55 protein-coding genes (2 of these 55 only partly in view) are annotated in these 57,671 nt (G+C 54.3%); 16 read left to right on the forward strand and 39 right to left on the reverse strand.

The features are described 5' to 3' along the window. The 3 genes in view from C2U43_RS18490 to C2U43_RS18500 are tightly spaced (at most 59 nt apart) and all read right to left on the reverse strand, a layout consistent with a single transcriptional unit that may run on beyond the window. A protein-coding gene (locus C2U43_RS18490) for an RpoE-regulated lipoprotein (RefSeq protein WP_048215807.1) crosses the window boundary here: on the reverse strand, positions 1-147 show its start. The gene continues 429 nt to the left of window position 1, outside the view; the window shows 147 of its 576 coding nt (coding positions 1-147); its start codon is at positions 145-147; its stop codon lies beyond the left edge, outside the window. A gap of 59 nt (positions 148-206) precedes the next feature. After that, the gene (locus C2U43_RS18495) at positions 207-656 is read right to left on the reverse strand and encodes a DUF2919 domain-containing protein (RefSeq protein WP_103285610.1); all 450 of its coding nucleotides are present in this window, start codon (positions 654-656) and stop codon (positions 207-209) included. Next, complete coding sequence (locus C2U43_RS18500; protein ID WP_003038048.1) at positions 643-1,068, reverse strand: GNAT family acetyltransferase; 426 nt, start codon at positions 1,066-1,068, stop codon at positions 643-645. Before C2U43_RS18500 ends, C2U43_RS18495 begins: the two co-directional genes overlap by 14 nt. A gap of 212 nt (positions 1,069-1,280) precedes the next feature. On the opposite strand from C2U43_RS18500, the gene amiA reads away from it, so the two are divergent. After that, positions 1,281-2,150 carry an N-acetylmuramoyl-L-alanine amidase AmiA gene (gene amiA / locus C2U43_RS18505; RefSeq protein WP_003038046.1) on the forward strand — a complete coding sequence of 290 codons (870 nt, stop codon included), beginning with the start codon at positions 1,281-1,283 and terminating at the stop codon, positions 2,148-2,150. A 2-nt stretch (positions 2,151-2,152) separates the two neighbouring features. Beyond that, positions 2,153-3,052 (forward strand): oxygen-dependent coproporphyrinogen oxidase, encoded by a 900-nt coding sequence (gene hemF, locus C2U43_RS18510; protein WP_103285611.1) that lies wholly within the window; start codon positions 2,153-2,155, stop codon positions 3,050-3,052. A 95-nt stretch (positions 3,053-3,147) separates the two neighbouring features. Here hemF and eutR read toward each other — a convergent pair whose 3' ends face one another. From eutR to maeB, 18 genes are all read right to left on the reverse strand, one after another. Next, positions 3,148-4,200 carry an HTH-type transcriptional regulator EutR gene (eutR, locus tag C2U43_RS18520; RefSeq protein WP_103285612.1) on the reverse strand — a complete coding sequence of 351 codons (1,053 nt, stop codon included), beginning with the start codon at positions 4,198-4,200 and terminating at the stop codon, positions 3,148-3,150. A 48-nt stretch (positions 4,201-4,248) separates the two neighbouring features. Next, entirely contained in the window at positions 4,249-4,779 is a 531-nt protein-coding gene (gene eutK / locus C2U43_RS18525) for an ethanolamine utilization microcompartment protein EutK (RefSeq protein ID WP_003835033.1), read from the reverse strand. A gap of 11 nt (positions 4,780-4,790) precedes the next feature. Next, entirely contained in the window at positions 4,791-5,450 is a 660-nt protein-coding gene (gene eutL / locus C2U43_RS18530) for an ethanolamine utilization microcompartment protein EutL (RefSeq protein ID WP_003838537.1), read from the reverse strand. A 9-nt stretch (positions 5,451-5,459) separates the two neighbouring features. Continuing rightward, positions 5,460-6,356, reverse strand: coding sequence for an ethanolamine ammonia-lyase subunit EutC (gene eutC / locus C2U43_RS18535; RefSeq protein WP_008785418.1), 897 nt, complete (start codon positions 6,354-6,356; stop codon positions 5,460-5,462). A 20-nt stretch (positions 6,357-6,376) separates the two neighbouring features. Continuing rightward, positions 6,377-7,738 carry an ethanolamine ammonia-lyase subunit alpha gene (gene eutB / locus C2U43_RS18540; RefSeq protein ID WP_003038029.1) on the reverse strand — a complete coding sequence of 454 codons (1,362 nt, stop codon included), beginning with the start codon at positions 7,736-7,738 and terminating at the stop codon, positions 6,377-6,379. An 11-nt stretch (positions 7,739-7,749) separates the two neighbouring features. After that, on the reverse strand, positions 7,750-9,153 hold the full coding sequence (gene eutA / locus C2U43_RS18545; RefSeq protein ID WP_103285613.1) for an ethanolamine ammonia-lyase reactivating factor EutA: 1,404 nt from the start codon (positions 9,151-9,153) through the stop codon (positions 7,750-7,752). After that, positions 9,150-10,382: an ethanolamine utilization protein EutH gene (eutH, locus tag C2U43_RS18550; RefSeq protein WP_003835043.1), complete on the reverse strand. Its 1,233-nt coding sequence runs from the start codon at positions 10,380-10,382 to the stop codon at positions 9,150-9,152. Before eutH ends, eutA begins: the two co-directional genes overlap by 4 nt. A 119-nt stretch (positions 10,383-10,501) precedes the next feature. After that, positions 10,502-11,689, reverse strand: coding sequence for an ethanolamine utilization ethanol dehydrogenase EutG (gene eutG / locus C2U43_RS18555; protein ID WP_008785420.1), 1,188 nt, complete (start codon positions 11,687-11,689; stop codon positions 10,502-10,504). After that, positions 11,679-12,518 (reverse strand): ethanolamine utilization protein EutJ, encoded by an 840-nt coding sequence (gene eutJ / locus C2U43_RS18560; protein WP_048234757.1) that lies wholly within the window; start codon positions 12,516-12,518, stop codon positions 11,679-11,681. Before eutJ ends, eutG begins: the two co-directional genes overlap by 11 nt. Positions 12,519-12,530: 12 nt before the next feature. Next, a complete protein-coding gene (locus tag C2U43_RS18565; protein WP_003835050.1) occupies positions 12,531-13,934 on the reverse strand; it encodes an aldehyde dehydrogenase family protein in 1,404 nt (467 codons plus the stop codon). 11 nt (positions 13,935-13,945) lie between these two features. Next, the gene (gene eutN, locus C2U43_RS18570) at positions 13,946-14,233 is read right to left on the reverse strand and encodes an ethanolamine utilization microcompartment protein EutN (protein ID WP_003038011.1); all 288 of its coding nucleotides are present in this window, start codon (positions 14,231-14,233) and stop codon (positions 13,946-13,948) included. Positions 14,234-14,347: 114 nt separating this feature from the next. Beyond that, entirely contained in the window at positions 14,348-14,641 is a 294-nt protein-coding gene (gene eutM, locus C2U43_RS18575) for an ethanolamine utilization microcompartment protein EutM (protein WP_003835054.1), read from the reverse strand. A gap of 36 nt (positions 14,642-14,677) precedes the next feature. Beyond that, a complete protein-coding gene (pta, locus tag C2U43_RS18580) occupies positions 14,678-15,694 on the reverse strand; it encodes a phosphate acetyltransferase (protein WP_032944169.1) in 1,017 nt (338 codons plus the stop codon). Continuing rightward, positions 15,691-16,494 (reverse strand): ethanolamine utilization cob(I)yrinic acid a,c-diamide adenosyltransferase EutT, encoded by an 804-nt coding sequence (gene eutT, locus C2U43_RS18585; RefSeq protein ID WP_003835057.1) that lies wholly within the window; start codon positions 16,492-16,494, stop codon positions 15,691-15,693. The genes pta and eutT overlap by 4 nt, the downstream gene beginning before the upstream one ends. Positions 16,495-16,503: 9 nt before the next feature. Further along, positions 16,504-17,202, reverse strand: a complete 699-nt coding sequence (gene eutQ / locus C2U43_RS18590; protein ID WP_103285614.1) for an ethanolamine utilization acetate kinase EutQ — start codon at positions 17,200-17,202, stop codon at positions 16,504-16,506. Further along, positions 17,180-17,659 carry an ethanolamine utilization acetate kinase EutP gene (gene eutP / locus C2U43_RS18595; RefSeq protein ID WP_103285615.1) on the reverse strand — a complete coding sequence of 160 codons (480 nt, stop codon included), beginning with the start codon at positions 17,657-17,659 and terminating at the stop codon, positions 17,180-17,182. The genes eutQ and eutP overlap by 23 nt, the downstream gene beginning before the upstream one ends. 12 nt (positions 17,660-17,671) lie before the next feature. Beyond that, positions 17,672-18,007: an ethanolamine utilization microcompartment protein EutS gene (gene eutS / locus C2U43_RS18600; protein ID WP_003037995.1), complete on the reverse strand. Its 336-nt coding sequence runs from the start codon at positions 18,005-18,007 to the stop codon at positions 17,672-17,674. Between the two features lie 160 nt (positions 18,008-18,167). Then, complete coding sequence (gene maeB, locus C2U43_RS18605) at positions 18,168-20,447, reverse strand: NADP-dependent oxaloacetate-decarboxylating malate dehydrogenase (RefSeq protein WP_003835063.1); 2,280 nt, start codon at positions 20,445-20,447, stop codon at positions 18,168-18,170. A 280-nt stretch (positions 20,448-20,727) separates the two neighbouring features. Here maeB and tkt point away from each other — a divergent pair, with 280 nt between their 5' ends. Beyond that, positions 20,728-22,722, forward strand: coding sequence for a transketolase (gene tkt / locus C2U43_RS18615; RefSeq protein ID WP_103285616.1), 1,995 nt, complete (start codon positions 20,728-20,730; stop codon positions 22,720-22,722). On the opposite strand, the gene C2U43_RS18620 is transcribed toward tkt, so the two are convergent. From C2U43_RS18620 to aegA, 3 genes are all read right to left on the reverse strand, one after another. Continuing rightward, entirely contained in the window at positions 22,712-23,755 is a 1,044-nt protein-coding gene (locus tag C2U43_RS18620; RefSeq protein ID WP_079935173.1) for a DUF1176 domain-containing protein, read from the reverse strand. The two genes, tkt and C2U43_RS18620, sit on opposite strands and share 11 nt — an antisense overlap. A gap of 123 nt (positions 23,756-23,878) precedes the next feature. After that, positions 23,879-24,454 (reverse strand): GDP-mannose pyrophosphatase NudK, encoded by a 576-nt coding sequence (nudK, locus tag C2U43_RS18625; protein ID WP_008785426.1) that lies wholly within the window; start codon positions 24,452-24,454, stop codon positions 23,879-23,881. A gap of 156 nt (positions 24,455-24,610) precedes the next feature. Further along, the gene (aegA, locus tag C2U43_RS18630; RefSeq protein WP_103285617.1) at positions 24,611-26,590 is read right to left on the reverse strand and encodes a formate-dependent uric acid utilization protein AegA; all 1,980 of its coding nucleotides are present in this window, start codon (positions 26,588-26,590) and stop codon (positions 24,611-24,613) included. A 260-nt stretch (positions 26,591-26,850) separates the two neighbouring features. Here aegA and narQ point away from each other — a divergent pair, with 260 nt between their 5' ends. Both narQ and acrD read left to right on the forward strand, forming a co-directional pair. Beyond that, the gene (gene narQ / locus C2U43_RS18635; protein WP_032944178.1) at positions 26,851-28,548 is read left to right on the forward strand and encodes a nitrate/nitrite two-component system sensor histidine kinase NarQ; all 1,698 of its coding nucleotides are present in this window, start codon (positions 26,851-26,853) and stop codon (positions 28,546-28,548) included. 184 nt (positions 28,549-28,732) lie between these two features. Next, positions 28,733-31,846, forward strand: a complete 3,114-nt coding sequence (gene acrD / locus C2U43_RS18640; protein ID WP_103285618.1) for a multidrug efflux RND transporter permease AcrD — start codon at positions 28,733-28,735, stop codon at positions 31,844-31,846. 75 nt (positions 31,847-31,921) lie between these two features. On the opposite strand, the gene ypfM is transcribed toward acrD, so the two are convergent. After that, positions 31,922-31,981 (reverse strand): protein YpfM, encoded by a 60-nt coding sequence (ypfM, locus tag C2U43_RS18645; RefSeq protein WP_001386977.1) that lies wholly within the window; start codon positions 31,979-31,981, stop codon positions 31,922-31,924. A gap of 389 nt (positions 31,982-32,370) precedes the next feature. Between ypfM and C2U43_RS18650 the strand changes: the two genes are divergently transcribed. From C2U43_RS18650 to C2U43_RS18660, 3 genes are read left to right on the forward strand one after another with little or no spacing between them, the layout of a single operon-like run. Beyond that, the gene (locus C2U43_RS18650; protein WP_003835078.1) at positions 32,371-32,727 is read left to right on the forward strand and encodes an ArsC family reductase; all 357 of its coding nucleotides are present in this window, start codon (positions 32,371-32,373) and stop codon (positions 32,725-32,727) included. A gap of 3 nt (positions 32,728-32,730) precedes the next feature. Further along, on the forward strand, positions 32,731-33,858 hold the full coding sequence (dapE, locus tag C2U43_RS18655) for a succinyl-diaminopimelate desuccinylase (RefSeq protein WP_103285619.1): 1,128 nt from the start codon (positions 32,731-32,733) through the stop codon (positions 33,856-33,858). A 27-nt stretch (positions 33,859-33,885) separates the two neighbouring features. Then, on the forward strand, positions 33,886-34,086 hold the full coding sequence (locus tag C2U43_RS18660) for a YpfN family protein (protein WP_003835080.1): 201 nt from the start codon (positions 33,886-33,888) through the stop codon (positions 34,084-34,086). Positions 34,087-34,189: 103 nt separating this feature from the next. On the opposite strand, the gene ypfH is transcribed toward C2U43_RS18660, so the two are convergent. The 6 genes from ypfH to dapA all read right to left on the reverse strand — a co-directional run bounded on the left by ypfH (position 34,190) and on the right by dapA (position 40,742). Continuing rightward, positions 34,190-34,888 carry an esterase gene (gene ypfH, locus C2U43_RS18665; RefSeq protein WP_103285620.1) on the reverse strand — a complete coding sequence of 233 codons (699 nt, stop codon included), beginning with the start codon at positions 34,886-34,888 and terminating at the stop codon, positions 34,190-34,192. Between the two features lie 73 nt (positions 34,889-34,961). Continuing rightward, a complete protein-coding gene (locus tag C2U43_RS18670; protein ID WP_103285621.1) occupies positions 34,962-36,977 on the reverse strand; it encodes a tRNA(Met) cytidine acetyltransferase TmcA in 2,016 nt (671 codons plus the stop codon). A 15-nt stretch (positions 36,978-36,992) separates the two neighbouring features. Next, positions 36,993-37,859: a KPN_02809 family neutral zinc metallopeptidase gene (gene ypfJ, locus C2U43_RS18675; RefSeq protein WP_003037967.1), complete on the reverse strand. Its 867-nt coding sequence runs from the start codon at positions 37,857-37,859 to the stop codon at positions 36,993-36,995. Positions 37,860-37,987: 128 nt separating this feature from the next. After that, positions 37,988-38,701: a phosphoribosylaminoimidazolesuccinocarboxamide synthase gene (purC, locus tag C2U43_RS18680; protein WP_003835086.1), complete on the reverse strand. Its 714-nt coding sequence runs from the start codon at positions 38,699-38,701 to the stop codon at positions 37,988-37,990. Positions 38,702-38,812: 111 nt separating this feature from the next. After that, entirely contained in the window at positions 38,813-39,847 is a 1,035-nt protein-coding gene (gene bamC / locus C2U43_RS18685; protein ID WP_003835088.1) for an outer membrane protein assembly factor BamC, read from the reverse strand. Positions 39,848-39,863: 16 nt separating this feature from the next. Continuing rightward, positions 39,864-40,742 carry a 4-hydroxy-tetrahydrodipicolinate synthase gene (dapA, locus tag C2U43_RS18690; RefSeq protein ID WP_003037957.1) on the reverse strand — a complete coding sequence of 293 codons (879 nt, stop codon included), beginning with the start codon at positions 40,740-40,742 and terminating at the stop codon, positions 39,864-39,866. A 145-nt stretch (positions 40,743-40,887) separates the two neighbouring features. Between dapA and C2U43_RS18695 the strand changes: the two genes are divergently transcribed. Continuing rightward, the gene (locus C2U43_RS18695; protein WP_003037954.1) at positions 40,888-41,460 is read left to right on the forward strand and encodes a glycine cleavage system transcriptional repressor; all 573 of its coding nucleotides are present in this window, start codon (positions 40,888-40,890) and stop codon (positions 41,458-41,460) included. Beyond that, positions 41,460-41,930 carry a thioredoxin-dependent thiol peroxidase gene (bcp, locus tag C2U43_RS18700; RefSeq protein WP_003835095.1) on the forward strand — a complete coding sequence of 157 codons (471 nt, stop codon included), beginning with the start codon at positions 41,460-41,462 and terminating at the stop codon, positions 41,928-41,930. Before C2U43_RS18695 ends, bcp begins: the two co-directional genes overlap by 1 nt. Before the next feature lie 107 nt (positions 41,931-42,037). Here bcp and iadA read toward each other — a convergent pair whose 3' ends face one another. The 4 genes from iadA to C2U43_RS18720 form a co-directional block, all read right to left on the reverse strand. Continuing rightward, positions 42,038-43,201, reverse strand: coding sequence for a beta-aspartyl-peptidase (gene iadA, locus C2U43_RS18705; RefSeq protein WP_008785436.1), 1,164 nt, complete (start codon positions 43,199-43,201; stop codon positions 42,038-42,040). An 11-nt stretch (positions 43,202-43,212) separates the two neighbouring features. Further along, complete coding sequence (locus C2U43_RS18710) at positions 43,213-43,674, reverse strand: YjiG family protein (protein WP_003835099.1); 462 nt, start codon at positions 43,672-43,674, stop codon at positions 43,213-43,215. A 1-nt stretch (position 43,675) separates the two neighbouring features. Next, the gene (locus tag C2U43_RS18715) at positions 43,676-44,335 is read right to left on the reverse strand and encodes a nucleoside recognition domain-containing protein (RefSeq protein WP_103285622.1); all 660 of its coding nucleotides are present in this window, start codon (positions 44,333-44,335) and stop codon (positions 43,676-43,678) included. A gap of 166 nt (positions 44,336-44,501) precedes the next feature. After that, positions 44,502-45,566, reverse strand: coding sequence for an AI-2E family transporter (locus tag C2U43_RS18720; RefSeq protein WP_003037941.1), 1,065 nt, complete (start codon positions 45,564-45,566; stop codon positions 44,502-44,504). Between the two features lie 226 nt (positions 45,567-45,792). On the opposite strand from C2U43_RS18720, the gene bepA reads away from it, so the two are divergent. Then, entirely contained in the window at positions 45,793-47,256 is a 1,464-nt protein-coding gene (gene bepA / locus C2U43_RS18725) for a beta-barrel assembly-enhancing protease (protein WP_008785438.1), read from the forward strand. 123 nt (positions 47,257-47,379) lie between these two features. Continuing rightward, a complete protein-coding gene (arsC, locus tag C2U43_RS18730; protein ID WP_003037937.1) occupies positions 47,380-47,739 on the forward strand; it encodes an arsenate reductase (glutaredoxin) in 360 nt (119 codons plus the stop codon). A 35-nt stretch (positions 47,740-47,774) separates the two neighbouring features. On the opposite strand, the gene C2U43_RS18735 is transcribed toward arsC, so the two are convergent. From C2U43_RS18735 to C2U43_RS18750, 4 genes are all read right to left on the reverse strand, one after another. Beyond that, the gene (locus tag C2U43_RS18735) at positions 47,775-48,476 is read right to left on the reverse strand and encodes a DnaA inactivator Hda (RefSeq protein WP_211924219.1); all 702 of its coding nucleotides are present in this window, start codon (positions 48,474-48,476) and stop codon (positions 47,775-47,777) included. Between the two features lie 95 nt (positions 48,477-48,571). Continuing rightward, positions 48,572-49,861 carry a uracil permease gene (uraA, locus tag C2U43_RS18740; protein WP_003835107.1) on the reverse strand — a complete coding sequence of 430 codons (1,290 nt, stop codon included), beginning with the start codon at positions 49,859-49,861 and terminating at the stop codon, positions 48,572-48,574. A gap of 96 nt (positions 49,862-49,957) precedes the next feature. Continuing rightward, on the reverse strand, positions 49,958-50,584 hold the full coding sequence (gene upp / locus C2U43_RS18745; RefSeq protein WP_003835110.1) for a uracil phosphoribosyltransferase: 627 nt from the start codon (positions 50,582-50,584) through the stop codon (positions 49,958-49,960). Positions 50,585-50,767: 183 nt separating this feature from the next. Further along, on the reverse strand, positions 50,768-52,198 hold the full coding sequence (locus tag C2U43_RS18750) for a 6-phospho-beta-glucosidase (RefSeq protein ID WP_103285623.1): 1,431 nt from the start codon (positions 52,196-52,198) through the stop codon (positions 50,768-50,770). A gap of 295 nt (positions 52,199-52,493) precedes the next feature. Here C2U43_RS18750 and purM point away from each other — a divergent pair, with 295 nt between their 5' ends. The 4 genes from purM to ppx form a co-directional block, all read left to right on the forward strand. Continuing rightward, the gene (gene purM / locus C2U43_RS18755) at positions 52,494-53,531 is read left to right on the forward strand and encodes a phosphoribosylformylglycinamidine cyclo-ligase (protein WP_020996702.1); all 1,038 of its coding nucleotides are present in this window, start codon (positions 52,494-52,496) and stop codon (positions 53,529-53,531) included. Next, positions 53,528-54,169: a phosphoribosylglycinamide formyltransferase gene (gene purN / locus C2U43_RS18760; RefSeq protein ID WP_103285624.1), complete on the forward strand. Its 642-nt coding sequence runs from the start codon at positions 53,528-53,530 to the stop codon at positions 54,167-54,169. The genes purM and purN overlap by 4 nt, the downstream gene beginning before the upstream one ends. A 214-nt stretch (positions 54,170-54,383) precedes the next feature. Then, the gene (ppk1, locus tag C2U43_RS18765; protein WP_032944192.1) at positions 54,384-56,450 is read left to right on the forward strand and encodes a polyphosphate kinase 1; all 2,067 of its coding nucleotides are present in this window, start codon (positions 54,384-54,386) and stop codon (positions 56,448-56,450) included. A gap of 4 nt (positions 56,451-56,454) precedes the next feature. Further along, positions 56,455-57,671, forward strand: the 5' portion of a protein-coding gene (ppx, locus tag C2U43_RS18770; RefSeq protein ID WP_032944195.1) for an exopolyphosphatase. It continues 325 nt past the right edge of the window; only the first 1,217 of its 1,542 coding nucleotides appear in the window; it begins with the start codon at positions 56,455-56,457; its stop codon lies beyond the right edge, outside the window.

Genomic DNA, 57,671 nt, shown 5'->3' on the forward strand with positions numbered 1-57,671 from the left:
TAACGCTCCGACGCCCTGCTCTGTGACCTGCGTTGAAGAACCAAACCAGTTCCACGGATTGGCGGCAGACCAGTTCACCGAGGACAACGTTGAACACCCGGCCAGTAGCAGCGGCATCGCGCATAAAGTCAAACGCAGTGATTTCATTTCACTTCCTTCCTTATTTATCAACGGTGCTTGGAGTCCGGTTTCCCCAAAAAGTGCCGTTATTCTTTCTCAAGGGAAAAACAGGCACGCAGACGTTGATTGGTTAACAGCCAGATCAGCGCGACGATATCCGCCACCAGCAGCGCCAGCCCGACGCCGTTGAGCGGATCGCCTGCCAGCCACATCACCGGCTGCCAGCACAGCAGCACCAGTTGAGCGAGAATCAATAATCCGCGCAGCCAGCGCCAGATCACCGGAAACGCAAAGCGTCGCCCGCTGAGTAAAAACGCCAACACGGCGGGAACGCCGAGAAGCAACCCCAGCCAGAATGCGTCATGATCGGGATAAAACAGATTCAGTAAGGTGTTGCCCTGCTCACGGGAAGAACCGGCAATCACAAACAAAACCCAGGTGCGTGCCTGCAACAGCAGTACGCACCAGAAGAGAAAAGGCAGGCGCAGACGCCCATGACCATCATAGTCGGCCGGATGAAACTCAGTACTCTTCATCTTCGATCAAACGCTTACCCAGATTGAGTACATCCGCATGTTCATAGCCCAAACGTTCATACATGCCCTGTACGACGTCGTTATCGTCACGCACCATGATTTGAATCTTCGGACAACCGCGGGCAATGAGCTTTTTCTCCAACCGGTTGAGCAGCGCATTGGCAATACCGCGTCCGCGAAACTCAGGATGCACGCCCAGGTAATAGGCGGAACCGCGATGCCCGTCGTATCCGCCCATCACCGTACCGACCACCTCGCCGTTCACTTCAGCAACGAGGAACAAGCTGACGTCATGATTGACCTTGCGTTCGATGTCCATTTCAGGGTCGTTCCATGGACGCAGCAAATCACAACGCTCCCAGAGGGTGATCACCTCTTCGAAATCTTCCTGGCGAAAAACGCGTATTTCCATGGTATTGGGTACCTTTTCAGGACGTTAAAAAGCGATTATGGCGCGAACGGCTGATTTAGCCAATATCTGACGCGAAGCGGCGGAAAAAATGGCATAATACGGAATTGTCACGTATTGAAATGAAAAGTAAAACAATTCTTATCTCGATCCGTCGCAACGGACTACGCGATACGATATAACGTTTAGAACCTTTTTTTTACAACTCAGGCCGTATGAGCACTTTTAAACCACTAAAAACACTCACATCGCGCCGCCAGGTGCTGAAAGCCGGGCTGGCCGCCCTGACGCTGTCAGGCATGTCACAAGCCATCGCTAAAGAAGAAGCGCTAAAGACCAGCAATGGACACAGCAAACCGAAAGCGAAAAAATCCGGTGCTAAGCGCGTTGTTGTCCTTGATCCGGGGCACGGAGGAATTGATACCGGCGCAATTGGTCGCAACGGCTCGAAAGAAAAGCACGTTGTGTTGGCTATTGCCAAAAACGTGCGCTCGATCCTACGCAACCAGGGGATTGATGCACGCCTGACCCGCTCCGGCGATACGTTTATTCCGCTCTACGATCGCGTCGAGATCGCCCACAAACATGGTGCCGATCTGTTCATGTCGATCCACGCCGACGGTTTTACCAATCCGAGCGCTGCGGGTGCTTCGGTCTTTGCCTTATCCAATCGCGGCGCCAGTAGCGCCATGGCGAAATATCTGTCCGATCGTGAAAACCGGGCCGATGAAGTCGCCGGAAAGAAGGCCACTGACAAAGATCATTTGTTGCAGCAGGTGCTGTTCGATCTGGTGCAAACTGACACCATAAAAAACAGCCTGACGTTAGGCTCGCATATTCTTAAGAAGATCAAGCCGGTACACCGTCTGCACAGTCGCAGCACGGAACAGGCCGCCTTCGTGGTGCTAAAATCACCTTCGATTCCGTCGGTCCTGGTCGAAACCTCGTTCATCACCAACCCGGAAGAAGAACGATTGCTGGGTACGGCGGCGTTTCGTCAGAAAATCGCCACCGCTATCGCCAATGGCATCATCAGCTATTTCCACTGGTTTGATAACCAGAAAGCACACTCGAAGAAACGTTAACCATGAAGCCCGATGCACAGCGCGTAAAACAGTTCCTGCTCAGCCTGCAGGATGAGATTTGTCAGCAGTTATCCACCGTAGACGGCAGCGAATTTGTTGAGGATAACTGGCAACGCGAAGCGGGCGGCGGCGGGCGCAGTCGGGTGTTGCGTAACGGCGGTATTTTCGAGCAAGCAGGCGTCAACTTCTCCCACGTCCACGGCGATGCAATGCCGGCCTCGGCTACCGCGCATCGCCCGGAGCTTGCCGGGCGCAGCTTTGAAGCGATGGGCGTCTCGTTGGTGGTGCACCCGCAGAATCCCTACATTCCAACCAGCCATGCCAACGTACGGTTTTTTATCGCGGAAAAACCGGGGGCCGATCCCGTGTGGTGGTTTGGCGGCGGCTTTGACTTAACGCCCTACTACGGCTTTGATGAGGATGCGGTTCACTGGCATCGCACGGCGCGGGATCTGTGCCAGCCGTTTGGCGATGACGTTTATCCACGTTACAAAAAGTGGTGCGATGACTACTTCTTCCTCAAGCACCGCAACGAGCAGCGCGGCATTGGCGGGCTGTTTTTCGATGATTTGAATACCCCTGATTTCGACCACTGCTTCGCTTTTATGCAGGCAGTAGGTCAAGGTTACACCGAGGCGTATCTGCCCATCGTCGAACGCCGCAAAATGATGATCTGGGGCGAACGCGAGCGTAATTTTCAGCTTTATCGTCGTGGGCGCTATGTGGAATTTAATCTGGTGTGGGATCGCGGCACGTTGTTCGGTTTGCAAACCGGCGGACGCACGGAGTCGATTCTGATGTCGATGCCGCCGCTGGTACGCTGGGAGTATGACTGGCAGCCGGAAGCGAACAGCCCGGAAGCTGCCCTTAGCGAGTTTATTCAGGTCCGCGACTGGGTGTAATTGCCTGATGGCGCTACGCTTATCCGGCCTACAACAACGGCAAACCCGTAGGCCGGATAAGATGCGTTAGCGTCGCATCCGGCACAATAATCTCATCATGCCCACTGGCGCATACGCTGATGCAGCGTCAACGACGGTTTCTCCGCAAACAGCTGCTGGTAGTCGGTGGCAAACTGCCCTAAATGCCAGAATCCCCACTGCATGGCGGCGTCTTTCACCGTCGCACTCTGCGACCATGGGCTTATCAACTCACGGCGCACGGCGTTCAGGCGAATACGTTTCAACCAGGCATTCGGGCCAATACCGAGGATCGCGTGAAAGGCGTTTTGCAACGTCCGGCGGCTAACGTGCAGCTGATTGCATAAGTCGAGCACGGTCAGCGGCTCTGACATATTTTCCAGCACATATTCGCGCGCACGTGACAGCAAGCGACGATAGCTCTGATGGCTGATGCTCTCCGCAGTCATAATCGGCTGCGCTTCTTCCAGCATGGTGCCCATCGCCAGCAGCAGGTTATCACAAAACACTTTACGCACCGCGGGTTGGTGAAGGTTTTCAGGATTCTCACTAAACGTCGCCAGCGCCTGCTGCACAAAGCCCCATAGCGCGGCTTTGTGTTGTTCTTTAACTTCCAGCGCCGACTGATTGCGCAGCATATGTAGCACCCTTTCCGGGTTATGCAGGAAGTTAGCCTGACGAGCAATGGCCTCTTCCGAAATGACGACCCCCAAAATGGTGTAATCATCCGGCGTACTCAGTTCAAACTCCGTCCCGCCTGGGCGGGTGGCAATTTCAGCGCTACCCAAACACTGGGTACCAATAAATCCCTGCTCGCCGCGCGTGGCCGGAATGCCAAACCAAAATGAGTTTGGCCAGACAAGGCACGACTGACGCAGCGCCAGTCCGGTGTATTCACGGAACACCTGAATATCATCGAGCAGGATTTCCGTGAACTCGCCATGAAATTTTCCCGGATGCAGCTGGTCGTAGATCTGCTGCCAGGCGGTAATCGTCAGCGCGTGCTCATACACATCCGTTGTTCGCCGTTGGTGAACGTTGTCCACTTCCACTTTCGGCGTCAGTTTAACGTCTTCGGGTAATACTTCATGATAAAGATGGTGCAAGTTTGCAGTACGGTTCTTTTTCATGATCTTTTAAGCCGGAAGCTTCAACGAAGCCCCCGGCCCTCCGACAGGTTAATTTTTTAAGCGGTAGCGACTACTGCGTTTACGCAACGCTCCATCAGAAAAGAGCTGTTCCAGCGCATTTCTGGCTTCATCAAGTGACCAGCCAAAGTGGGCCGCCACTTCCCCTGCCGTCATTCCTTGACGGACCGATGCTAACAGCGTCAGAAGTTGGGCAGAGGATTCAGACGTCACTGGGGCGTCCTGTGTCTTCTCTGGTTTCACTTCTGTTTTCGCTTCTGGCTTCTGTTCAGGTTTCTTCGGCTGGCGTTTAAAACCGCCGATCAGCCACTGGGTGTCATCGTCCGGCCGGCCTATTTCCTTACGGCTGATAACACGGCCCGTACGCGCTGCGGCTGCACTGCCAGCATCCAGCGCTGCGCGGCATGCCGCCAGATCGCCTTCCACCACCAGCGTCAGCCGACCAGGATCGAGCACTTCGTGGCTAAGCAGACGCACGTTCGCGGCTTTCAGCATGGCATCGGCCGCGTCCACGGCAGCCACCATGCCATCCACTTCCAGTAATCCCAGTGCATTGATCATCACTACCTCTCTTACGCGCGCTGGATTGGATTACGGGCAATATCCAGAACGGCATCGGCAAAGGCGTTGCATGCGGCTTTACAAGCGGCCTGGCTACCGGTCAAAAACGCGGCTGAATAGTTGGTTTCTGACGGCGGTGGTACATAGGTCACCAGTTGTACATCGGCAGATTTCAGCGCGGCATCAATACCAAATGTCGCTTCCAGCGGTGGTGCTACCAGATACGCCATCGGATCGCCCAGTCGGCATCCCGCGGTTGCGGAGAGATACGAACCGGTACGCGAAACCACATGCGCCAGGAAGGCGGTATCTTCTGCGTCATTCGCCCACTGGAATGCCGCCCCGCTTTCAATATTGGCCACCATCGCGTCCAGACCCGCGCGAACTTCGGCCGGGTTTGGTCCACCGAGCATAATCAGCACTTCGCCCGATGTTGGAGAGGGACTGTGCGCCGCACCGGCATACAGCGAGCGGCCATAAACCACTTCGACCATTGCCTGTTTTGTCGCTTCGTCTGCGGCAATATACGCCACGTCATCAGAATCTGCTGTGATGAGTCCGAGGCTACGTATATGTGGCGGTAATTTAAGTTCGCGGGCAAAACCGTCATTTACCGAGGCAATCACACGCATTGCGGTGACTGAAGGTCTAATTAAATCTAATGCTGGCATGATGCCTCCTTAACGGGTCATATTGATGCCGGATGCTTTTTGCTCCAGCATGCGCTTGGCCAAATCCACAATCACCGCCGCCGCTTCAACCGGTGGCGTACCGCCCTGGTGAATGTTCGAGATACAGGTACGATCAGCCTCAACGGTGGTCGCCACACGCGGCGAATAGACGGCATAGCAAGAAAGACTTTCCGACTGGCCGAGGCCCGGACGTTCACCAACCAGCAGGATCACCGCTTTTGCACCCAGCAGTTCGCCGATCTGATCTTCGATTTTCACGCGCCCATAGCGAACAAAGAACGGCGTCCCGACCTTCAATCCGGCCTGTTTTAAGCCCGACAACAGCGGCGGCAGGATCTCTTCATAGTTAGCGGTAATCGCGTCGGTAGACAGGCCATCAGAAATAATCACCTGCACATCCGGATTCATTACACACTGTGATTTCAGTGCTTCAATGGCTTCCGCACTCAGACGACGCCCCATATCCGGACGCGTCAGATACAGGTTTTTGTCGCTGATTTCCGAGCGCACTTCCAGCAGCCCCTGGGCTTTTACCCACTCTTCCGGCACTTCTTTCAATACCGTATCTTTCGAACGCGAGTGGTCAGCCAGGAAACGCAGCAGCGCCTGGGTACGCGGACGAGGACCGGCACGACCGGTACATACACGCGCAGCGGTGCTACGGCGAAGTTCAGTCAACACCTCTGCACGGTGCGGATTCTCAACGCCAATCCACGCTTTGGCTTCGGCTGAGCCTAAGTCCATCGCGCAGCTTTCACCGGTCGGCGCGGCGCACTGCGTGGTGCTGCATTTTGCTGGTGCTGACGGTTCTTGAGCCTGCGGTTGAGACTCACCCATTGACGCCATTACGCTGCGTACAATTTCTTCAATCTGTTTTTGATCCATCGTGTGTCATCCCCGCGTCATCAGAAGAACAGTGACGGATCGCCCGCCCGTTTGGTCAGGCGACCGTTTGCCATAATGCCCATGGTTTCCAGCCAGCGTTCAAACTCCGGCGACGGACGCAGGTTCAGCAGCTGACGCACGGTCGCGGTGTCATGGAAGGCGGTGGTCTGATAGTTGAGCATGATGTCGTCACCGAGCGGCATGCCCATGATGTAGTTGCAGCCAGCGGTGGCGAGCAGAATCATCAGGTTTTCGTTAAGGTTCTGGTCAGCATCAGCATGGTTGGTGTAGCAGCAGTCGCAGCCCATTGAGATGCCGCTCAGCTTGCCCATAAAGTGATCTTCCAGACCCGCGCGAATAATCTGACGGTCGTTGTAGAGATACTCCGGCCCGATAAAGCCCACCACGGTGTTCACCAGGAACGGATCATAGTGGCGTGCCAGCCCGTAGTTACGCGCTTCCATCGTCACCTGATCGGCGCCGAAGTTCGCGCCCGCGGAAAGTGCAGACCCTTGCCCGGTTTCGAAGTACAGGCAGTTTTCCCCGGCGATACGGTTGAACTCAGCGCCCACTGCGCGCGCTTCATCCAGCATGGCCAGCTCAACGCCAAACTCTTTTAAGCCTTTTTCGCTACCGCAGATACTCTGGAAAATCAGCCCGCCCGGCGCGCCGCGACGAATCGCTTCGATCTGGGTAGTCACGTGTGCCAGTACGCAGCCCTGGGTCGGGATGTTGAATTTGTCGATAACGCCGTACACGGTATCCAGTACGCGGCTTAAGTTTTCCACGTCATCCGTTACCGGGTTTACGCCGATCACCGCATCGCCCGCCCCGAAGGACAGCCCTTCGTAGATTTGTGCGGCAATACTCTGCACGTCATCACGGGTGTCGTTCGGCTGCAAACGGCAGCTGAAGGTGCCCGGCAGACCGATGGTGGTATTGGCCTTTTTGATCACCGGCATTTTCTTACCGCCGTAGATCAGGTCCGCGTTAGAGCAGATTTTTGCTACCGCAGCGACCACTTCCGACGTTAACCCTTTGCGCGTAAACGCAATGTCATCAACGGAGGTTTCATCGCTCAGCACGTACTCGCGCAGCTCGCTGATACTCCAGTTTTTGATACGGTTATAGGCCGTCTCGTTGACGTCATCCTGAATCAGACGAGTAACACAGTCCTCTTCATAGGAAATCACCGGGTTATTGCGGATATCCGCCACCGTCATTTCCGACAGTACCTGCTTGGCCGCCACGCGCTCCTGCGAACTGGTTGCGGCCACTCCTGCCAGCACATCCCCCGAACGCAGTTCGTTGGCTTTTGCCAGCACCTCTTTAACATCCTTAAACTGATAAACATTGCCGAACAATGTGGTCTTTAGTTTCATAAGTCGTTCCCTCAGGAAGGAAATGCGAGTGATTTCACCGTCACCGGCACAACCGATCCGCCAAAAAGAGGCGTACCAATGTCGATATAGTCCCCCGCCCGGACAACCACCTCATCGATGACTGCCAGCGGGTGTTGCTGTAACTGTGGGCGTAACAGCATGCCCAGGGCCTTACCAAAATCCTGCTCGGCTACCACCAGCAGGGGATGCGGATTCGGATAGCGCGCGACAAAGGCCAGCAGCGCATCAATCACCGTTAACAGCGCGGCATAGCGCACCGGCAGCGAACCGGGCAGCGCCAGCACGTAGGCGTCCGTTTGCGGGTCCAGATCGAGCTGCATTAGCGCCTGTTGCCAGGCGGCCACCAAATCAGCCTCATCAACCGGAATCGCCACCGGCAGATTGCGCAGCGGAAGCGCCACGCCTTCCAGCCAGATGGTGCTGCCCGAAAGCGACAGCGTATGCGCACCGGCGCCAATCACCGTGGCGCGCACGGTTTGCGCCGGGAACTGCACGTTCATCTCACGCAGGCGCGGATGTTCATGCAGTGCCGTTGCTAACAGAGGGCCAATGTCGGAAAAACAGAACGGATCGGCTGGTTGGTTGCGGTAGCACTCGCCCACCCCGCCGGACAACGTAATCACTTCCGGTTTCACACCCGCCGGTAACAGGCCGGTTTGCATCAGTGCCTGCGCCAGCGGTGATAACGTGCCGTCAATCACCTCCACAATCAGCGCCGCCATCCGTCGGGCTACCTGAACAAGCTGCGCCGCATTGAGGGTTCGGGCGTCGGTGCCCGGACCAAATACGTCATCAACAATCATCTGCCCCGGCTGATGCGCATGTACTACTCGCCCCTGGCCGTCCGTTTCCAGCAGTCGCCCGCCGACGTTGAGGCAAGCCGAACCGCTGACCTTTCCAGCATCAAACAGAACGTAGTTCGACGTGCCGCCACCGATGTCGATATTCAGTACGCGGCACAACTTCTGCTCGGACAGGGTTTGTGCCCCCGCACCGTGACCGGCAATCACCGATTCCAGATGCGGTCCGGCGCTGGCCACCACAAAATCCCCCAGCGACTGAGAGAGCGCCATCACCGCCGGACGCGCATTACGGGTTTTGGCACTTTCTCCGGTGATGATGATCGCGCCGGAATCGACAGTCTCAGGTGCAATACCCGCCGCCTGATACTGGGCGAGGATCAGCGCCTTAAGTTCGGCCTCTTTCAACCCGCCCTGCTTATCAACGGGGGTAAAGAACACCGGGCTTTGCCAGCTAATTTCGCGTTTGATGAATTCGTAGCGCGGCACCTGCGACACTGCCGCACGGTTGACTAACTCAAGGCGCGAGAAAATCACCTGAGTGGTAGTGGTGCCGATATCGATACCGACGCTCAGTAGCTGGCGAGTATTCACGATTGCGCCTCCGGGTTGGTTTCTACTTCTGCTGGCACATCTTCATCTTTCGGTACCAACAGCATAGCCACACCAATCGCCGTCACGCCGCCAATCAACTTGCCGACAATCATCGGGAAGATCATCGCGTTCATGTTGGCAGCGGCGAAGCCTAAGTGGTCACCCAGTGCAAAGGCCGCGGAGACCGCGAAGGCGCAGTTGATCACTTTGCCGCGGGTATCCATATTCTTCATCATGCCGAACATTGGGATGTTGTTCGCCAGCGTCGCAACCATACCGGCAGCCGCAATATTATTGATTTTTAACAGGTTACCGACGCTCATCAGCGGTTTTTCAAACCAGCGGGTCAGCAGCAGTACCATTGGGTACGCACCGAGCAGTACGCAGGAAATAGAACCGATAACTTCGATGGCGCGCATCACTTCACCCGGCTTGTCGCCCGGAGCCATGAAGATAGGATCAAGACCTGGGATCAGCTCCCAGCCGAGCAGGAATTTGACCACCGCTGCTGCCAGGCCGATGGTGATCAGCGCCACCAGGAATTTCGCGAAGATCTGGAAGCCGTTGATCATTTTTTCCGGGATGAATTTCAGTCCCAGCGCCACCAGCACAGCCACGATCAGCACCGGGATCATATTCATCAGGATCAGCGCGAAGGTGAACTCCACCGGCTGTCCGTTGATTTCGACGCCGGAGTACATCGCAATCAAACCGCCCGCAATACAACCAATCGGAATGGTGACAATACCCGCCAGCACGCCCAGCGCCAGATAACGACGGTCAGACGGTTCAATAATCCCCAGCGCAACCGGAATGGAGAAGACCAGCGTCGGCCCCATCATCGCCCCGAGGATCAGGCCAGAGTACAGCCACGCCGCAACGTCGCCGCCCGCCAGTTCTTTCGCCAGGAAGAAGCCGCCCATATCGCACGCCAGCAGCGTTCCGGCAAACATCGACGGGTTCGCGCCCAGCATTTCATACAGCGGAATAATTACTGGCCCGAGCACATGCGCCAGAACCGGTGCCAGCGCGGTCATACCGACCATCGCCAGACCCAGCGCGCCCATCGCCATAAAACCTTCTTCAAACTGGCCGCCCGATCCCTCAATACTCTTACCGAACTTACCGAGGAAGCGTGCCGAACCGCCGAACTGCGACAGGATCCTGTCCACGGCGGCAATCAGCATAAAGAACATCATGATGTACATGATGATTTCGTTAATTCCCATAGCCCCTACTCCCTGTCATTTGTGATTTGTAGGCCGGATAAGACGTTTACGTCGCCTCCGGCATTAACGCCGTGTTATTGCCGGATGGCGGTGCGAGCACCTTATCCGGCCTACAGGCATTACCCGGCAGCCGCGTACAGGTCGATGATCTGTGCCTGCGTGGCGGTGCGTGGGTTACTGCGAATACAAATATCCTCCAGCGCGGCGTGAGCCCATGCGCTGTACTGCTCGGGCTTTGCCCCAACGTCAGAGAGTCGTTTGGTCTGGCCCACTTCGCTAATCAACTCGCTGACCGCGTTGATAGCATCACGATCGTCCGATTTCTTGTTGGTTAACGCGCGTCCGATATGGCTAAAGCGCTCACGACACACCATGCGGTTGAATCCCATTACCGTGGGCAGCAGCATGGCGTTAGCCTGTCCGTGCGGGATGTGCAACGTCGCTCCCGGCTGGTGCGCCATCGCATGGCACAGGCCAAGCCCAGCGCTGGAAAACGCCATCCCGGCCATACAGGAAGCCAGCAGCATGCTTTCACGCGCAGCCAGATCCTGACCGTAGCCGACGGCCTTCGGCAGCGATTTACCGATCATCGCTATCGCACCAATCGCCAGGCTGTCGGTAAACGGCGTCGCGTTCAGTGCGCTATACGCTTCAACGGCGTGCGTCAGTGCATCAATCCCGGTCATCGCCGTTACGTGCGCAGGCACGCCTTCCGTCAATGCGGCATCAAGGATCGCCACATCCGGCATCAGGGTTGCGTGGGCCAGCACTTTTTTGAGTCCGGTCGCGGCGTCGATAATCACCGTGACGTTCGTGGTTTCTGAGCCCGTTCCGGCGGTAGTCGGTACGGCAATCAGCGGCAGACGCGGGCGTAACACGCTACGCTCGTCCATGTCAGCCAGCGTCTGGGTAGGATTGGTCACCAGCAACGCCACTGCCTTGGCGGCATCCAGCACGGAACCGCCGCCGAAAGCCACGACACCGTCGCACTTTGATTCACGCAGTTGCGCGACTGCCGCGCAGACGTCCGTAATGCACGGTTCACCTACCGGACATGGCCACAGCGTCATTGCCACACCTTTCATCGCCAGGCTGCGCTCCAGTGCGGCGGTCATCCCCGCCTGATGCAGAAAGCTGTCAACCATGACGAACATATGCGTCAGTCCGCGCGTTTGTGCTTCCTGTCCGCAGGTACTAAGCGCTCCCAGTCCACATAACGTAACCGGGGGAACGCTAAACGTTTTTACGCGTTGCAGATTCAGGGTATCGAATGCCTGAAAGAGCGCGGTCTGCAATTCAGCTTGCATAGATTCCTTCCGCTTTTTCTTTTCCGCTGTTTGCAATCGCCAGCGGAGTCATAAACAGGCTGTGCTGGGGTAAATGCACCTGCAGTTCCGGGAAACGCTTACGGAACAGTTCATCAACGCCTGGCTGCATACAGGAGCCACCCGCCAGCCACAAATCAGCGACATCCTGTCCGGCAATATGGTGCGCCACGATTTCCGCCATCTTTTCGTAGACAGGCTTCACCACCGGCCAGATTTCTTTGCCATTGCTGCGCTTGTACTGCTCGGCTTCTTCCAACTGGATACGACGGTTCCCGGCCAGCGTCAGAGAGATATGGTGCCCGCCAGTCGCTTCATCAGCGGAGTAAGTCACTTTGCCCTGTTTAACAATCGCAATCCCGGTAGTGCCACCACCAATATCCACCACGCCGGCGTTATCAAGCTGCAACAGATCCGCCACCGCGGTTGGTTCGTCGAGGACATGGCTCACTTCAAGCCCGGCAGACTCCAGCACGTTAATAGAGATGCGTGGGTCAGTTCCCGGTGGAAACGAGGTTGCCGCATGGGTAAAACGGCAACCCAGTTGTTGTTCGAGCGTATCGAGATGGCGACGAACGATGGTCACCGCACCAAAGAAATCCCAAACGATGCCATCGCGCACGACATCGGCCCAGTCCAGGCAAACCGCGACCGGCTGTCCGTCACTGTCCACAACCATCGACACCACATCACACGTTCCCAAATCAATGCCCAACCACAGCGGTGAATCGCTCTTTGCGGGCGTCTGGTTACATAGCGTTGCCGCTTTTAGCAGTCTGGGTGTCAACCAACGTTGTTCGTCGTGCGCCATCTCATTTACTCCTTATACAATTCTGAAGGCGTCTACCAACACACAGCGACGCAGACGCACAAACGTACGCGCACTGGTCACCCCTTCCCCGGTTGGTGTGGTAATGGTCATCGTGGTCCAGCCTTCACCGCCCAGTCCAAGACCGGCAATGCACGGTCCGTTCTTAACGAAGATGCTGGTATCAATGGCGTTTGCCATACGGTTCATATTTTCGATATTGCGTGAGTGCATCGCCGCCGTATGGTGGCAGCCGCCTTCCAGCTTGACCGCCAGTTCAATGGCTTCATCGACGTTAGCAACCCGCACGACCGGCAGCACCGGCATCATCAGTTCGGTAACGGCAAACGGATGCGTCGCGGAGGTTTCGACGAATAACAGACGGGTTTGCTCCGGTACGTTCAGACCAATCGCCGCAGCGATTTTTCCGGCATCGCGCCCGACCCAGTCACGACTGACTGTACCTTTACCGCGCTCATCGATATTTTTCAGCAGCACCGGCTGCAGCTGTTCGGCCTGAGCCGCGGTCAGTTTCACCGCATGCTGGCTTTCCATCAGACGCATCAGTTCATCAGCGACGCTATCGACCACGATCAGCACTTTTTCGTCGGCGCAGATGATGTTGTTGTCAAACGATGCACCTTTGACTATCGACTGCGCCGCACGTGCCAGGTCAGCCGTTTCATCAACCACCACTGGCGGATTACCCGCACCAGCGGCAATCAGACGTTTGTTGGTGTGCTTACGCGCGGCGTCCACCACGGCTTCACCACCGGTCACCACCAGCAGGCCGATACCTGGGTACTTGAACAGACGCTGGGCAGTCTCGATATCCGGGTTGGCAACCGTCACCAACAGGTTTGCCGGACCGCCTGCGGCAACTACCGCCTGGTTAAGCAGAGTGATAGCGCGCTGAGAGACTTTTTTCGCCGCCGGATGCGGTGCGAAGACCACGCTGTTACCAGCGGCAATCAGGCTGATGGCGTTGTTAATGACGGTCGCGGCCGGGTTGGTGGATGGAGTTACCGAGGCCACCACGCCCCACGGTGCGTTTTCAATCAGCGTCAGACCGTTATCGCCGGTCAGAACCTGTGGAGACAGGCATTCCACACCCGGCGTGCCGCGCGCCTGCGCCACGTTTTTGGCAAATTTATCTTCGACGCGTCCCATGCCGGTTTCAGTGACGGCAAGTTCCGCTAATTCTCTGGCGTGCTTTTCGCCCGCCTCACGTAGGGCCGTGATAGCCAGTTGGCGCATGGCGACGCTTTTCAACCCCTGTTGGGCCAGTTTTGCTGCCGCCACTGCGTCATCCAGGGAGGCAAAAACGCCCATTTCTTGAACGGCACTGACGGGTTGGCTGCTGTCTTTCATTTTCAGCAGTACCGCTTTCACGACCTGTTCAATATCCTGTTGATTCATGATTTTCTGCCTTATTTATGGAAGATCACCTGACCACCTGCCACCACTTCATCGACAATGCCAATCACGCACAGATCAACAGGCGATGATTCATTCCGGTGCGCCTGACGGGCGGAGCTTCCGCTGACCAGCAGCACCCACTCTCCGGTTCCCGCCCCGATGCTGTCGATAGCAACAGCACATTGCCCGTCGGGATTTCCCTGGGCGTCAATCATTTCCACCATCAGCAACTTGTCGTGCGCGAGCCCCTGATGGCGTACGGTACAAACAATTTGTCCTGTAACGATTGCCAGTTTCATACGCGCCTCCGTGGCATATTTCAGGTAAAACCTCCCCCTACCCTCCGCAGAAGGTAATGTGAAAAGGAGAGAGGGTGACGCCAGCAATGAAGTCTGTGGCGTCACATGGACGACTTACATGTCGTTGCTGTCGCCTTTAAAGCTGATCGGGAACACTTCTTCCAGATCGCCGTGCGGACGTGGGATCACGTGTACTGAAACCAGCTCGCCAATACGCTGTGCTGCCGCAGCACCTGCGTCCGTAGCAGCTTTACATGCCGCTACGTCGCCACGGACCATGGCAGTGACCAGACCGCCACCGATCTGCTTCACGCCAACCAGTTTCACGCGTGCCGCTTTAACCATTGCGTCAGAAGCCTCAATCAGTGCAACCAGGCCCCGGGTTTCAATCATTCCTAATGCTTCCATTGTGTTTTCCTCTCATTAAGGGGTCCAGAACGGGACCTAAACAACCAGTGTTTGTGAGGCGTTTTCACGACTCACGTCAGTCTGGCGCGGCACTGCTGCCACCAACGCCAGTTCGATAATTTCCTGTACGCTACAGCCACGAGAGAGATCATGAAGCGGTGCGGCAAGCCCTTGAATCAACGGACCTACTGCGCGATACCCTCCCAGACGCTGAGCGATTTTGTAGCCAATATTGCCTGCCTCCAGCGATGGGAAGACCATCACATTGGCATTGCCCTTTAACGGACTGGCGGGCGCTTTTTGCGCTGCGACATCCGGAACAAAGGCGGCATCAAATTGCAGTTCTCCGTCCACGGTAAGCTGCGGGGCACGCTCACGAACGATCTCGGTCGCCTGCTGCACGTTAGCGACGTTAGGATGGCGAGCACTGCCATTACTTGAAAACGACAGCATGGCGACGCGCGGCTCTTCACCTGTGATCGCCTGCCATGTCTGCGCGCTGGCAATCGCAATATCCGCAAGCTGTGCGGCGGTGGGCTGCGGCACGACGCTGCAATCGGCAAAACCTAATGACGGACCAAGGTACTGCGGCAGCATCAGGAAAATTGACGACAGCGTTTTACAGCCAGGCTGTAGCCCGATAATGCGTAATCCGGCACGCAGCACGTTCGCTGTTGATGAGAGATTGCCCGCAATACAGACGTCAGCTTTACCCGCGCTGACCATTGCAGCGGCGAACATCAGCGGATCGTTGAGTTTTTCCAGCGCATCCGCAGGCGTTTTATCTCCCGCGCGAGCCAGCCAGCGCAGCGCAAACTCTTCGCGCATTGGCTGATTGCTTTGCGGATCGATAACCTGAATGCCATCCATTGCCACCCGGTGGCTGAGGGCAAACTGGCGCAGCGCAAACGGACTGGCGACGAGAATGGGATGTGCCAGACCGTGCTGATGCAGGTAATTCGCCGCCTTCAGCACCCGGACATCCAGCGCATCCGGGAACACCACCCGTGCCGGTGAGCGTTGGGCGAGTTGACGAGCACGTTCAATGATCATTGCTTCTCCCCCAGTCGCTGTTGAATTTGGTTAACCGTCAGCGGATGCTTCGCAACGCTCAGAATCATCATCACGTAGACCGTACTGGAAAGGCGGTTGAGCGCCTGCATAATGTCCGGTCGCATAACCTCAAAACTGCGAGTGATGAACACCTGGGCCGCCACCGTCTCCGTTTCACGGACTTTGGTACGCAGCAGATTAAGCAGCGCGCAATCACGTCCGTGGCTAGCTTCAGGCACCAGATGGTCGTGGTCCAGATAGCGCAGCGGTTGATGCGAAAGACGGTGTAAATCTTCGTCACTTAAACCCACGACAGCTTGTGCTGCCAGCGGCTCATCCATGGCGTCAGCGCGCATAATATTGCCCAGGCGCGAGCGGATATCCGCCAGCCACGGCTGCCACGGTTCTGCCATCTCAATCTGCAACCACACAGCCAGGGCGATGGTGCTGTCCAGCGCGGCGCGAAATCCCAGCCGAGGGTCACTTTTGGCGACCATCTTGTCCGCCGTCAGATGCGTCAGGGTGTCCGGTTTCTTCGCCACCGGTTGATGGCACAGTTCGCAGCTGGCCTGTGGATGCGTATCGCTGCTGGTTAATCCATGCACCGGCTGCGGCTGCTGTTCTTCGTCATCAATAAACAGGCTGCCCTGCTCGTCGATAAACTTAATACGCAGATGTCGGCTTTCCAGTAATTCCCGGGCAGACGGCGTCAGGCGAGCGTCAGCGGGGAGATGAATTTCAGCCCCTTCGCTGAGCGTATGATTCGCTCTGAGCCATGCTTCGGTAATGAAATCCTTCATACATCCGCCTTAGCAGGACTGCCAGTTCGCAGGCCAGGCCACATACAGAAACTTCACCGTCGATGGCGTACCAAATTCGATGCTGGAACCTTTCGGGATAAACATGACGTCCCCGGCTTTTGCAATCATGGTTTCGCCTTCGTGGCGAACGTGCAGCTCGCCTTCCAGAATCATGTCGATTTCGTCGTAGTTCAGCGTCCATGGGAAAAAAGCGTTATCCCACTGCATGAACCCGGCGGCCATGCTGCTACCGTCCTGGTCGGTCACCAGATCGGTTAAGCCCACGCAGTGCGGCTGCGCGCCGTCAAAACGACCAAACTTCACGCTGCTGCCGTCGATGACTTTGACGCCGCCTTTGCCGGTTACCGAGCTAAAACTCGGCTGCATTCCGCCCTGCTCCAGCGACTGCTTCTCCTTCATAACTTTGTCCATCAGTTGGGCGACCAGGCTTTCGGTAAACTGCCCTTCCGGTAACTGCGCAATGATGGTTTCGCGAATGCGCTGGCTTTCCGTTTTGCCATCATCAACCGCCGCCGGTACAGCAGCAGTTGGCGCGGATTCATCGCATTCACTGATGGTAACGCCCAGCAGCTCCGCAACTTCGCGCGCCTCCGGGGTGATGATGCTGGCGCGCAGAACAACCGACATTTCCTGTTCGCCGCGTGCGTGGGCCGCACGAATATCGTTAGCTGTGATGAGTTTTTTCACCTGCCCTTTCCTCCTTTTGGCTGAGCTCAGTCAGATAATCCACCAGGTGCTGCACGCTGCGCGGGTCATGGCTATTGAGCTCAAAAATCGGCTCCTGAAACCCCATTCCGCGAAGTAGTTGTTGCGTTGCGGCGACGTCGGCATCCGGCATGTCCGTTTTACTGATAACGGCGATTTGTCGTTTACTGGCGCCGATATCCAACAGCCCGGCAGGTAAGCGACTTTCTTTATCATTTGCCGCGTGTATATAAATCAACGTATCGACATCCTGCAGCGTGGTAATTAAGGCGTGATACCAGCGCGGATGGCTAAAATATTCCCCTGGCGTATCGATATCGCCATTTTCATTAAACTCCACGGCCTGTGTTTTTCTGGCGAGGGAATAATTCCCCTGTAGCGCATTAAAGAGCGTTGTTTTCCCCGCCCCCACCGTACCGACAAATGCAATACGTTTCATCGCCGCCTCTGATTAACTTTTTGTCAGGTTGCACAAAGTGAAATTTAATAATCGACCCAGACCGCTTACCGTCTGTAATAACGCTTCTTCTACTGCGCCTACCGAACCGTAGATCACCAGTGCGCCGCTGAATCTATCGAGAAAACCGATATGTACATCCGCCGCCTTCATGGCTAAGTCACCGGCAATCATCGCGGTTTCGCCTGGTGTCAGCGTCATGATGCCGATAGCGCCCGCTTCGGGTACGCCGATCTTTTTCGCTAATTCCTCGCCGGGGTGCGCAATGAGATGCGCCAGCGTGACCTGTTTCCCCGGCACAAATTCCTGAATAATTCGTTCTTTTTCCATTGCTCACCGCCTCCGCTAAAACTGCCCTCATCGTGGCAATTTTTTGTCAGAGTAAATAACAAAATTCGGCAACCAGGTTTAAAAGGTGAAGTAGATCACTAAGAAAGGGAAAATAAAAAGGCGCGGGAGAAACCCGCGCCGGAAATAAATTAAAGTGAAATTACAGCGGCTGCGTTTGGGCTTCTACAACCGCCAGCGCCACCATATTAACGATACGACGAACAGAGGCGATCGGCGTTAATACGTGAACCGGTTTCGCAACCCCCATCAGCACCGGGCCAACCGTTACGCCTTCAGAACTGGAAACGCGTAGTAAGTTGTAACTAATACGGGCAGCTTCCATATTCGGCATCACCAGAATATTCGCTGAGCCTTTCAACGGACTGTCCGGCATGCGGTCATTACGGATGCTTTCCACCAGCGCGGCGTCGCCGTGCATTTCGCCGTCAATCATCAACTCTGGCGCGCGCGCCTTAATCAGCTCCAGCGCGTCGCGCATTTTGCTGGCCGACGGACAGTTAGAGGAACCAAAGTTGGAGTGCGACAGCAACGCCACCTTCGGTTCGATACCAAAGCGACGCACGGTCTCTGCCGCCATCACGGCGATTTCCGCCAGTTGCTCAGGCGTAGGATCGTCGTTGACGTAGGTATCGGCGATAAAGGTGTTACCGCTTGGCAGCAGCAAGGCGTTCATCGCCCCGGCAGTATGCACGCCGTCGCGATGACCAAATACCTCTTTCACCACGCTGAAGTGCTCATGGTAGTCGCCAATCGTACCGCAGATCATCGCATCCGCTTCGCCGCGCTGTACCATGATTGCGCCGATCACCGTAGTGTTGGCGATCACCGCACGCTGCGCCTGCTCCTGGGTAATCCCACGACGCTTCATAATCTGGTAGTACTCGCTCCAGTACTCTTTAAAGCGCGGATCGGACTCATTGTTGACGATTTCAAAATCGACGCCCGCTTTGATCTGCAGACCCAGTTTCTGGATGCGCATCTCGATCACGCTCGGACGACCGATCAGGATCGGTTTTGCCAACCCTAACGTGATCAGCTCCTGGGTAGCGTGCAGTACGCGCGCTTCTTCCCCTTCGGTCAGCACCACGCGCTTCGGCGCTTTGCGTGCCAGGGAGAAAATCGGCTTCATGAACAGGTTGGTTTTGTAGACGAATTCAGTCAGCTTATCGATGTAAGCGTCAAAGTCGGCAATCGGACGCGTTGCCACGCCGGAGTCCATCGCCGCTTTCGCCACAGCAGGGGCGATTTTGACGATCAGACGCGGGTCGAACGGTTTCGGAATGATGTATTCCGGGCCGAAGCTCAGGTCCTGATCGCCATAAGCAGAGGCCACCACTTCACTCTGCTCAGCATGCGCCAGCTCAGCAATCGCGTGCACCGCCGCCAGTTTCATCTCTTCGTTGATGGCCGTCGCACCAACGTCCAGCGCACCGCGGAAGATGAACGGGAAGCACAGGACGTTGTTAACCTGGTTCGGGTAGTCTGAACGACCGGTACAGATGATGGCGTCGGAACGCACCTCTTTTGCCAGCGGCGGCAGGATTTCCGGCTCCGGGTTGGCGAGTGCCAGAATCATTGGCGCACGCGCCATCTTCTTAACCATTTCCTGCGTCAGCACTTTCGGGCCCGAGCAGCCGAGGAAAATATCTGCGCCGTCAATGACATCATCCAGCGTACGTTTACCATCATCCACTACCGCGTAAGCCGCTTTGGTCTCCGCCATGTTCGGTTCGCGGTCTTTGTAAATCACGCCTTTGGAGTCGCAGACCACAATATTGTGTTTCTGCATCCCCAGCGCCACCAGCAGGTTCATACAGGCAATCGCCGCCGCACCTGCGCCGGACACCACCATGCGTACATCAGAGATGTTCTTCTCCACCACCCGCAGACCGTTCAGAATTGCGGCGGTGCTGATGATCGCCGTGCCGTGCTGATCATCATGGAATACCGGAATATTCATGCGCTCGCGCAGTTTTTGCTCAATGTAGAAGCACTCCGGCGCTTTAATATCTTCGAGGTTGATACCGCCAAACGTGGGCTCCAGGGCCGCAACCACATTGATAAACTTATCCGGATCGAGTTCATCGACTTCAATGTCGAACACGTCGATCCCGGCGAATTTCTTAAACAGAACGCCTTTACCTTCCATCACCGGTTTGCCGGCCAACGCGCCAATGTTGCCGAGACCCAGCACCGCTGTGCCGTTGGAAATAACCGCAACCAGGTTGCCGCGCGCGGTGTATTTGTAGGCTGCCAGCGGATCCTTTTCAATTTCAAGACACGGTGCAGCCACGCCCGGCGAGTAGGCCAGCGCCAGGTCGCGCTGCGTTGCCAGAGGCTTGGTCGGAGAAACCTGGATTTTACCGGGTACCGGAAATTCGTGGAAATCGAGGGCGCTTTGTTTTAACTGGTCATCCATCTTGTTGTTCCTTTCACGTATCTATCAAAAAAGTGGCGCGGGTAACCATTCTACTGAGCCGCACATTATCACCTCAGTCAACGGTACAAACTTTGAAGGTCCCCAAACTCTCACCATTCAAAGAAAGAATTTGTTATCAATTTATAACAACCATGTTACCTGCTTAATCCAGCAATACCATGCCTGTCTGCTATGCTTTTTGCTGACAACGCCCGCAATTTTCCCAAAAGTGTGAATCACAACACGCATCTAACACTTTACTTTTCAAGGAGTATTTCCTATGACCCGTAAAGAGCTTGCCAATGCCATTCGTGCGCTAAGTATGGATGCCGTCCAAAAAGCTAACTCCGGCCACCCTGGAACACCAATGGGGATGGCCGATATCGCCGAAGTTCTGTGGAACGATTTTCTACGCCATAACCCGACCGACCCCACCTGGTACGATCGTGACCGGTTTATTCTGTCCAACGGCCACGCCTCAATGCTGCTTTACAGCCTGTTGCATCTTTCCGGTTACGACCTGCCGATCGAAGAATTAAAGAACTTCCGTCAGCTCCATTCGAAGACGCCAGGGCACCCGGAAATTGGCTACACGCCGGGCGTGGAAACCACGACAGGACCGCTGGGTCAGGGTTTAGCCAACGCCGTCGGCATGGCTATTGCCGAGCGTACGCTGGCAGCGCAGTTTAACCAGCCGGACCATGAGATTGTTAACCACTTTACCTGGGTCTTTATGGGCGACGGCTGTCTGATGGAGGGTATTTCACACGAGGCTTGTTCGCTGGCGGGCACGCTGGGGCTTGGCAAACTCATTGGCTTCTACGATCACAACGGCATCTCGATTGATGGTGAAACCGACGGCTGGTTTACCGACGATACTGCAAAACGCTTTGAGGCTTATCACTGGCATGTGGTACACGACATTGACGGTCATGACCCAGAGGCGGTGAAAAAAGCCATTCAGGAAGCGCAGGCTGTTACCGATAAACCATCGCTGATTATCTGCCGCACGGTGATTGGTTTTGGCTCACCAAATAAAGCAGGGAAAGAGGAAGCGCACGGCGCTGCGCTGGGCGAAGAAGAGGTGGCACTGACCCGGCAGAAGCTGGGGTGGCATCATCCTGCTTTTGAGATCCCCAAAGAGATTTACCGGGCGTGGGACGCACGCGAGAAAGGCGAAAAAGCGCAACAGGGCTGGAAGGAGAAATTCGCAGCTTACCAACAAGCCTACCCGGAACTGGCGGCAGAGTTTTCTCGCCGGATGAGCGGTGGGCTGCCGAAAGAGTGGGAGGCAACAACCCAGAAATATATTACCGAGCTGCAGGCCAATCCGGCCAAAATCGCCACCCGTAAGGCCTCGCAAAATACCCTTAACGCCTACGGGCCTATACTGCCAGAGCTGCTTGGCGGATCGGCGGATTTGGCCCCCAGCAACCTGACCATCTGGAAAGGCTCCTCCTCTCTTAAAGAGGATCATGCAGGAAACTACATCCACTACGGCGTGCGTGAATTTGGTATGACGGCGATTGCCAACGGTATCGCCCATCACGGGGGCTTCGTACCGTACACCGCCACGTTCCTGATGTTTGTCGAATATGCCCGAAATGCCGCGCGTATGGCGGCGCTGATGAAGGCCCGACAAATCATGGTTTATACCCACGACTCAATTGGTCTGGGGGAAGATGGTCCTACGCACCAGGCCGTTGAACAGCTCGCCAGCCTGCGCCTGACGCCTAATTTCAGTACCTGGCGACCGTGCGATCAGGTTGAAGCGGCAGTAGGCTGGAAGCTGGCAGTCGAACGTCATGACGGGCCAACGGCGCTGATCCTCTCGCGGCAGAATCTGGCACAGGTTGAGCGCACGCCAGAGCAGGTGCAGCAAATTGCCCGCGGCGGCTATGTGCTCAAGGATGGCGGCGGTAAGCCGGATGTTATTTTGATTGCTACCGGTTCAGAAATGGAAATCACGCTGCTGGCAGCGGAAAAACTGACCGGCGAAGGTCGTAACGTGCGGGTGGTTTCTCTGCCCTCAACCGATATCTTTGACGCCCAGGATGAGGCGTACCGGGAATCGGTCCTGCCAGCAAACGTCAGCGCTCGCGTGGCGGTAGAAGCAGGAATTGCTGACTACTGGTACAAATATGTCGGGCTGAAAGGGGCAATTGTTGGGATGACGGGTTATGGAGAGTCGGCTCCAGCGGACAAACTGTTCCCGTTCTTCGGCTTTACGGTAGATAACATCGTCGACAAAGCGCACAAGGTGCTTAACGCGTGATCCACAGTGTGGGCCAGGCATCTGGCCCATGCCAGTTATCGCAGCTTGGCTCCTGGGCATAGCGCACCAGGCGAAAACGTTGACCGTCGTAGCGCCAGCGGGTCTGGATACCGCAATCTGCCAACCCTCGTCCTTTAGCGAGGGTGACCAGCTCCCGCGACTTCTCGTCAAACGTAGCGTTGGTCAGCTCCATATCGCGACTTTCTGCATCCGTTTTAAACGGCAGGCTTAACCGTACCGCGCGTGAAGTCAACGGAGTCGTACGTGAAACCACCCACGCCAGATCGATGGTGTTATACGCCCCGGCCTCACAGCCAATCATCAGCAGCGCTTTATCATCTGTTAGGGCCGTGACGCGCATCTCGCGACGCAGCGGATCGATAGAGCAACGAATACCGTTGATCCGCCAGTTACCATAGTCCAGCAGTTCACCGCGCTCCTGCTGTGAGAGAGGCGTTGGCGTTGGATTAATGACCGCTACACCTTTCAGCGCGGGGGCCGGAGGTACGCTGAGCGGAGGCTCGTCACCTTTTTCAATCCATGCGGTTTCGCTCCCCACCCGTTTTTGCTGGGCGTCGATAAACAACAATGCGGCTTTTAGCCCGACCAGCGAAAGGTTTTGCGCACCTTTTTGCAGGGTAATCGCCTTCGCGTCCTGTACGGTTTGTAAAAATGCGCTGATGGTGGCGGGATCATCGGTCGTCAGCTGCCAGGGAGTTATGCGCCAGTGCTCGCCGCTCAGCGAGAGTGGCGCACCATCCAACAGCAGACGCGGCGCAATATCGCTCTCTTTGACGCTGGACGATTCCAGCCCGCCCAGCTCAATACGCAACACGGCGTCGGTATGTGCCCCGGCGCTGCGGCTCAAGGTCATGACCAGGCCGTGGTGCTCTCCGGTATTACGCGCCACGCAAAAATTTTGGTTATTACACGTTACCTGCCAGTCAGAAAATGCCTGTTGCGCGGGCGCAGCCCACAGCAATCGGGCGGGTAGCAACCCGAGCAGGAAAAGGAGAATAACGCGATAGCGCATGGACGGTACAACCCCGAAGTCAAAACACACAGCCTAAGCGGTATCTTCCTTGCGCGACTGATGTGGCTCAATAAGAATCGTCGGATTGGCCGTAAATTTGTAAAGAAATATAAATCCCGCGCATTAGTCCATGAGATGCGATGACTGCAAATAGTTCAGCAATAGCACCGTTTTACCGTCACGGATCTCACCCGTTTTGATCATTTCCAGCGCCTGTGTGAACGGCAGTTCCAGAACTTCAATATCTTCATCTTCCACGCCGCCACCCGCGTTTGTCCGCTGACTGTCACGGTATTGCGCGATGAAGAAGTGGATTATTTCCGTCACACCGCCCGGCGACATGTATAGCTCAAACAGTTTACGTACTTCACCCACTTCAAAGCCGGTCTCTTCAATCGCCTCTTTTCGAATACATGCTTCCGGTTCGTCGTTATCCAGCAGCCCGGCGCAGGTTTCAATCAGTTGACCGTCTTCGTTACCGTTGACCCATGTCGCAACGCGAAACTGGCGGATGAGCACCACCGTTTTCTTCTCCGGGTTATACAGCAGGATTGTGGCGCCGTTGCCACGATCGTAAACCTCACGTTTGTGACGGATCACCTCTCCATTCTTACGGGTCAGGTCATAAGTGATATTGCGCAGGACGAAGTAGTTATCGGAAAGGACTTTATCTTTGATGAGGGTAATTTTTTGCGACATACCGGCTCCACAGCAAGAAGTGAGAAATAATACTACGCCGTGAAACCGGGTTTGTCTTGGAACAATGTAGGCCTGATAAGCAAAGCGCCATCAGGCATTCATGCGGCACATTGCCGGATGGCAACGCTAACGCGTTTTATCCGGCCTACTCGCCGATTAATGAGATTTGACTGATTTTACGCCCAGCCAGTCGACGATCCCCTGGGCGGCGTGCCGCCCTTCCGCCATAGCCGTAACCACCAGGTCTGCACCGCGTACCGCGTCACCACCGGCAAAGATTTTCGGGTTACTGGTTTGATAACGGTATGCACTTTCAACATCGGCGGCAATGCGCCCCCAGTTATCGACCTTAACGCCATGCGACTCCAGCCACGGCATGCCGTGTGGGTGAAAACCAAACGCCATAATCACCGCATCTGCGGGCATCACAAACTCACTCCCGGCAATGGGAACCGGGCGACGACGTCCCTGCGCATCAGGTTCGCCAAGTTGAGTACGTAAGAAACGCACACCGCTGACTCGCCCATCGGCATGCAACACCAGCTCAACCGGCTGAACGTTAAACTCGAAATTTGCCCCCTCTTCCCGGGCGTTCTTCACCTCTTTTTTCGAGCCGGGCATGTTGGCTTCATCACGACGATAGGCGCAGGTCACCTGGCTTGCGCCATGACGCAGGGCGGTTCGCACACAGTCCATTGCCGTATCGCCTCCGCCCAGCACAACCACGTTTAGTCCGGCGGTATCGATAAACGGTTCTTCAGGCAGTTCCTCCAGCCCCATCACCTGCTTGGTGTTGGCAATCAGGAACGGCAGCGCATCATACACGCCTGGCGCGTCTTCATTTGGCAGGTCCGCCTTCATGGAACGATAGGTTCCTACGCCCACGAACACGGCATCGTAATCCTCCAGCAGCTTTTCAAGCGCGACATCCTTACCCACTTCACAGTTAAGTTCAAAATGAATGCCCATGGCGCTGAAGATTTCACGGCGACGCGCCAGCAGCGATTTGTCCAGCTTGAAGGCCGGAATACCGAACGTCAGCAAACCGCCAATTTCAGGATGGCGATCGTAAACGGTGGCGCTGACGCCGCTGCGCGCAAGCACATCCGCACAGGCCAGACCCGCCGGACCCGCACCGATGATGGCAACACGCTTGTCCACTTTCTGCACATGGCTTAAGTCCGGTCGCCATCCTTTACTCAGCGCCCGATCGGAGATGTAACGCTCAATATTACCGATGGTAACTGCGCCATGCTCGCTACGCACCGTACATGCCCCTTCGCAGAGTCGATCCTGCGGGCATACGCGTCCGGTCACCTCCGGCAGGCAGTTGGTCTGGTGAGAAAGCTCAACCGCCGCGTCGATATTCCCGGCTTTGACCAGTTCAATCCACTGCGGAATGTGGTTATGCAGTGGACAGGTCCATTCGCAAATACTGTGGTCGCCGCATTTCAGGCAGCGAGAGGCTTCGCGCTCCGCCTGCGCCGTACGAAACGGCAGATAGATCTCTTCAAAGCTGGTTTTCCGGGCCTCAATCGCCAGTTTATCCGGCTCCCCGCGCGCAGGCGTCGCCTGCAATTGCTCACGTTTAGTGATGACATGTGGAACAAAATCGGTAGTGCTGGCATGCCATGGCTGGCTTTCCATACTTGCGGTACGCAGCCTGCGCGCTTTTGACAGACCGGTAAGCGAATTTTCCGTCACCAGCTGTAACGCCTGCGCCGGACAGTTCTCTACGCAGGCGGGTCCCTGTTCACGCCCCTGGCACAGATCGCATTTGTGCGCGGTAGCTTTCACCTTCCCTTTGGCGACGGGAGTGAGTACGATCTGCATCGTGCCGAAAGGACATGCAACGACGCACGATTTACAGCCAATACACTTTTGCGGGTTCACCTGAACGCTGTCGTTATCATGGCTAATTGCCCCGTTTGGGCAACTTCTGGCGCAGGGTGCATCTTCGCAGTGGTGGCAGGTCACCGCGCTGCGCTGCTGCTGATGCTTAATGACGGTAATTCGGGGCTGAAAATGCCGTTGGCTCAGGACATGCTGTTCGCCATTGTGAGCCATGACGCAGGCGACCTCACAGGCATGGCATCCCAGGCACTGCTGGCTATTGACCATAATAAAACGATTCATGGCTTCCTTCTTTTTTGGTTGCAAAAACCTTATTCTTTATAAGAGTGTTATTAACCGACACGGAAGGAAGCGGCAATGTTCATTTGCCCAGGAAGCACAACTATTTATCCAGAACCTGTGGCAGATCAATTTATTTCATCGCATATGAAATTGTGTTTCAGTTACCATCCAGTTTCATGGCGTTTTATTAACATTTATCAAATACACCGCATCGTTCACGCTGTTTTCAGGCGCGACGTGTATTGTGTGAGGATGCACAAGTGACGGTAAAGCGTCCGGTCTCGGCCAGTCTGGCTAAAGCTTTTTTCTACATAGTGATGCTGTCGATTCTCTCAACGGGTATTGCGCTGCTCACGCTGACCAGCAGCTTGCGAGATGCCGAAGCCATCAACGTTGCTGGCTCATTGCGCATGCAAAGCTACCGTCTGGGTTACGATCTACAAAGCCAGAGCCCGCAGCTTAATGCCCACCGCCAGCTTTTCCAGCAGGCGCTAAACTCGCCAGCATTACAGAATCTGAACGCGTGGTATGTGCCACAAGCGGTAAAAAGCCGCTATGGACGTCTGCATGCTAACTGGCTGGAAATGAACGCCCGCCTGATCGACGGCGATTTAAAATGGTACCAGGCCAACATCAACAACTACGTCGATCAGATCGATCTCTTCGTGCTGGCGTTGCAGCATTATGCCGAGCGTAAAGTAATGCTGGTATTTGGCATCTCGCTGGCGGGCGGGATCGGCATATTCACCCTCGTCTTCTTTACCCTGCGGCGCATTCGCCAGCAGGTGGTGCGTCCGCTGAATAAACTGGTGATGGCCAGTCAGCAAATTGAACACGGTCAATTTGATATCCCACCGCTGGATACCGGTTTGCCTAATGAACTGGGGTTGCTGGGCAAAACGTTTAGCCAGATGTCGAGTGAATTACACAAGCTGTATCGTTCGCTGGAAGCGTCTGTGGCCGAGAAAACTCACGATCTGCACGAAGCCAATCGCCGTCTGGAGGTGTTGTATCAGTGCTCCCAGGCGTTAAATACCAGCCAGATTGACGTGCACTGCTTCCGCCATATTTTACAGATCGTCCGCGAACATGACGCCGCGTATTTCCTTGAACTCACCGTCGGTGATAACTGGCGGATTAGCGAAGGGACTAAAAGCCTCGAGCTACCGATGCAGATCCTGCCTGTCACCATGCAGGAAACCGTCTACGGCGAACTGCACTGGCAAAGTCCAAACGTCAATGCTTCTACTCCGCTGCTCAACAGCGTCTCCTCGATGCTGGGACGCGGGTTGTACTTCAACCAGGCGCAAAAACATTTTCAGCAGCTGTTGTTAATGGAGGAGCGAGCGACGATTGCACGCGAGCTGCACGACTCGCTGGCGCAGGTGCTCTCTTATTTACGCATTCAGCTCACGTTGCTTAAACGTTCAATCCCGGAGGATAACGCCCCGGCGCAAAGCATTATGGCGGATTTCTCCCAGGCGCTGAACGATGCCTACCGTCAGCTACGCGAACTGCTCACCACCTTCCGTCTGACCTTACAGCAGGCAGACTTACCCTCCGCCCTGCATGAAATGCTGGAAACGCTGCAAAATCAAACCTCAGCTAAACTCACACTCGACTGTCGGTTACCCACGCTGGCGCTGGATGCGCAAATGCAGGTGCACCTGTTGCAGATCATCCGCGAAGCGGTGCTGAACGCCATTAAGCATGCCAGTGCGAGCGAAATTGCCGTCAGCTGCGTAACGGCTCCGGACGGCAACCACACGGTTTATATCCGCGATAACGGCATCGGCATTGGCGAGCCGCATGAGCCTGCAGGGCACTATGGACTCAATATTATGCGTGAGCGGGCGGAAAGACTCAGCGGCACGTTGACCTTCTCTCAACCCTCCGGAGGGGGCACGTTGGTGAGCATCAGTTTCCGTTCGGCTGAATCAGACAGTGAGCTAACGTAAAGAACCGCAAAGCGCTGTCGGGTCTGGATCCAGGCCTGACGGCGTTGGCACGAAAGGTATGCTGTAAACGGGCATGATAATTTACATTATCTTCTTTTTTTCTCCACGTTTGACCCGTACCTTGCCGCTAAAGTGAAGCAAGCCATACCCATAACGATACGCAGAAACACGAGGTCCTCTTTTAATGGCGAATTTTTTCATCGATCGCCCCATTTTTGCCTGGGTGTTAGCTATCCTGTTGTGCCTGACAGGAGCCCTGGCTATTTTTTCACTGCCCGTTGAGCAATATCCCGATCTGGCACCGCCAAACGTGCGGGTCACCGCCAACTATCCTGGCGCTTCGGCTCAGACTCTGGAAAACACCGTCACCCAGGTTATCGAGCAGAACATGACCGGTCTCGATAACCTGATGTACATGTCATCGCAGAGCAGCGGGACAGGTCAGGCTACGGTTACGTTGAGCTTCGTTGCCGGAACCGATCCTGACGAGGCCGTCCAGCAGGTGCAAAACCAGCTGCAATCGGCAATGCGTAAACTGCCGCAGGCGGTACAGGATCAGGGGGTCACGGTGCGTAAGACCGGGGACACCAATATTCTGACTATCGCCTTTGTCTCCACCGATGGCTCAATGGATAAGCAGGACATCGCCGACTACGTCGCCAGTAACATTCAGGATCCACTCAGCCGTATTAACGGCGTGGGAGATATTGACGCTTACGGCTCACAGTACTCCATGCGTATCTGGCTTGACCCGGCCAAACTGAACAGTTTCCAGATGACCGCTAAAGATGTGACCGACGCTATCGAGTCACAGAATGCGCAGATTGCCGTCGGACAACTTGGCGGTACGCCTTCGGTGGACAAGCAGGCGCTGAACGCGACGATCAACGCCCAGTCGCTACTGCAGACTCCGGATGAATTCCGCGCCATTACGCTACGCGTCAACCAGGATGGTTCAGAAGTTAAACTGGGCGATGTGGCGACGGTCGAAATGGGTGCTGAAAAGTATGATTACCTCAGCCGCTTTAATGGAAATCCTGCCTCCGGCCTGGGCGTGAAGCTGGCTTCAGGCGCCAATGAAATGGCGACAGCAACACTGGTCATTAACCGTCTGAACGAGCTGTCACAATATTTTCCGCACGGACTGGAATATAAGGTGGCTTATGAAACCACCTCCTTTGTCAAAGCCTCAATCATCGACGTGGTAAAAACTCTGCTGGAAGCTATTGCACTGGTATTCCTCGTGATGTACCTGTTCCTGCAAAACTTCCGCGCCACGCTGATTCCCACCATCGCCGTTCCCGTCGTCCTGATGGGTACCTTCTCCGTGCTTTACGCCTTTGGCTATAGCGTTAATACCTTGACGATGTTTGCGATGGTGCTGGCGATCGGCCTGCTGGTCGATGACGCCATTGTGGTGGTGGAAAACGTCGAGCGTATTATGAGTGAGGAAGGACTCTCACCTCGGGAAGCGACACGGAAATCGATGGGGCAAATCCAGGGTGCGCTGGTCGGTATCGCCATGGTGCTGTCAGCGGTGTTTATCCCGATGGCCTTCTTCGGCGGCACTACCGGGGCTATTTACCGCCAGTTCTCGATTACTATCGTCTCCGCCATGGTGCTGTCTGTTCTGGTGGCGATGATCCTGACCCCCGCTCTGTGCGCCACCCTGCTCAAACCGCTGCATAAGGGCGAGCATCACGGACAAACCGGTTTCTTCGGCTGGTTTAACCGGATGTTTAATCGCAACGCTGAGCGCTACGAAAAAGGCGTTGCCAGGATCCTGCACCGCAGTCTGCGCTGGATACTGATCTACGTCCTGCTGCTCGGTGGAATGGTTTTCCTGTTCCTGCGCCTGCCAACCTCCTTCCTACCGCTGGAAGACCGCGGCATGTTTACCACCTCGGTACAGCTGCCCAGCGGCTCCACACAGCAGCAAACATTGAAAGTGGTTGAGGAAGTGGAGAAGTATTACTTCACCCATGAGAAAGACAACATTATGTCAGTCTTTTCCACGGTCGGTTCTGGCCCTGGCGGGAACGGTCAAAACGTGGCACGTATGTTTGTCCGCTTAAAAGACTGGGATGAGCGCGACACCACTACCGGAACCTCTTTCGCCATCATCGAACGTGCGACCAAAGCCTTTAATAAGATTAAAGAAGCCCGCGTCTTCGCCAGCAGCCCTCCGGCTATCAGCGGCCTCGGAAGCTCTGCCGGTTTCGATATGGAGCTGCAGGATCACGCCGGTGCGGGCCATGATGCGTTAATGGCCGCGCGCGACAAACTCATTGAGCTGGCCGGGAAAGACACATCCCTGACCCGCGTTCGTCATAACGGTCTGGACGACAGCCCACAGTTGCAAATTGATATCGATCAGCGCAAAGCCCAGGCTCTGGGCGTTTCCATCGACGACATCAACGACACATTGCAAACGGCCTGGGGTTCCAGCTACGTCAATGACTTTATGGACCGGGGCCGCGTGAAGAAGGTTTACGTGCAGGCGGCAGCAAAATATCGCATGCTCCCGGACGACATTAACTTGTGGTACGTCCGCAATAACAACGGTGGCATGGTGCCTTTCTCGGCCTTTGCGACTTCACGCTGGGAAACGGGTTCTCCACGTCTGGAACGCTATAACGGCTACTCCGCAGTCGAGATTGTCGGCGAAGCTGCGCCCGGCGTCAGTACCGGTACGGCAATGGACGTGATGGAATCGCTGGTGCGCCAGTTGCCGACAGGGTTTGGCCTCGAATGGACTGCGATGTCTTATCAGGAACGGCTGTCGGGCTCTCAGGCCCCTGCCCTGTACGCCATTTCTTTGCTGGTCGTGTTCCTGTGTCTGGCGGCACTGTACGAAAGCTGGTCGGTACCCTTCTCCGTCATGCTGGTCGTGCCATTGGGGGTTATTGGCGCGCTACTGGCGACCTGGATGCGCGGCCTGGAAAACGATGTTTATTTCCAGGTCGGGTTACTTACCGTGATCGGGCTATCGGCGAAGAACGCAATATTGATTGTTGAATTCGCCAATGAGATGAACGAGAAAGGACACGATCTGCTCGACGCCACGCTCCATGCTTGTCGCCAACGTTTACGCCCAATTCTGATGACGTCACTGGCGTTTATCTTCGGGGTGCTGCCGATGACCATCAGCAGTGGCGCTGGTTCTGGCGGTCAACATGCGGTGGGGACAGGCGTAATGGGCGGAATGATTTCAGCCACTATCCTGGCAATTTACTTCGTTCCCCTGTTCTTTGTGCTGGTGCGCAGACGCTTCCCATTGAAGCCACGCCCAGAATAATCGGACACAAAAAAGGCGACTTACGTTGAGTCGCCTTTTTTTATCCTTTACAGGATATGAATTTCTTCCAGAAAATTATTTACGAAGCATCACTTCGATAAAGTCTTTCCAGTTCCCCAGTTCACGTTCAATCATAACAACCTCTCTTATTATTATGGGCATTCTACGAAATCATCATCATTAAAAGAAGGCAATTTAACCGATGGTTGCGATTGATTCCTCCAGTGTTTGGGGTTTATGTGATCACTATGCGCTATACCCATAAATTTTATGTGACTTACTGCAATATTTTGAAATATTCATACATCATCTACTACTTTTGCAATTCTGATGGAAAAACAGGCTGATGCAAACAGGCAGATTCTGATTTTTAGTTATACGGTATTTTTTGGAGCTTTCAGGAATCATTATTCACTGTTGTTCAACAATGTTATATTTTTCTATAACGATTGAATGACAATATGTATTATTCATTGCCACAGAATAAAAGAATAAATATTCAAGTTACGTCAATAAGGATTCAAATGATCACCCTTTACGGCATTAAGAATTGCGACACGATTAAAAAAGCCAGACGCTGGTTGGAGGCTCAAGGTATTGACTACCGCTTTCATGATTATCGCGTCGACGGTCTGGACAACACGCTATTACAGTCCTTTATCAGCGAATTAGGTTGGGAGGCGCTGCTCAATACGCGTGGAACTACCTGGCGTAAACTCGATGAATCCACGCGCAGTCAAATCACCGATGCGGCTTCCGCCGCCGCGTTGATGATTGAAATGCCAGCAATTATCAAACGCCCATTGCTCTGCGCGCCGGGTAAGCCTATGCTGCTTGGTTTCAGTGAATCCAGTTATACTCTGTTTTTTAATGAGGTGTAGTCTATGTCGTGCCCGGTCATTGAGCTGACACAGCAGCTTATTCGCCGTCCTTCCCTGAGCCCGGATGATGCCGGGTGCCAGGCGTTAATGATTGAACGCCTGCGCGCGGTAGGTTTTACCGTTGAGCGAATGGACTTTGGTGACACACAGAATTTTTGGGCATGGCGCGGTAAAGGTGAGACCCTGGCATTTGCCGGTCACACCGACGTAGTGCCTGCCGGCGATGTCGATCGCTGGATCAATCCACCGTTCGAACCGACCATTCGCGATGGCATGTTGTTCGGGCGTGGCGCTGCCGATATGAAGGGTTCACTGGCGGCGATGGTCGTGGCCGCAGAACGTTTTGTCGCCCAGCATCCAAACCATCAGGGTCGTCTGGCCTTTTTGATAACGTCTGACGAAGAAGCCAGCGCCAAAAACGGCACCGTGAAGGTGGTTGAAGCGCTGATGGCGCGTAATGAACGACTGGATTATTGCCTGGTGGGTGAGCCATCCAGCACGGAAATCGTTGGCGACGTGGTGAAAAATGGACGTCGTGGTTCACTGACCTGCAACCTGACCATTCACGGCGTGCAGGGCCACGTAGCCTATCCGCATCTGGCCGATAACCCGGTACACCGCGCGGCCCCCATGCTCAACGAACTGGTGGCGATCGAGTGGGATCAGGGTAACGAATTCTTCCCGGCGACCAGCATGCAGATTGCCAATATCCAGGCTGGAACCGGCAGCAACAACGTTATCCCTGGAGAACTGTTTATCCAGTTCAACTTCCGTTTCAGCACTGAGCTGACCGATGAGATGATTAAAGCACGGGTTCACGCGCTGCTGGATAAACATCAGCTGCGTTATACCGTCGACTGGTGGCTTTCCGGTCAGCCGTTCCTGACCGAACGCGGTAAACTGGTGGATGCAGTGGTGAACGCCATTGAGCACTATAATGAGATTAAACCGCAGTTACTGACTACAGGCGGGACGTCCGACGGGCGTTTTATTGCCCGCATGGGGGCGCAGGTAGTAGAACTTGGGCCGGTCAACGCCACTATTCATAAAATTAATGAATGTGTTAATGCCGCCGACCTGCAGCTGCTTGCCCGTATGTATCAACGTATCATGGAGCAACTCGTCGCCTGATGAGTGTTCCTGTAAGAGGAAATGAGCATGGATTGGCTGGCAAAATATTGGTGGATTCTGGTGTTGGTGTTTCTGGTAGGCGTGCTGCTGAACGTGATTAAAGATCTCAAGCGCGTCGATCACAAGAAATTTCTTGCCAACAAGCCGGAGCTTCCCCCGCATCGTGACTTTAACGATAAATGGGATGACGACGACGATTGGCCGAATAAGGACCAACCGAAGAAATAATTAGTAGGCCGATAAGTCCCGTAGGCCCGGTAAGCGTTAGCGCCACCGGGCATTACGTGCCGGCTGGTAACGTTTCGCGTGTTATCCGGCCTACGGTGATCAATCAGATCATGGTAATCACATCATCATCGTGAGGCTTACCGCCGCTCAGCGCTTCATCAAAGTAGTGCTTCGGTACGGTAAAACGCAGATGATCGAGCGCAAACTGCATGCTGCGTTCATCAATGGCGTGCCCCAGATTTTCGACGATATCCAGCGTCACATCTCCTCCAGCTCGAATTAACGCTTCCTGCGCGGCAACGGCATGAGATAACTCAATTACCCGGTCTTCACCACCGTGAATCAAATGCACCGTCGTCGCGGTGGTTGCAGCCTCTGGCAAGGTGGCATAGCGGCCATTGAAGGCGATGACCCGCGACGCCAGCCCCGGCTCAGCTTTGATGCTCTCAAGTGACATAATCGAACCCTGAGAAAAGCCAATCAGCGCGGTTGCCTGCGGCGAAACGCCGCTTTGCTTCTGCCAGTAGCGCACGGTTTCGATAAACACCGGCATAATGGCGTCAACACGTGCCTGACGATTCTCTTCTGTTACGCCCTGCACCGAAAACCACTGACGTCCGGACGTCGTCCCGTAAGGCTCTGCCCCGCCAATGCTAACGATTAGCGCATCCGGAAACAGCGGCGCAAACCAGGTGCCAATTTCGCCCATAGCAACCGGGTTATCGCCGACGCCATGAAACAGCAGCAGTAGCTGTTGAGCGGGTTTATCGGGACTTTGAACAACAAAATGGTCATGTTTCATGGCGTTCTCCTTAGCTGATGAGAATCATTCTACGCCGCTTAACCGCAATGACCATGCCAGGAAATTGAAGAAGTTAGTGAAAAAATTGCCATTGCATAATGCGATTATGTAGCCGCTGTTCACGCTCTGCATCCAGCTGATTTAATGCCTGTGCCGCTTCGGCGCGCTGAATGACCAGCAACGCTTTACGACCAGAAATCTTGAGCTGTTGGCACAATTCGGCGTCGCTACGTTTAGCCTGGATGCGTCCGCGCAAGGCCGGAAGAGGTAACTCACTGTGCTCAAGCAGACGACTCAGACAGCCTAGCGACGTCAATAATGGCCGATGCGCGAAGGCAAACCCGGCCAGCTCAGCCCAGTCATCCTCATTAAGCGTAGTCTCTTTCAGCGGGACCAGCGGAATGCTCTCACCGTTCCATCGCGCAAGGATTTCCGCATCACGGCGCAAATGCTGGTGCTCCCGCTCGGCAAGGCGTTTCCCCGCTTCGCTAATGGGAAGTAACGCCATGGCGGTATAACAGCCGCTGCTGGCTTCCCGATGATTTCCCATTCGCACCAGCACAAAACCGCAACGTTGCCAGAAACGCCATAGTTCAGCCGTATACCCAAAACTGACCGACAGATAGTCACACGATGTGGAATAGCGGTAGGCCAGCATAATCAGCTGTTGCCCAATACCTTCTCTTTGGCGCGCAGGATGAACCGCAATTCGACTGACCCGTCTCCCGACGAGCGTCGCCGCCAACGGGTCACCACCGTGCGCCGCCAGCGACTGCGCAACCAGATTCCCTCTCGGTCGACGATATCCGGCCCAGACGGCCTGGCTTAATTCCGCGGATAGTCCCCCTTCATCGACCAACCAGACAGCCCCCGCCACGGAGTCAGCGGTTGATGCCTGAAGAAAATGCTGTCCAGGCGCGTCCATCATTCGCCGCAGGTCCAATGGCGAGGTGCGATAATGCGCGCCAGAAAGCAGCTGGTATACCGCTAACGGCAGCGCCGGATTAGCATGCCAGGACTGTTGCTCAAATGCCGAGAAGTGAAGCTCCCCCAATGGGGCATGCGTGAACGTTTCATCATCAAACACCAGCGCATCGCTGACGATTTGCTCCAGCGGACATCCCTGCGCCCAGCGTACCGGTTGCTGCAACTCATAGCGTTGAAGATTGGGGAAGCGAGCACAGAATTTCAGCAAGAAGCCTCTCCCCGTACCCTCGTAGCCTTGTACTGTAGTGGTTAACAGCGTACGAGGAAAACGCGCCACCAGTTGGTGCAGCAGCGGCGCGGGGATCGCGGCGGCTTCATCCACAATTAGCCAGTCTGCGATTGCAGAACTGCTTAACAGCGCATCCGGGGCCATAAAACGGTAACGCTCTCCGGCAAATTGCGCCAGCACATCGGTTGCCGCTTTGGCAGGCGCTGTCACAATCGCAGTGCCGTTAATCCGCGCTATGAGTTGCCCTGCCAGAGCGGACTTGCCCCGACCCCGTGCGGCCGTCACCGCAACCACACCGGGAGGCATAGTCAGTAATTGATTTAATACCATCGCCTGTTCTGGCTGGGGTTCGCCGGTTGCCGCGTGCCAGGCTGCGCGAGCAGGAAAGTGCGGACAGGAAACCGGCTGATGCTGCTGCCAGTGCAGAGCCTGTCTATCGCGGGAAATCACCCGTTTGACGTGTTCAATAAAGTGCGGTGTAGGGATAGGTTCAGCACAATCGCTCCAGCGTAGTGAATCCGCGTCCGGATGCGTGTGCCAGGAATGCCAGGGTGGGGTCAGCAAAACCAGCCAACTGCCAGCAAGCAGTGTGCCGCATAAGGCGGCAAACGCCGCAGCGTCAAAACCCTGCCCTGCGTCAAAAACCGCATGACGAAACTCGCGCCCTAATAATGTTTTTAGCGCCTGCGGCGTACAGCACGGCTCGGTAGGGGCTTGCTCCCCTACCCACAGCCAGTCGCCGGGTAACGTGCTACGTAGCGCTAATGCCTGTTCCTGACACCAATTATCCTCGCCGCTGATAATCAGCAGACGACGGATCCCTTCGTGGGTCATTTGTTCGGTTAACGCGCTCAGCGCCGTGTTATCGGACATCCCTGCCTCAGTATCTTAAATACCTTTACCAAAAGTATTACATTGCCCCGGATCGCCGCTGTCAAAGCCGCGTTTGAACCAGGTAAAACGCTGTTCAGAGGTTCCGTGAGTAAAGCTGTCCGGCACGACGCGTCCTTGTCCCTGCTGTTGCAGACGATCGTCACCAATGGCCTGTGCGGCATTCAGTGCCTCTTCCAGGTCACCAGACTCCAGTACGCCCTGCTGCTGCATGCTGTGGCCCCAGACACCGGCAAAGCAGTCTGCCTGCAGTTCCATTCGAACGGAAAGACGGTTCACTTCTGCCTGTGAGGCATTCTGCTGCATCTGACGAACTTTAGGTTCAATGCCCAGCAGTTTCTGCACGTGGTGACCCACTTCATGGGCGATAACATAGCCCTGAGCAAAATCACCATCAGCGCCCAGCTTGTTTTTCATGTCGTCATAGAATGAAAGGTCGATGTAAACCGTACCATCTGCCGGGCAATAAAACGGCCCCATCACGGACTGACCCGCGCCGCAGCCGGTACGCGTCGCGCCCCGGTACATCACCAGCTTCGGCTGTTGGTAGGTGCGGCCCATTTTTTCAAACTGCTGTCCCCAGGTATCTTCTGTTGTAGCCAGAATCACCGAGGTAAATTTTGCCGCTTCATCATCGTTTGGGCTGATGGAGCGTGATGATTGCTGTTGGGAGACCGGCTGGCCAGTCATTAGCCCGGTGAGATCCACGCCATAGTAACCCGCCACCAGCACCACAATCAGCAGGATGATGCCGCCTTTACCACTGGGCAGACGAAAACCAGGCCCACCCATAGAGGGGCCGCCGCCAGAGCTGTTTCGTCTGTCTTCCACATTGTCACTTTCACGACGCCCTTGCCAGCGCATAATCACCTCAACTTTTTATTCATTATGATGATGATCGTAGGCGGTTCGGAACAGGATTACCATAAGAAATAGTAATCAAATCAGGTGGGGTTAATGAGCCGGAGAGCGATCGCCGGCTCAGGGGAAGATTAGTCTAACTTCACACCCAGGCGATGCGCGACGGCTTCATAGGCTTCGATCAGGCCGCCCAGACTCTGGCGGAAGCGATCTTTGTCCATTTTATCCAGCGTTTCTTTGTCCCACAGGCGGCTACCGTCCGGTGAGAATTCATCACCCAGAACCACTTCACCTTTATACAAACCAAACTCAAGTTTGAAGTCGACCAGAATCAGACCAGCATCATCAAACATCTTTTTCAGCACGTCGTTAGCTTTGTAGGTCAGCTCTTTCATACGTGCCAGATTCTCTTTGCTCACCCAACCAAAAGTTTCGCAATAGGAATCGTTAATCATTGGATCGTGCATAGCATCGTTTTTCAGGAACAGATCAAACAGCGGCGGATTCAGCTCAATACCTTCCTCAACGCCTAAACGCTTAACCAGAGAGCCTGCCGCGCGGTTACGTACCACACATTCAACCGGTACCATCTCCAGTTTTTTCACCAGACATTCGGTATCAGAAAGCAGTCGCTCCATCTGGGTAGGAATACCCGCTTCTTGCAGTTTAGTCATAATGAAATGGTTGAATTTGTTGTTCACCATGCCTTTACGGTCAAACTGTTCAATGCGCGCGCCATCCCCTGCTGACGTATCATTGCGGAATTCGAGCACCAACAGGTCCGGGTTTTCCGTGCTGTATACGGTCTTCGCTTTACCACGATACAACTCAGCTTGCTTTTGCATCTTTATTACTCCTGGGTGTGAATTAACGATAAATATTGCGTTTTTCTGCCGACGCACACGTTTGCGTATCATATCAGAAAAAAAGGGCTGGAGTTATCCAGCCCTTTATTTTTACTTACTGAACGCTGCCTGGAAGACGGCGACCAGCGCGTCGTTCTGGCTTTGCGTCAGGGTATGCCCCTTCGGATCGATAAACTGCAAGCTGCTGCGGTTGTCTAAATCACCGACCTGCAGTTTATAGTCGCCGGATACCAGACCCGGGTCGCTTGCGCCCAACTCCTGCCAGTTGCTATCGGACAGTGGTTTGTAGGTCACCGCGATGCTGCCCTGAGAACGGGTGCTGTCGGTTACCTTCATCCCCACTTTCTCAAGCGCTGCCGGCAGACGCTGCCACACCACGTTGAACGGCCCACGTACCACCAGCATTGGTAAACCTGTGTCATCGGCGGCGCTCTGAACATCCATGGTGGCTGCAGAGCGGTTCTGCGCGGCATTCGCGGCGTCGGTGGCGTTTTTATCCAGACCAGCAGAGATAACGTTCATCATCTCAGCGCTGTAGCGCTGCATTGATGCCGCATCGGCTACGGGTTTACCCGCCTGCTCGAGGTTAACCAGTTTCACCGTTACCGCTTGCTGATAGCCCTGCGGTTTAACCGAGATTTGATAACGTCCACGGTACTGCTCGTCTTCATCCAGACGGTTCCAGTCAACCCAGTCGGTGGTCAACGTCTGGCTGGCATCATCACGTTTGGTGATCGTGTAGTTTTTAGACTGAATGACGCTAACGACCTGCGGCCACAGTGTGTTGCCACGACCGTTTTCCACCAGTAATGTCGACGTATCACCCGCGATCTGTGTGCGAGCACCGGTGACTAATGCTAACGGCTGAGCCGGTGGACGAATATCCAGCGCTTTACCCACGGCACCACTGCCGTTGGTTACCGGGATATTATAGTCGCCCGACATAACCGGCAAAATCATCCCAGCTGGAGCATGAAGCTCAGCAAGCGGTGCGGCCTCCAGATAGGATTCATCACCGCTCACCTGGCGCTTATAGCGCGAGTCAGAGCTACAGGCCGCGAGCAACATAACAAGCGAAACACCCGCAACCTTGGCCAGGCGCGACTTTTGTACTGAGTAAGCCATCAAATCTCCCTAAACTTTACAGCAAACCGGCATGCTTAAGCGCCGCTTTGACGATTTCACGAGCATTGTCCGTGATTGGCGTCATCGGCAGACGTAGCGTATCGGTCGCCACAAGTCCCAACTCCTTACACGCCCATTTCACGGGGATAGGATTGGGTTCGACAAATAGTTTGTTGTGTAACGGCATCAGACGCTGGTTAATCACCCGCGCCTCGGCAAATTGCCCGGCTGCCGCCAGTTTGCACATTTCAGCCATATCACGTGCCGCAACGTTAGACGTTACGGAAATCACGCCATGACCACCGAGCTGCATAAAATCCAGTCCGGTCGCGTCATCACCGCTGAGCAGAATAAAGTCGTCCGAAACCAGCTCTTTGATCTGGTGAACGCGACTTAAGTTCCCCGTGGCCTCTTTAATAGCGATAATATTTTTAACTTTCGCCAGACGACCCACGGTTTCCGGCAGCATATCGCAGCCAGTACGGGACGGCACATTATACAGAATTTGCGGCAGGTCAGTATGCTCAGCGATGGCTTTGAAATGCTGGAACAAACCTTCCTGGGTTGGGCGGTTGTAGTAAGGCGTCACCGTCAGGCAGCCGACAACACCGCTGTCGTTGAAACGCTGCGTCAGACTAATGGCTTCCGCGGTCGCATTGGCGCCGGTTCCGGCAATCACCGGAATACGCCCGTCAGCCAGTTCCAGCGTCATCATCACCACATCGCCATGTTCATCATGACTCAGGGTGGCGGACTCACCGGTGGTGCCAACAGAAACGATCGCCGAGGTGCCGCTGGCGACATGATAATCAATCAGTTTTTTCAGGCTCGACCGGCAGACTTTACCTTTCTCATCCATCGGCGTAACAAGCGCGACAATACTTCCCGTGAACATGGGCCATCCTCTGTGCAAACAAGTGTCTCAATGGTACGTTTGGTACGACAATAAAAGCAAGCGACCAGAGCCGTTCTGATTGTTGTATGCATGTTTTTTTTATGCTTTCCTTATGATTACCTCACCGCTCAAAGGAAGAACAGGTTTGACATCGTCATCGCAACACTATCTGGTCATTACTGCGCTGGGTGCCGATCGCCCAGGAATTGTGAACACCATCACGCGTCATGTCAGCAGTTGCGGCTGTAATATCGAAGACAGCCGACTGGCCATGCTGGGTGATGAGTTCACGTTTATCATGTTGCTGTCGGGCACCTGGAATGCCATCACCCTGATTGAATCAACCCTGCCATTAAAAGGCGCAGAGCTGGATTTACTCATTGTGATGAAGCGCACGACCGCGCGCCCCCGTCCGGCAATGCCTGCTACGGTATGGGTGCAGGTCGATGTCCCTGATTCTCCCCATTTGATTGAACGCTTCACCGCTCTGTTTGACAGCCACCAAATGAATATTGCGGAACTGGTTTCACGCACGCAACCGGCTGAGAATGGAAAGGCGGCGCAGTTGTTTATTCAAATTACCGCACATAGTCCTGCGTCACATGATTCGGCAAATATTGAAGATGCGTTTAAAGCACTCTGTACAGAACTCAATGCGCAAGGCAGTATTAACGTCGTCAATTACTCACAGCATGATGAACAGGATGGAGTTAAGTAATGAACCCACTGAAAGCCGGTGATATCGCACCGAAATTTAGCTTGCCGGATCAAGACGGAGAACAAGTAAATTTAACCGACTTCCAGGGACAGCGTGTTCTGGTTTATTTTTACCCGAAAGCCATGACACCCGGCTGTACCGTACAGGCCTGCGGCCTGCGCGATAACATGGATGAGTTAAAAAAAGCGGGTGTTGAAGTGCTGGGGATCAGCACCGACAAACCAGAGAAGCTTTCCCGATTCGCGGAGAAAGAAGTCCTGAATTTCACGCTCCTGTCCGATGAAGATCATCAGGTTTGCGAGCAGTTCGGCGTCTGGGGTGAGAAGTCATTTATGGGCAAAACCTACGATGGCATCCACCGCATCAGCTTCCTGATTGATGCCGAAGGGAAAATTGAGCATGTGTTTGATGACTTCAAAACCAGCAACCACCACGACGTGGTAATGAATTGGCTGAAAGAGAACGCCTGACCGTGAAATGCCGGATGGCGGCGTGAACGCCTTATCCGGCCTACAAATGCACGCACGTAGGCCGGATAAGACGCGTTAGCGTCGACATCCGGCAGATGACCGCCCGGTTACTCAAACGTCCCTTTCACACACGCTTTCTGCTCCCTGACTACGGCTTTTCCCTTCGCCCACAGGTGATGAACTTCCAGCGCGTCGTTGAGCACCAGAATGTCCGCATCGCATCCCACCGCCAGACGCCCTTTATGCTCCAGTGCCAAAAATTCTGCGACCGTACGCGTAAGCGGACACAGCGCCTGTTCCAGCGGTATGGCATGAACCTTCACCAACTGGCGCACCGTCTCAGCCAGTGATTCAAACCCCGCGACACCGATGCCGGTGAGATTGCCAAGCTCATCAAATTCCGGCTGGCTGCCGTTGCCATCCGAGCTAAGGGTAATGCGCGACAGCGGCACGTTCTGGCGCAGCGCCGTGGCGATAGCCGTGGCCGGGTCGACGGGCTCATCAATGCTGCTGGTAATGTCGATATAACCGCCTTTACGGGCATACTCCAGCGCCGCCTGGAACAACGGTTCCGCACGGTTAACGTGTGTCGGCAACAGTTTAGTAATCGGCACATCGCAACAGTCAAGGATCTGGTACAACGGTTCCAGCATGCGCGGGCTGTCGCCCATATGGAAAACGCTGATCCCCGGTTTGCGCCCTAACAACCCGCCGACACGCGACTGCGCCGCCATATTTGCCAGCGCCGAAGTATCCGGGGCTGAAGAACGATGGTCCGAAACCGCACATTTCACGCCAATAACTTTATCAATCAGCGCCACATCGCGATCGATACTGCCGGTGATCGTCGGGGAAGGCAGAGAATACGCCCCGGTCAGCATCCATGCGCTGATGCCTTCAAACTCCAGCGCGCGGGTTTTTGCCAGCAGCGATTCCGGGTGACGGGTAATGCCATCGGTCCCCAGCAAACCCACCACCGACGTGACGCCAGCTTCAACCAGCCGTGACAAGCGCACTTCCGGCGTGCGGGTATGCGGCCCCGCCTCCCCGCCGCCGCCAATAAGATGGACGTGTTGATCGATAAATCCTGGGCACACAATCGCGCCGTCAAGATTGATACACTCGCAACCGGGAAAGTCTTCAGGAGAAATTGACGGGGCGATGGCAACAATTTTGCTGCCGGAGACCAGTATGTCCTGTCGCCCTAAATCTTCCGGCGCATACACGTGTCCCTGCTGGAACAACGTCAAATCAAGAATTGAACAGTTCATAACCTTCCTTGTCAGGCAATAACCTGCATAACCCAAATAGAGAGCAGCGCATTAATGACGCATACCGCAATAATTAGCGGGTAATAACGAGGATGAACCCCCGCGGTCCCCAGACAACGGCCCACATTTTGCACCGGATTTCCCATCAGGTAGATAGCCGGTAACAACACCGTGGCATCATGTCCCGAAAGCGTTCCGGCGACAACCAGGCTGGCGCACACGCCGACGCCGCCTCCCATACTCATCACCGCTGCCAGCAGCACAGTGGCAGATTCCCCCGGCAGCCCCCACAGCGCCATTACCGGCTCGCATACCCGCCCGACAACCTCGAGCAGCCCTGTCACCTTCAGCGCCTGTATAATCACAAACGCCATCACCACGTTAGGCAACAGACTGGTTGTTGCAATGGTAAACCCGCGCCGTGCGCCATCGATAAACATATCCATGACGTTTTTACGTACCTGTGTTGTCATCTCACGCCTCCTGCTGCATACGGCGATTTTCCAGATGCGCGATCCATACACGCAACAGGTTTGCGCCCACAAATTTGAAGACAAGGATCACCGCCAGCGGCGTAATCACCGGAACGGTCACCATCGTAAACAGCGCTGCGCCAGAAGAAAAATAGTTGGTAATGCATGCGCTGCCGCTGGTTTGCCAGCAGGCAAAAATAGCGCGTTCCTGCTCTGTGATAATGCCCTCTTCCGCCATTTCTTTGGTCATCCCGGCCGCGGCATCGGTATTTTGCAAATTCGCAATCAACGCCAGCGAACAAATACCCGGAATGCCCAGTAACGGACGCAGGACCGGCGTCATCAGCTGTTGTGCCGCGCGCAACCCACCCAGCCCTTCGGTGACAGAAATAATCCCGAGCGAAAGAATGACGGAAGGCGCCAGCTCAAGCGCGAATAAGAAGCCGTCTTTTGCCCCCATCCCCCCTGTGCCACGAAAAGAGACCGCCGTGTCGCCCGCAGCATTAATCTGCCCAAACGCACCGTTGAGGACGGTGAAGTCAAAGACCCGCCACCATTCGGTACTTTTCGCAAACATGCCGGAAAAAAGAATAATCGTAATAAAAAAAGCGAGATAACCGCCCAATCCCACCTTTTGCTGCGTGTGTGTGCTGTGACCCATTTTGTTCTCCTGTTGGCCTTAATCCTTGTGTGACTAAAAGACATCACGCAGGTCAAGTTAAAGATAAATGCGGAGAAAAACGACAGCAGAAGAGATTATTCAGAAAGTGTGGATAGAGGTCAGACAAGTTCAGATCCGGCGACATGATATCGCCGGATCTTGCAGATTAGGGTTCGTCAACGACCTGACCATCCGGCCAGGCATGCATTACCGCTTTGATTAACGTCGCCAGAGGAATCGCAAAGAATACGCCCCAGAATCCCCACAAACCGCCGAAAATCACCACGGAGAGAATAATCACCAGTGGATGCAGATTGACCGCCTCGGAGAACAGCACGGGAACCAGCAAATTGCCGTCCAGTGCCTGGATTATCAGGTACACGGCAAAACAACTCCAGAACTCGGTGCCAAGCCCGAACTGGAACAGCGCCACGCCAACCACCGGAATCGTCACCACAAAAGCGCCGATATACGGGATCAGCACCGAGAACCCGACCAACACCGCCAGCAGCAGCGAATAGTTGAGACCAAACAGCAGGAAGCCGAGCCAGGTTGCTACGCCGACCACCACCATTTCCAGCACCTTCCCGCGGATATAGTTGGTGATTTGCTGATTCATCTCTTTCCATACCTGCCCCGCCAGCCCGCGGTTACGCGGCAGCACCCGGCGCACGGCGTTCAGCATCTGTCCTTTATCTTTGATCAGAAAGAACACCATCAATGGGACGAGAACCAGGTAAACCGCCAGCGTCAGCAAACCGACCAGTGAGGCCAGCGAATATTTCACCACCGAATCGCCCATGGTGAGCATTCGCGAGCGCATATTTTCCGCCATCGCATCAATGATGCCCGCATCCATCAGCGCCGGGTAACGTCGTGGCAAGGTGGCGGCAAAATCAGACAATTTATTGAGCATGCCGGGCATGTCGCGGATCAGGTAAATTCCCTGCTGCCACGCAACGGGCATCACCACAAAGGCCATCAGCAGTAAAATACCGACAAATACCACCAGCACAATCGATGTCGCCCAACGCCGTGAACACCCAATATGTTCCAGCCGCACTGTCGGCCATTCAAGCAGGTACGCCAGCACAATGGCGACCAGCAGCGGCGCCAGAAGACCGCTAAAGAAAAACAGGATGCCAAAACCGGCAACAAGAATAATCAGCAGGGCGATGGCTTCGGGGTCGCTAAAGCGGCGACGATACCATTGCATCAACATTTCGAGCATAAAACCCTTCCATGAACCCAATAGCGGGATTGCGATCCCGAATTGTATCGAAATGTCACAAAAAAGACTTCGCTTTTTATGGCTGATTACGCAAAGTGAAAAGACATTTTTCCTGGGTGTTCATCGTCAGGTTTCGCAGTTACACTCCGTAAGCTTGCGGAGTGTGAACGATACTTCACAGCATCGGTCAAATGGCTATCTCAAAAAAGAATACAGGACAGAGGTTATGTTCAGGCAGTTGAAAAAAAACCTGGTTGCTACCCTCATTGCCGCACTGACTATCGGTCAGGTTGCGCCCGCATTTGCTGATACTGCGGACACCCTGCCTGATATGGGAACGTCGGCAGGCAGTACGCTTTCCATAGGACAGGAAATGCAGATGGGCGATTATTACGTACGCCAACTGCGCGGCAGTGCGCCATTAATTAACGATCCATTGCTCACCCAATACATTAATGCGCTGGGGATGCGTCTGGTCTCGCACGCCGACTCGGTAAAAACGCCCTTCACCTTCTTTTTGATTAACAACGATGAAATCAACGCCTTTGCTTTCTTTGGCGGCAACGTTGTCCTGCACTCCGCACTATTCCGCTATTCCGACAACGAAAGCCAGCTGGCATCGGTTATGGCGCACGAAATTTCCCACGTCACGCAACGCCACCTGGCGCGTGCCATGGAAGACCAGAAACGTAGCGCACCGCTAACGTGGGTTGGCGCATTAGGTTCAATTTTATTAGCAATGGCCAGCCCGCAGGCGGGTATGGCGGCGCTGACCGGTACGCTGGCGGGGACACGTCAGGGAATGATCAGCTTTACGCAGCAAAACGAACAGGAAGCAGATCGCATTGGTATTCAGGTACTGCAACGCTCGGGATTCGATCCCCAGGCCATGCCAACGTTCCTGGAAAAACTGCTCGACCAGGCTCGTTACTCTTCGCGTCCGCCGGAAATTTTGCTGACTCACCCCCTGCCGGAAAGCCGTCTGTCTGATGCCCGTAACCGCGCCAACCAGATGCGCCCGGTGGTCGTCCAGTCGTCAGAAGATTTTTATCTGGCTAAGGCACGAACCTTAGGCATGTACAACTCTGGTCGTAACCAGTTGACCGATGACCTGCTGAGTAGCTGGTCGAAAGGCAACGTACGTGAGCAACGTGCGGCCCAGTATGGCCGGGCATTGCAGGCGATGGAAGCCAGTAAATACGACGAGGCGCGTAAAGCGCTGCAACCGCTGCTGGCGGCGGATCCTAACAATGCCTGGTATCTCGACCTGGCAACGGATATCGATCTCGGCCAGAAGAAAACCAGTGATGCCATTAACCGCCTGAAAAACGCCCGCGACCTGCGCACTAACCCGGTTCTGCAGCTCAACCTGGCGAATGCCTATTTACAGGGTGGACAAGCCAAAGAGGCGGCGACCATCCTGAATCGCTATACGTTTAACCATAAAGATGACCCTAACGGCTGGGATCTGTTAGCGCAAACGGAAGCCAACCTGAGCAACCGCGATCAGGAGCTGGCGGCGCGCGCGGAGGGGTATGCCCTCGCGGGACGTCTGGATCAGGCTATTTCGATGCTCAGCAGCGCAAGCTCTCAGGTGAAACTGGGTAGCCAGCAGCAGGCCAGATACGATGCCCGTATTGACCAGCTACGCCAGCTGCAAGAACGCTTTAAACCGTACACGAAGATGTAATTATCGAACCTTTGCCGGATGGCGACGCTGTCGCGTCTTATCCGGCCTACGTCAGACGCAATATGTAGGCCGGATAAGGTCTTTTGGCCGCCATCCGGCAGTATTGTTATGCAAGGAGAAGTCATGTCAGACGCGATTAAAATCTACCATAACCCACGCTGCTCCAAGAGCCGTGAAACGCTGGAATTACTGAAGTCCAACGGCGTGGACCCGGAAGTGGTGTTGTATCTGGAAACGCCGGCTGACGCAGCAACCCTGCGCGAACTGCTGCAGATGCTCGGTATGTCCAGCGCGCGTGAACTGATGCGCCAGAAAGAGGATCTCTATAAATCGCTTAACCTAGCGGACAAAAATCTGAGTGAAGATGCGCTGATTCAGGCAATGGTAGAAAACCCGAAACTGATGGAGCGCCCGATCGTGGTTGCCAAAGGTCAGGCTCGAATTGGACGCCCGCCTGAGCAGGTACTGGAAATCGTCGGTTAACCTGCAATCTGCCGCAGTCTTCTCGGCTGCGGCGCTTACAGCTTCAGAATTTCTTTTACGAACGGAATGGTCAGCTTACGCTGGGCGGTGATCGACGCATGATCTAACTGATCCAACGTCATAAACAGCGTTCGCATTTCACGATCCAGACGTTTCAGCAGAAAACGTCCCACATCTTCCGGCAGTTCAAATCCACGAAGTCTGGCGCGTAATTGCAACGCCTGCAGCTTATCTTCATCGGAAAGCGGTTGTAGCTTGTAGATTTGCCCCCAGTCCAGGCGTGAGGCGAGATCCGGCAACCCCAGATTCAGCTGTCTTGGCGGACGATCGCCGGTGATCAGCAAGCGCGTTTTCCCCGACTCCAGGATACGGTTGTAGAGATCAAAGATCGCCATTTCCCACAGCGAATCACCGGCCACACATTCGATGTTATCAATGCAAACCAGCGATAAATGCTCCATCCCGTCGAGCACCTCGGGGACGAACCAGGTGCGTTTGTCGAGCGGCACGTAGCCTACCGCATCGCCGCGCGCGGAGAGTTCCGCACAGGCTGCATGCAGCAAATGACTACGGCCAGCGCCTTCACGCGACCAGAGATAAATATACCCGCTATGTTCCTGACGCAGCACGTTTTGCAGTGCAGCCAGTAAAGAGGAGTTATCCCCCGGCCAGAAACTTGCGAAAGTTTCGTCGTCAGGAAGATAAAGTGGCAAAGAGAGCTGTGCCGGTGTGTTCAGAGATACCTCAACCCAGGATTTCATAAAATCGCGTTGAGTTTAACACAGAAATACGTCGCGATAGAACCGGGCAGCGCTGCCGCCCGGTCAGAGATTTACTGTTGCGGACTGTCTGCATCTTTCGCGTCAAGCACGACTTCTTCCGGACGCAGCAGGCTGATAACTTTGAAAATCAGGCTCAGACAGACACCAACGATGGTCGCCAGCGCCATGCCTTTCAGCTCTGCGGCACCGATGTGAACTTTCGCGCCACTTACGCCGATGATCAAAATAACCGAGGTCAGGATCAGGTTCTGCGCCTTGTTATAGTCAACCTTCGACTCGATCAGTACGCGAATACCAGAAGCACCAATCACACCGTACAGCAGCAGTGATACGCCGCCCATCACCGGCAGTGGGATAATTTGGATCGCCGCCGCCAGTTTACCCACGCAGGAGAGCAGAATGGCGAAAATTGCCGCACCGCCGATAACCCAGGTACTGTAAACGCGGGTAATCGCCATTACGCCGATATTTTCGCCGTACGTGGTGTTCGGCGTAGAGCCGAAGAAACCAGAGATTACCGTAGACAGACCGTTGGCAAACATAGAACGATGCAAGCCAGGATCGCGAATCAAATCTTTTTTCACGATATTCGCCGTCACCACCAGATGCCCGACGTGTTCGGCGATGACCACCAGCGCCGCTGGCAGGATGGTCAGAATGGCAACCCATTCAAAACGCGGCGTGTAGAACGTCGGCAGCGCGAACCAGTGGGCCTGCGCAATTGGCGTAGTGTCCACAACGCCCATCACGAAGGAGAGCGCATAACCGGCCAGCACCCCGATCAGAATCGGGATAATCGCCATAAAACCGCGGAACAATACTGAACCAAAGACCGTTACCGCCAGCGTTACCATAGAAATGATGATGGTTTTTGAATCCGGTAATTGCCCCTCAGCAGGCAGTAACCCCGCCATACCCGCAGCAACGCCAGCCAGCTCCAGACCGATGACGGCAACGATTGCGCCCATCGCCGCAGGCGGGAACATGACATCCAGCCAGCCGGTTCCTGCCTTCTTAACAATGAAAGAAACCAGGCAGAACAGGACGCCACACATAATGAAACCGCCCAGCGCCACTTCATACCCTAACGGCAGCAGCAGCAGTACCGGGGAAATAAAGGCAAAGCTGGAACCCAGATATGCGGGAATTTTACCCTTACAAATAAAGAGATACAGCAACGTACCAATGCCGTTAAACAGCAGAACGGTAGCCGGGTTGATGTGGAACAGGACTGGCACCAGTACCGTTGCGCCAAACATGGCGAACAGGTGCTGCAAACTAAGCGGGATTGTCTGTAAAAGCGGCGGTCTTTCACTCACCCCGATAGCACGGCGCGTCATAGTGTTTTCCTCTGAGTGTTGTTTGTTATTAGCCATTGGGTTGTTTTATTCAAAAAAAAGCCGACTCTTAAAGTCGGCTTCTTTTCACTTATTCGTTTACTTAGTACCAAAAATCTTATCGCCGGCATCGCCGAGCCCCGGAATAATGTATCCGTGCTCGTTCAGTCCCTGATCGATGGAGGCGGTGTACAGCTCCACATCCGGGTGCGCTTTTTCCAGTGCCGCGATACCTTCCGGTGCAGCAACCAGGACCAGCACTTTAATGCTGGTGCAGCCTGCATTTTTCAGCAGATCGATAGTGGCGATAACAGAGCCGCCGGTTGCCAGCATTGGGTCAACGATCAGCGCCATACGCTCATCGATGTTAGAAACCAGCTTCTGGAAATACGGAACCGGCTCCAGCGTCTCTTCGTTACGGTACATACCAACAACGCTGATACGCGCGCTCGGAACGTTTTCCAGAACGCCTTCCATCATGCCCAGACCCGCACGCAGGATAGGCACAACGGTGATTTTTTTGCCTTTGATTTGGTCAACTTCAACTGGACCGTTCCAGCCTTCAATGGTCACCTTTTCGGTTTCCAGACCAGCGGTTGCTTCATAAGTCAGCAGACTGCCAACTTCCGAGGCGAGTTCACGAAAGCGTTTAGTGCTGATGTCGTTTTCACGCATCAGTCCCAGCTTGTGTTTGACGAGTGGGTGTTTGACTTCCACGATCTTCATACTCTTCTCCTTTCCTCAGACGAATGGCAACCACAAAAAAAATCGTCGGATTATACCGCTTTTCCTCTCTGGCGCAACACTGCATACGCTTGATATGGATCAACCAAAGTCATTTGCGTCTGAATGATGAGTATAAAACAAGCCCCGCACTGATGGCGGGGCTTGCTGTCAACGCTATGAATTTTAAAGATATTCAGCATTGGTCTGGATGACTTTTTGATACCACGAAAAAGATTTTTTAGGTGAGCGCGTTAATGTCCCACTACCGTCATTATTTTTATCGACATAGATAAACCCGTAGCGTTTTTTCATCTCCCCTGTCCCGGCAGAGACTAAATCAATGCAGCCCCACGGGGTATATCCCATCAGATCCACGCCATCTTCCACCACCGCTTTTTTCATCTCACGTATGTGGGCGGCAAGGTAGTCGATACGGTACTGGTCGTTAACTGTACCATCGTCCTCGCGCACATCAATGGCGCCAAATCCATTCTCCACAATAAATAGTGGCAGTTGATAATGATCCCAGAACCAGTTCAGTGAATAACGCAGGCCAACCGGATCAATCTGCCAGCCCCAGTCCGATTTCTGCACGTACGGGTTGGAAACCAGGCTTTTCGACTCGTCGTAATCCAGCTGTGGGTTGTCCGCCGTTGCCTGGGTCGCGAAAGACATATAATAGCTAAAGCCGATGTAATCAACACAGCCCTCGGTCAGCGCCTGACGGTCTTCCTCGGTGATATCCAGTTCAAAGCCACGGCGGGTAAAGTAGTTGAGAAGATGCCGCGGGTATTTGCCGCGAACATGGACGTCAGTAAACCAGTAACGCCGGTGCATGGCATTCATCGCCATCATCATATCGTCTGGCGCGCAGGTCAGCGGATAGATTGGACACATGGCAATCATGCACCCTATTTGTAATTCCGGGTTAATCTCACGCGCGACCTTTACCGCCAGCGCGCTTGCCACCAGCTCATAGTGCGCCGCCTGGTACATAACCGGCTCGCGGTCTTCGCCTGGCTGGTATTTCAGACCTGAGTTAGTAAAGGGCGCGAAATCTTCGTGATAATTTGCCTGGTTGTTAATCTCATTAAACGTCATCCAGTACTTCACTTTGTGCTGGTAACGAGTGAATACCACCCTGGCAAAACGGACAAAGAAATCGATAAGCTTGCGGTTGCGCCAGCCGCCGTACTCCGTCACCAGATGGTAAGGCATCTCAAAATGCGACAGCGTAATCACCGGCTCAATGCCATATTTCAGGCATTCGTCAAACAGGTCATCATAGAACTGTAGGCCAGCCTCATTGGGTTGTTCTTCATCGCCTAAGGGGAAAATACGTGTCCAGGCAATAGAGGTGCGAAAACATTTAAACCCCATTTCGGCAAACAGCTTTATGTCGTCTTTATAGCGACGATAGAAATCGATGGCCTCGTGGTTAGGGTAATTTTTACCGGCAATCACACCGTCGGTAATTTCACGCGCCACCCCATGCGCTCCCGCGGTCATGACATCGGCAACGCTGACGCCTTTTCCGCCCTCCTGCCAGCCACCTTCCAGTTGATGAGCAGCGACAGCACCACCCCACATGAAATCTGCTTTAAATCCTGACATACCCTTCCCCTATCGTGATGACTCTGCGCAAAACGCTGTTGATGAGGTCCGCAACAGAAAACAGAAACCGGTTTCAGTACGATACTGTGCATTCGGCTAACAGGATTCAAGCACAAGACTGTACCCGGTTTCATTTTCGTGGCGCAGCTCAAACAAATAGATAAATGATTGTAAAATGCTGAAAAAACCAGCAGATAAAACTTGATGCAGAGCAGGCTCGCAAACGTTTGCTTTCCCTGTTAGAATTGCGCCGAATTTAACTTTTACTGCAAGTAAACATGTGGGGAAGCAGGCAGTGACCGATAAAACCTCTCTTAGCTACAAAGATGCCGGTGTTGATATTGATGCAGGTAATGCTCTGGTTGATCGAATCAAAGGCGTAGTAAAGAAAACTCGTCGTCCGGAAGTTATGGGTGGTCTGGGTGGCTTCGGTGCGCTGTGCGCATTGCCGCAAAAATATCGTGAACCGGTACTGGTTTCCGGCACTGATGGCGTTGGTACAAAACTGCGTCTGGCGATGGATCTGAAACGCCACGACACTATCGGCATTGACCTCGTCGCAATGTGCGTCAACGACCTCGTGGTTCAGGGCGCTGAGCCGCTGTTCTTCCTCGACTACTATGCAACCGGCAAACTGGATGTGGACACCGCAGCCAGCGTCATTAACGGGATTGCCGAAGGCTGCCTGCAGTCTGGCTGTGCGCTGGTCGGTGGGGAAACAGCTGAAATGCCGGGGATGTACCACGGCGAAGATTACGACGTGGCAGGTTTCTGCGTTGGCGTCGTCGAAAAATCAGAGATTATCGACGGTTCAAAAGTGGCTGACGGTGACGTACTGATTGCGCTCGGCTCCAGCGGCCCGCACTCCAACGGCTACTCTCTGGTGCGTAAAATTGTAGAAGTCAGCGGTTGTGACCCAGAAACCACCGAGCTTGAAGGCAAGCCGCTGGCCGATCACTTACTGGCCCCTACCCGCATTTACGTGAAATCCATTCTGGAACTGATCGAGAAGGTTGATGTGCACGCCATTGCCCACCTGACCGGCGGCGGCTTCTGGGAAAATATTCCACGCGTTCTGCCAGACAACACGCAGGCAGTGATCGACGAATCTTCATGGCAGTGGCCAGCCGTCTTCAACTGGCTGCAAACGGCGGGTAACGTCAGCCAGCATGAGATGTATCGCACCTTTAACTGCGGTGTAGGTATGGTTATCGCCCTGCCAGCTCCGGAAGTGGACAAAGCCCTTGCTTTGCTCAATGAGAAAGGTGAAAACGCATGGAAAATCGGTATCATCAAAGCTTCTGATTCCGAACAGCGTGTGGTCATTGAATGAAAAACATTGTGGTGCTCATTTCCGGCAACGGAAGCAATTTGCAGGCGATAATCGACGCCTGCGAACAGAAAAAAATCAATGGCACCATACGTGCAATATTCAGTAACAAGGCCGATGCGTTCGGCCTTGAGCGCGCACGCGAAGCGAATATTCCGGCACACTCGCTGGAAGCTGCCCAGTTTGCCAGTCGCGAAGCATTCGACCGCCAACTGATACAAGAGATTGACGCCTATGCACCCGATGTCGTGGTGCTGGCCGGTTATATGCGTATCCTCAGCCCGGCATTTGTCGCTCACTATGCTGAACGATTGCTGAATATCCACCCGTCTTTATTGCCGAAGTATCCCGGCCTGCATACGCATCGCCAGGTACTGGAAAACGGCGATGAAGAACATGGTACCTCAGTCCATTTCGTGACGGATGAGTTGGACGGCGGACCGGTCATTCTCCAGGCCAAAGTTCCAGTATTTGAAGGCGACAGCGAAGATGATGTCACGGCACGGGTTCAGGCTCAGGAACATACCATTTACCCGTTGGTGGTAAGCTGGTTTATCGACGGTCGCCTGAAGATGCGTGATAACGCTGCATGGCTGGATGGCGTTCGTTTGCCTCCACAAGGCTACGCCGCCGACGAATAATAAAAAACCAACCTGTAAGCCGAATGTCACCATCCGGCTTACAGGCATAACTACCTTTTCCGGTTAATACCACCGGTATTCATCTACGCCCCCCTTTCTCTTTGCTATCAGACGGTTTATTGTCATATTTTTCTGGCACAGTTGGACATCTGAGAGCAATGCTCGCCATAATAAATCGGTAGTGTCCCGTGAATGAAACGGAGTAAAAGTGGTAATGGGTCAGGAAAAGCTATACATCGAGAAAGAACTCAGCTGGTTAGCGTTCAACGAACGTGTACTCCAGGAAGCTGCTGATAAGTCAAACCCGTTGATCGAACGGATGCGTTTCTTAGGCATCTATTCCAATAACCTCGACGAGTTTTATAAGGTTCGTTTTGCCGAACTGAAGCGCCGAATCATTATTAGCGAAGAACAGGGTTCAAACTCTCACTCCCGCCATTTGTTAGGCAAAATCCAGGCCCGCGTATTAAAAGCCGATCAGGAATTTGACGGCCTGTACAACGAGTTGCTGTTGGAAATGGCGCGCAATCAGATTTTCTTAATCAATGAACGCCAGTTGTCTGTTAATCAGCAAAGCTGGTTGCGTCATTACTTCAAGCAATATCTTCGCCAGCACATCACGCCGATCCTGATTAACCGCGAGACGGATTTAGTCCAGTTTTTGAAAGATGACTACACCTATCTGGCGGTAGAAATTATCCGTGGTGATACGATCCGCTACGCGCTGCTGGAAATCCCTTCCGACAAGGTTCCCCGTTTTGTGAATCTGCCGCCGGAAACCCCGCGCCGTCGCAAACCGATGATCCTGCTGGACAACATCTTACGTTACTGCCTTGACGACATTTTCAAAGGGTTCTTTGACTACGACGCACTGAACGCCTATTCGATGAAAATGACCCGTGACGCCGAATACGATTTGGTGCACGAGATGGAATCGAGCCTGATGGAGCTGATGTCATCCAGCCTGAAACAGCGTCTGACCGCAGAACCTGTACGTTTTGTCTATCAGCGTGACATGCCCAATGCACTGGTCGAAGTACTGCGTGAAAAACTGACGATTTCTCGCTACGACTCGATTGTTCCCGGCGGGCGTTACCATAACTTCAAAGACTTTATTAACTTCCCTAACGTTGGCAAAGCTAACCTGGTGAACAAACCGCTGCCGCGTCTGCGCCATATCTGGTTCGACAACGAGAAGTTTCGTAACGGCTTTGACGCCGTTCGCGAACGCGACGTGCTGCTGTATTACCCCTATCACACCTTTGAGCACGTTCTTGAACTGCTGCGCCAGGCCTCTTTCGACCCGAGCGTGCTGGCTATAAAGATCAACATCTACCGTGTGGCAAAAGATTCACGCATCATAGATTCAATGATCCATGCCGCGCACAACGGTAAGAAAGTCACCGTGGTGGTGGAATTGCAGGCCCGCTTCGATGAAGAAGCCAACATCCATTGGGCCAAGCGTCTTACCGAAGCAGGCGTTCACGTCATCTTCTCCGCGCCAGGCCTGAAAATTCACGCCAAACTGTTCCTTATCTCGCGTAAAGAAGGTGATGAAGTCGTGCGCTATGCGCATATCGGGACGGGGAACTTCAACGAAAAAACGGCACGCCTGTATACCGACTACTCGTTGCTAACTGCCGATTCGCGCATTACCAACGAAGTGCGTCGGGTGTTTAACTTCATCGAGAACCCGTATCGCCCGGTGACGTTCGATTATCTGCTGGTTTCCCCGCAGAACTCACGCCGTCTGCTGTACGCGATGATCGACAAAGAAATCGCCAACGCGCAGCAAGGACTGCCTTCCGGCATTACGCTAAAACTGAATAACCTGGTCGATAAAGGTCTGGTTGACCGCCTCTATGCGGCCTCAAGCTCAGGTGTGCCGGTCAATTTGTTGATTCGTGGTATGTGTTCTTTGATTCCGAATCTGGAAGGTATCAGCGACAATATTCGCGTTATCAGCATCGTTGATCGCTATCTTGAACATGACCGGGTCTATATCTTCGAGAACGGAGGTGACAAGCAGGTGTATCTCTCCTCCGCTGACTGGATGACAAGAAACATCGACTATCGTATCGAAGTTGCCACACCGCTTCTTGACCCGCGCCTTAAGCAACGCGTGCTGGATATTATCGATATCCTGTTCAGCGACACGGTGAAAGCCCGCTTTATTGATAAAGAACTGAGTAATCGCTACGTACCGCGCGGAAACCGCCGTAAGGTTCAGTCACAATTGGCGATTTACGATTACATCAAATCACTCGAGCAACCTGACTAAAGATATGCCAATACACGACAAGACTCCACGACCGCAGGAATTTGCTGCGGTCGACCTTGGTTCAAACAGTTTCCATATGGTCATTGCCCGCGTGGTTGATGGCGCAATGCAAATTATTGGGCGACTGAAACAACGCGTACATCTGGCGGATGGCCTCGGCGAAGATAACAAGCTGAGCGAAGAGGCCATGGAGCGCGGGCTAAGCTGTTTATCACTGTTCGCCGAACGTTTGCAGGGGTTTCCTCCATCAAGCGTATGTATCGTGGGAACCCATACTTTGCGTCAGGCACTGAATGCGACTGATTTTCTCAAGCGAGCGGAAAAAGTCATCCCCTACCCAATTGAGATTATTTCCGGCAACGAAGAAGCCCGATTGATCTTTATGGGCGTTGAACATACGCAGCCGGAAAAAGGTCGCAAGCTGGTTATCGATATCGGCGGCGGCTCAACAGAACTGGTGATCGGAGAAGATTTCGAGCCTAAACTGGTCGAAAGCCGCCGTATGGGTTGCGTCAGCTTTGCCCAGATGTATTTCCCGCGCGGTGTAATTAACCGTGAAAACTTCCAGCGTGCCCGCATGGCGGCTGCGCAAAAGCTCGAAACCTTAACCTGGCAGTTTCGCATTCAGGGCTGGAACGTTGCGCTGGGCGCATCGGGCACCATTAAAGCAGCCCATGAAGTGCTGCTGGAGATGGGTGAAAAAGACGGTTTTATCACCCCCGAACGTCTGGACAAGCTGACATCTGAAGTGTTGAAGCACGCGTCATTTGATGCGCTCAGCTTGCCGGGGTTGTCAGAAGAAAGAAAAGCAGTGTTTGTACCCGGACTCGCGATTCTGTGCGGCGTTTTTGACGCGTTAGCTATTCGCGAACTTCGCCTTTCTGATGGTGCGTTACGTGAAGGCGTGCTGTACGAGATGGAAGGCCGTTTTCGCCACCAGGACGTTCGTAGCCGTACCGCCAGCAGCCTGGCGAACCAGTACAACATTGACAGCGAACAGGCCCGGCGCGTACTAGAAACAACGATGCAAATGTACGACCAGTGGCATACGCAGCAGCCAAAGCTGGCCAATCCCCAACTGGAAGCGTTACTGCGTTGGGCAGCAATGCTGCATGAGGTTGGGCTGAACATCAACCACAGCGGTCTGCATCGCCACTCTGCGTATATCTTACAAAACAGCGATCTGCCTGGTTTCAATCAGGAACAACAGCTGATGATGGC

Origin of the sequence: Citrobacter freundii complex sp. CFNIH9, assembly GCF_002903305.1 — a bacterium.
GTDB classification, from domain to species: Bacteria; Pseudomonadota; Gammaproteobacteria; order Enterobacterales; family Enterobacteriaceae; genus Citrobacter; species Citrobacter portucalensis.

Coding starts and splice junctions, on each gene's coding strand:
- upp (WP_003835110.1), bottom strand. CDS start 50,584: ATGAAGATCGTGGAAGTCAAACACCCACTCGTCAAACACAAGCTGGGA.
- uraA (WP_003835107.1), bottom strand. CDS start 49,861: ATGACGCGCCGTGCTATCGGGGTGAGTGAAAGACCGCCGCTTTTACAG.
- arsC (WP_003037937.1), top strand. CDS start 47,380: ATGTCAGACGCGATTAAAATCTACCATAACCCACGCTGCTCCAAGAGC.
- acrD (WP_103285618.1), top strand. CDS start 28,733: ATGGCGAATTTTTTCATCGATCGCCCCATTTTTGCCTGGGTGTTAGCT.
- C2U43_RS18660 (WP_003835080.1), top strand. CDS start 33,886: ATGGATTGGCTGGCAAAATATTGGTGGATTCTGGTGTTGGTGTTTCTG.
- bepA (WP_008785438.1), top strand. CDS start 45,793: ATGTTCAGGCAGTTGAAAAAAAACCTGGTTGCTACCCTCATTGCCGCA.
- eutS (WP_003037995.1), bottom strand. CDS start 18,007: ATGGAAAAAGAACGAATTATTCAGGAATTTGTGCCGGGGAAACAGGTC.
- eutP (WP_103285615.1), bottom strand. CDS start 17,659: ATGAAACGTATTGCATTTGTCGGTACGGTGGGGGCGGGGAAAACAACG.
- dapA (WP_003037957.1), bottom strand. CDS start 40,742: ATGTTCACGGGAAGTATTGTCGCGCTTGTTACGCCGATGGATGAGAAA.
- C2U43_RS18720 (WP_003037941.1), bottom strand. CDS start 45,566: ATGCTCGAAATGTTGATGCAATGGTATCGTCGCCGCTTTAGCGACCCC.
- eutM (WP_003835054.1), bottom strand. CDS start 14,641: ATGGAAGCATTAGGAATGATTGAAACCCGGGGCCTGGTTGCACTGATT.
- eutJ (WP_048234757.1), bottom strand. CDS start 12,518: ATGGCGCACGACGAACAACGTTGGTTGACACCCAGACTGCTAAAAGCG.
- eutC (WP_008785418.1), bottom strand. CDS start 6,356: ATGGATCAAAAACAGATTGAAGAAATTGTACGCAGCGTAATGGCGTCA.
- tkt (WP_103285616.1), top strand. CDS start 20,728: ATGACCCGTAAAGAGCTTGCCAATGCCATTCGTGCGCTAAGTATGGAT.
- bamC (WP_003835088.1), bottom strand. CDS start 39,847: ATGGCTTACTCAGTACAAAAGTCGCGCCTGGCCAAGGTTGCGGGTGTT.
- C2U43_RS18495 (WP_103285610.1), bottom strand. CDS start 656: ATGAAGAGTACTGAGTTTCATCCGGCCGACTATGATGGTCATGGGCGT.
- purN (WP_103285624.1), top strand. CDS start 53,528: ATGAAAAACATTGTGGTGCTCATTTCCGGCAACGGAAGCAATTTGCAG.
- C2U43_RS18565 (WP_003835050.1), bottom strand. CDS start 13,934: ATGAATCAACAGGATATTGAACAGGTCGTGAAAGCGGTACTGCTGAAA.
- C2U43_RS18500 (WP_003038048.1), bottom strand. CDS start 1,068: ATGGAAATACGCGTTTTTCGCCAGGAAGATTTCGAAGAGGTGATCACC.
- nudK (WP_008785426.1), bottom strand. CDS start 24,454: ATGTCGCAAAAAATTACCCTCATCAAAGATAAAGTCCTTTCCGATAAC.
- eutR (WP_103285612.1), bottom strand. CDS start 4,200: ATGAAAAAGAACCGTACTGCAAACTTGCACCATCTTTATCATGAAGTA.
- hemF (WP_103285611.1), top strand. CDS start 2,153: ATGAAGCCCGATGCACAGCGCGTAAAACAGTTCCTGCTCAGCCTGCAG.
- pta (WP_032944169.1), bottom strand. CDS start 15,694: ATGATCATTGAACGTGCTCGTCAACTCGCCCAACGCTCACCGGCACGG.
- C2U43_RS18670 (WP_103285621.1), bottom strand. CDS start 36,977: ATGTCCGATAACACGGCGCTGAGCGCGTTAACCGAACAAATGACCCAC.
- maeB (WP_003835063.1), bottom strand. CDS start 20,447: ATGGATGACCAGTTAAAACAAAGCGCCCTCGATTTCCACGAATTTCCG.
- eutT (WP_003835057.1), bottom strand. CDS start 16,494: ATGAAGGATTTCATTACCGAAGCATGGCTCAGAGCGAATCATACGCTC.
- C2U43_RS18710 (WP_003835099.1), bottom strand. CDS start 43,674: ATGACAACACAGGTACGTAAAAACGTCATGGATATGTTTATCGATGGC.
- eutB (WP_003038029.1), bottom strand. CDS start 7,738: ATGAAACTAAAGACCACATTGTTCGGCAATGTTTATCAGTTTAAGGAT.
- eutN (WP_003038011.1), bottom strand. CDS start 14,233: ATGAAACTGGCAATCGTTACAGGACAAATTGTTTGTACCGTACGCCAT.
- bcp (WP_003835095.1), top strand. CDS start 41,460: ATGAACCCACTGAAAGCCGGTGATATCGCACCGAAATTTAGCTTGCCG.
- C2U43_RS18620 (WP_079935173.1), bottom strand. CDS start 23,755: ATGCGCTATCGCGTTATTCTCCTTTTCCTGCTCGGGTTGCTACCCGCC.
- dapE (WP_103285619.1), top strand. CDS start 32,731: ATGTCGTGCCCGGTCATTGAGCTGACACAGCAGCTTATTCGCCGTCCT.
- C2U43_RS18715 (WP_103285622.1), bottom strand. CDS start 44,335: ATGGGTCACAGCACACACACGCAGCAAAAGGTGGGATTGGGCGGTTAT.
- C2U43_RS18750 (WP_103285623.1), bottom strand. CDS start 52,198: ATGTCAGGATTTAAAGCAGATTTCATGTGGGGTGGTGCTGTCGCTGCT.
- aegA (WP_103285617.1), bottom strand. CDS start 26,590: ATGAATCGTTTTATTATGGTCAATAGCCAGCAGTGCCTGGGATGCCAT.
- eutG (WP_008785420.1), bottom strand. CDS start 11,689: ATGCAAGCTGAATTGCAGACCGCGCTCTTTCAGGCATTCGATACCCTG.
- purC (WP_003835086.1), bottom strand. CDS start 38,701: ATGCAAAAGCAAGCTGAGTTGTATCGTGGTAAAGCGAAGACCGTATAC.
- ypfH (WP_103285620.1), bottom strand. CDS start 34,888: ATGAAACATGACCATTTTGTTGTTCAAAGTCCCGATAAACCCGCTCAA.
- eutL (WP_003838537.1), bottom strand. CDS start 5,450: ATGCCAGCATTAGATTTAATTAGACCTTCAGTCACCGCAATGCGTGTG.
- ppk1 (WP_032944192.1), top strand. CDS start 54,384: ATGGGTCAGGAAAAGCTATACATCGAGAAAGAACTCAGCTGGTTAGCG.
- ypfJ (WP_003037967.1), bottom strand. CDS start 37,859: ATGCGCTGGCAAGGGCGTCGTGAAAGTGACAATGTGGAAGACAGACGA.
- C2U43_RS18650 (WP_003835078.1), top strand. CDS start 32,371: ATGATCACCCTTTACGGCATTAAGAATTGCGACACGATTAAAAAAGCC.
- eutH (WP_003835043.1), bottom strand. CDS start 10,382: ATGGGAATTAACGAAATCATCATGTACATCATGATGTTCTTTATGCTG.
- eutK (WP_003835033.1), bottom strand. CDS start 4,779: ATGATCAATGCACTGGGATTACTGGAAGTGGATGGCATGGTGGCTGCC.
- amiA (WP_003038046.1), top strand. CDS start 1,281: ATGAGCACTTTTAAACCACTAAAAACACTCACATCGCGCCGCCAGGTG.
- iadA (WP_008785436.1), bottom strand. CDS start 43,201: ATGAACTGTTCAATTCTTGATTTGACGTTGTTCCAGCAGGGACACGTG.